Annotated in this window: 51 protein-coding genes and 1 other annotated feature (1 of these 52 cut by a window edge); of the genes, 44 read left to right on the top strand and 7 right to left on the bottom strand. The window is 53.8% G+C overall.

Annotation, left to right across the window (positions count from 1 at the left end; genetic code table 11):
- Nucleotides 1-1,306 carry the 3' portion of a PhoH family protein gene (locus HMPREF1207_RS04840; RefSeq protein WP_009671338.1) on the top strand. The gene continues 26 nt to the left of window position 1, outside the view, so the window shows 1,306 of its 1,332 coding nt (coding positions 27-1,332); its start codon lies beyond the left edge, outside the window; the stop codon is at nt 1,304-1,306.
- Nucleotides 1,307-1,385: 79 nt separating this feature from the next.
- Here the strand turns inward: HMPREF1207_RS04840 and HMPREF1207_RS04835 are convergent, their stop codons facing one another.
- From HMPREF1207_RS04835 to HMPREF1207_RS04825, 3 genes are all read right to left on the bottom strand, one after another.
- Nucleotides 1,386-1,910 (bottom strand): hypothetical protein, encoded by a 525-nt coding sequence (locus HMPREF1207_RS04835; protein WP_009671335.1) that lies wholly within the window; start codon nt 1,908-1,910, stop codon nt 1,386-1,388.
- A 138-nt stretch (nt 1,911-2,048) separates the two neighbouring features.
- Nucleotides 2,049-3,146 carry a coiled-coil domain-containing protein gene (locus HMPREF1207_RS04830; protein ID WP_009671344.1) on the bottom strand — a complete coding sequence of 366 codons (1,098 nt, stop codon included), beginning with the start codon at nt 3,144-3,146 and terminating at the stop codon, nt 2,049-2,051.
- 94 nt (nt 3,147-3,240) lie between these two features.
- The gene (locus HMPREF1207_RS04825; RefSeq protein ID WP_009671329.1) at nt 3,241-4,236 is read right to left on the bottom strand and encodes a hypothetical protein; all 996 of its coding nucleotides are present in this window, start codon (nt 4,234-4,236) and stop codon (nt 3,241-3,243) included.
- 91 nt (nt 4,237-4,327) lie between these two features.
- Between HMPREF1207_RS04825 and HMPREF1207_RS04820 the strand changes: the two genes are divergently transcribed.
- The gene (locus HMPREF1207_RS04820) at nt 4,328-5,494 is read left to right on the top strand and encodes a class I SAM-dependent methyltransferase (protein ID WP_009671341.1); all 1,167 of its coding nucleotides are present in this window, start codon (nt 4,328-4,330) and stop codon (nt 5,492-5,494) included.
- A 445-nt stretch (nt 5,495-5,939) separates the two neighbouring features.
- On the opposite strand, the gene HMPREF1207_RS04815 is transcribed toward HMPREF1207_RS04820, so the two are convergent.
- Nucleotides 5,940-6,170: a DUF2626 domain-containing protein gene (locus HMPREF1207_RS04815; protein WP_009671348.1), complete on the bottom strand. Its 231-nt coding sequence runs from the start codon at nt 6,168-6,170 to the stop codon at nt 5,940-5,942.
- A gap of 377 nt (nt 6,171-6,547) precedes the next feature.
- On the opposite strand from HMPREF1207_RS04815, the gene HMPREF1207_RS04810 reads away from it, so the two are divergent.
- From HMPREF1207_RS04810 to HMPREF1207_RS04775, 8 genes are all read left to right on the top strand, one after another.
- Nucleotides 6,548-7,195, top strand: a complete 648-nt coding sequence (locus tag HMPREF1207_RS04810) for an RsfA family transcriptional regulator (RefSeq protein WP_009671346.1) — start codon at nt 6,548-6,550, stop codon at nt 7,193-7,195.
- Nucleotides 7,196-7,358: 163 nt separating this feature from the next.
- On the top strand, nt 7,359-8,321 hold the full coding sequence (locus tag HMPREF1207_RS04805) for a ketopantoate reductase family protein (RefSeq protein ID WP_009671351.1): 963 nt from the start codon (nt 7,359-7,361) through the stop codon (nt 8,319-8,321).
- On the top strand, nt 8,321-8,722 hold the full coding sequence (locus tag HMPREF1207_RS04800) for a DUF3397 domain-containing protein (protein WP_009671350.1): 402 nt from the start codon (nt 8,321-8,323) through the stop codon (nt 8,720-8,722). The genes HMPREF1207_RS04805 and HMPREF1207_RS04800 overlap by 1 nt, the downstream gene beginning before the upstream one ends.
- Before the next feature lie 419 nt (nt 8,723-9,141).
- A complete protein-coding gene (locus HMPREF1207_RS04795; protein WP_009671330.1) occupies nt 9,142-10,818 on the top strand; it encodes a peptide ABC transporter substrate-binding protein in 1,677 nt (558 codons plus the stop codon).
- A gap of 103 nt (nt 10,819-10,921) precedes the next feature.
- The gene (locus tag HMPREF1207_RS04790; RefSeq protein ID WP_009671342.1) at nt 10,922-11,854 is read left to right on the top strand and encodes an ABC transporter permease; all 933 of its coding nucleotides are present in this window, start codon (nt 10,922-10,924) and stop codon (nt 11,852-11,854) included.
- A gap of 3 nt (nt 11,855-11,857) precedes the next feature.
- On the top strand, nt 11,858-12,793 hold the full coding sequence (locus HMPREF1207_RS04785; RefSeq protein WP_009671333.1) for an ABC transporter permease: 936 nt from the start codon (nt 11,858-11,860) through the stop codon (nt 12,791-12,793).
- A gap of 14 nt (nt 12,794-12,807) precedes the next feature.
- Nucleotides 12,808-13,854 carry an ABC transporter ATP-binding protein gene (locus tag HMPREF1207_RS04780; RefSeq protein WP_009671339.1) on the top strand — a complete coding sequence of 349 codons (1,047 nt, stop codon included), beginning with the start codon at nt 12,808-12,810 and terminating at the stop codon, nt 13,852-13,854.
- A complete protein-coding gene (locus HMPREF1207_RS04775) occupies nt 13,847-14,803 on the top strand; it encodes an ABC transporter ATP-binding protein (protein ID WP_009671336.1) in 957 nt (318 codons plus the stop codon). Before HMPREF1207_RS04780 ends, HMPREF1207_RS04775 begins: the two co-directional genes overlap by 8 nt.
- A 111-nt stretch (nt 14,804-14,914) precedes the next feature.
- On the opposite strand, the gene HMPREF1207_RS04770 is transcribed toward HMPREF1207_RS04775, so the two are convergent.
- Nucleotides 14,915-16,204, bottom strand: a complete 1,290-nt coding sequence (locus tag HMPREF1207_RS04770; RefSeq protein ID WP_016423474.1) for an MFS transporter — start codon at nt 16,202-16,204, stop codon at nt 14,915-14,917.
- A gap of 268 nt (nt 16,205-16,472) precedes the next feature.
- On the opposite strand from HMPREF1207_RS04770, the gene bshC reads away from it, so the two are divergent.
- The 31 genes from bshC to HMPREF1207_RS04615 all read left to right on the top strand — a co-directional run bounded on the left by bshC (nt 16,473) and on the right by HMPREF1207_RS04615 (nt 52,542).
- Nucleotides 16,473-18,107 (top strand): bacillithiol biosynthesis cysteine-adding enzyme BshC, encoded by a 1,635-nt coding sequence (bshC, locus tag HMPREF1207_RS04765; protein ID WP_009671811.1) that lies wholly within the window; start codon nt 16,473-16,475, stop codon nt 18,105-18,107.
- Between the two features lie 51 nt (nt 18,108-18,158).
- The gene (locus tag HMPREF1207_RS04760) at nt 18,159-19,421 is read left to right on the top strand and encodes an adenosylhomocysteinase (protein WP_009671776.1); all 1,263 of its coding nucleotides are present in this window, start codon (nt 18,159-18,161) and stop codon (nt 19,419-19,421) included.
- Nucleotides 19,422-19,617: 196 nt separating this feature from the next.
- Nucleotides 19,618-20,712 (top strand): DUF4349 domain-containing protein, encoded by a 1,095-nt coding sequence (locus HMPREF1207_RS04755; protein ID WP_009671820.1) that lies wholly within the window; start codon nt 19,618-19,620, stop codon nt 20,710-20,712.
- A 188-nt stretch (nt 20,713-20,900) separates the two neighbouring features.
- Nucleotides 20,901-21,338, top strand: a complete 438-nt coding sequence (mraZ, locus tag HMPREF1207_RS04750) for a division/cell wall cluster transcriptional repressor MraZ (RefSeq protein ID WP_009671842.1) — start codon at nt 20,901-20,903, stop codon at nt 21,336-21,338.
- A 44-nt stretch (nt 21,339-21,382) separates the two neighbouring features.
- Nucleotides 21,383-22,333 carry a 16S rRNA (cytosine(1402)-N(4))-methyltransferase RsmH gene (rsmH, locus tag HMPREF1207_RS04745; RefSeq protein ID WP_016423472.1) on the top strand — a complete coding sequence of 317 codons (951 nt, stop codon included), beginning with the start codon at nt 21,383-21,385 and terminating at the stop codon, nt 22,331-22,333.
- Between the two features lie 13 nt (nt 22,334-22,346).
- Complete coding sequence (ftsL, locus tag HMPREF1207_RS04740) at nt 22,347-22,769, top strand: cell division protein FtsL (protein WP_009671837.1); 423 nt, start codon at nt 22,347-22,349, stop codon at nt 22,767-22,769.
- A 35-nt stretch (nt 22,770-22,804) separates the two neighbouring features.
- Entirely contained in the window at nt 22,805-25,138 is a 2,334-nt protein-coding gene (locus HMPREF1207_RS04735; protein ID WP_009671849.1) for a penicillin-binding transpeptidase domain-containing protein, read from the top strand.
- 85 nt (nt 25,139-25,223) lie between these two features.
- On the top strand, nt 25,224-27,176 hold the full coding sequence (locus tag HMPREF1207_RS04730; RefSeq protein ID WP_009671774.1) for a stage V sporulation protein D: 1,953 nt from the start codon (nt 25,224-25,226) through the stop codon (nt 27,174-27,176).
- Between the two features lie 100 nt (nt 27,177-27,276).
- Nucleotides 27,277-28,764, top strand: coding sequence for a UDP-N-acetylmuramoyl-L-alanyl-D-glutamate--2,6-diaminopimelate ligase (locus tag HMPREF1207_RS04725; protein WP_009671847.1), 1,488 nt, complete (start codon nt 27,277-27,279; stop codon nt 28,762-28,764).
- Nucleotides 28,761-30,185 carry a UDP-N-acetylmuramoyl-tripeptide--D-alanyl-D-alanine ligase gene (locus tag HMPREF1207_RS04720; protein WP_009671830.1) on the top strand — a complete coding sequence of 475 codons (1,425 nt, stop codon included), beginning with the start codon at nt 28,761-28,763 and terminating at the stop codon, nt 30,183-30,185. Before HMPREF1207_RS04725 ends, HMPREF1207_RS04720 begins: the two co-directional genes overlap by 4 nt.
- A 175-nt stretch (nt 30,186-30,360) precedes the next feature.
- Nucleotides 30,361-31,323, top strand: a complete 963-nt coding sequence (gene mraY / locus HMPREF1207_RS04715; RefSeq protein WP_009671823.1) for a phospho-N-acetylmuramoyl-pentapeptide-transferase — start codon at nt 30,361-30,363, stop codon at nt 31,321-31,323.
- A 3-nt stretch (nt 31,324-31,326) separates the two neighbouring features.
- Nucleotides 31,327-32,715 carry a UDP-N-acetylmuramoyl-L-alanine--D-glutamate ligase gene (gene murD, locus HMPREF1207_RS04710; RefSeq protein ID WP_009671806.1) on the top strand — a complete coding sequence of 463 codons (1,389 nt, stop codon included), beginning with the start codon at nt 31,327-31,329 and terminating at the stop codon, nt 32,713-32,715.
- A gap of 109 nt (nt 32,716-32,824) precedes the next feature.
- Complete coding sequence (spoVE, locus tag HMPREF1207_RS04705; protein ID WP_009671812.1) at nt 32,825-33,922, top strand: stage V sporulation protein E; 1,098 nt, start codon at nt 32,825-32,827, stop codon at nt 33,920-33,922.
- Nucleotides 33,923-33,927: 5 nt separating this feature from the next.
- The gene (murG, locus tag HMPREF1207_RS04700) at nt 33,928-35,058 is read left to right on the top strand and encodes an undecaprenyldiphospho-muramoylpentapeptide beta-N-acetylglucosaminyltransferase (protein ID WP_009671791.1); all 1,131 of its coding nucleotides are present in this window, start codon (nt 33,928-33,930) and stop codon (nt 35,056-35,058) included.
- A gap of 210 nt (nt 35,059-35,268) precedes the next feature.
- Entirely contained in the window at nt 35,269-36,174 is a 906-nt protein-coding gene (gene murB, locus HMPREF1207_RS04695) for a UDP-N-acetylmuramate dehydrogenase (RefSeq protein ID WP_009671831.1), read from the top strand.
- Nucleotides 36,175-36,189: 15 nt separating this feature from the next.
- The gene (gene murA / locus HMPREF1207_RS04690; RefSeq protein ID WP_009671778.1) at nt 36,190-37,476 is read left to right on the top strand and encodes a UDP-N-acetylglucosamine 1-carboxyvinyltransferase; all 1,287 of its coding nucleotides are present in this window, start codon (nt 36,190-36,192) and stop codon (nt 37,474-37,476) included.
- Nucleotides 37,477-37,560: 84 nt separating this feature from the next.
- On the top strand, nt 37,561-38,505 hold the full coding sequence (locus HMPREF1207_RS04685) for a cell division protein FtsQ/DivIB (RefSeq protein WP_009671801.1): 945 nt from the start codon (nt 37,561-37,563) through the stop codon (nt 38,503-38,505).
- Between the two features lie 386 nt (nt 38,506-38,891).
- Entirely contained in the window at nt 38,892-40,145 is a 1,254-nt protein-coding gene (gene ftsA / locus HMPREF1207_RS04680) for a cell division protein FtsA (protein ID WP_009671845.1), read from the top strand.
- 222 nt (nt 40,146-40,367) lie between these two features.
- Nucleotides 40,368-41,516, top strand: a complete 1,149-nt coding sequence (gene ftsZ / locus HMPREF1207_RS04675; protein ID WP_009671787.1) for a cell division protein FtsZ — start codon at nt 40,368-40,370, stop codon at nt 41,514-41,516.
- Between the two features lie 203 nt (nt 41,517-41,719).
- Nucleotides 41,720-42,643, top strand: a complete 924-nt coding sequence (spoIIGA, locus tag HMPREF1207_RS04670) for a sigma-E processing peptidase SpoIIGA (RefSeq protein ID WP_009671769.1) — start codon at nt 41,720-41,722, stop codon at nt 42,641-42,643.
- A gap of 29 nt (nt 42,644-42,672) precedes the next feature.
- A complete protein-coding gene (sigE, locus tag HMPREF1207_RS04665) occupies nt 42,673-43,395 on the top strand; it encodes an RNA polymerase sporulation sigma factor SigE (protein WP_009671796.1) in 723 nt (240 codons plus the stop codon).
- A 271-nt stretch (nt 43,396-43,666) separates the two neighbouring features.
- Nucleotides 43,667-44,449 (top strand): RNA polymerase sporulation sigma factor SigG, encoded by a 783-nt coding sequence (gene sigG / locus HMPREF1207_RS04660; RefSeq protein WP_009671832.1) that lies wholly within the window; start codon nt 43,667-43,669, stop codon nt 44,447-44,449.
- 188 nt (nt 44,450-44,637) lie between these two features.
- A complete protein-coding gene (locus HMPREF1207_RS04655) occupies nt 44,638-44,934 on the top strand; it encodes a YlmC/YmxH family sporulation protein (protein ID WP_009671822.1) in 297 nt (98 codons plus the stop codon).
- A 183-nt stretch (nt 44,935-45,117) separates the two neighbouring features.
- Nucleotides 45,118-45,972, top strand: coding sequence for a peptidoglycan editing factor PgeF (gene pgeF, locus HMPREF1207_RS04650; protein ID WP_009671836.1), 855 nt, complete (start codon nt 45,118-45,120; stop codon nt 45,970-45,972).
- Nucleotides 45,973-46,020: 48 nt separating this feature from the next.
- The gene (locus HMPREF1207_RS04645) at nt 46,021-46,704 is read left to right on the top strand and encodes a YggS family pyridoxal phosphate-dependent enzyme (protein WP_009671777.1); all 684 of its coding nucleotides are present in this window, start codon (nt 46,021-46,023) and stop codon (nt 46,702-46,704) included.
- A gap of 36 nt (nt 46,705-46,740) precedes the next feature.
- On the top strand, nt 46,741-47,166 hold the full coding sequence (locus HMPREF1207_RS04640; RefSeq protein ID WP_009671786.1) for a cell division protein SepF: 426 nt from the start codon (nt 46,741-46,743) through the stop codon (nt 47,164-47,166).
- 30 nt (nt 47,167-47,196) lie between these two features.
- Nucleotides 47,197-47,472 (top strand): YggT family protein, encoded by a 276-nt coding sequence (locus HMPREF1207_RS04635; RefSeq protein ID WP_009671841.1) that lies wholly within the window; start codon nt 47,197-47,199, stop codon nt 47,470-47,472.
- Nucleotides 47,472-48,251, top strand: coding sequence for a YlmH family RNA-binding protein (locus HMPREF1207_RS04630; protein WP_009671815.1), 780 nt, complete (start codon nt 47,472-47,474; stop codon nt 48,249-48,251). Before HMPREF1207_RS04635 ends, HMPREF1207_RS04630 begins: the two co-directional genes overlap by 1 nt.
- A 109-nt stretch (nt 48,252-48,360) precedes the next feature.
- On the top strand, nt 48,361-48,846 hold the full coding sequence (locus HMPREF1207_RS04625) for a DivIVA domain-containing protein (protein WP_009671797.1): 486 nt from the start codon (nt 48,361-48,363) through the stop codon (nt 48,844-48,846).
- A 70-nt stretch (nt 48,847-48,916) separates the two neighbouring features.
- Nucleotides 48,917-49,194 (top strand) — a binding site (T-box leader).
- 85 nt (nt 49,195-49,279) lie between these two features.
- On the top strand, nt 49,280-52,042 hold the full coding sequence (gene ileS, locus HMPREF1207_RS04620; protein ID WP_009671802.1) for an isoleucine--tRNA ligase: 2,763 nt from the start codon (nt 49,280-49,282) through the stop codon (nt 52,040-52,042).
- Between the two features lie 68 nt (nt 52,043-52,110).
- On the top strand, nt 52,111-52,542 hold the full coding sequence (locus tag HMPREF1207_RS04615) for a DUF5665 domain-containing protein (RefSeq protein ID WP_009671772.1): 432 nt from the start codon (nt 52,111-52,113) through the stop codon (nt 52,540-52,542).
- A 37-nt stretch (nt 52,543-52,579) separates the two neighbouring features.
- Here HMPREF1207_RS04615 and HMPREF1207_RS04610 read toward each other — a convergent pair whose 3' ends face one another.
- The gene (locus HMPREF1207_RS04610) at nt 52,580-53,317 is read right to left on the bottom strand and encodes a TraR/DksA C4-type zinc finger protein (protein ID WP_009671781.1); all 738 of its coding nucleotides are present in this window, start codon (nt 53,315-53,317) and stop codon (nt 52,580-52,582) included.
- A 142-nt stretch (nt 53,318-53,459) separates the two neighbouring features.
- On the opposite strand from HMPREF1207_RS04610, the gene lspA reads away from it, so the two are divergent.
- The 3 genes from lspA (at nt 53,460) to HMPREF1207_RS04595 (ending at nt 56,160) form a co-directional block, all read left to right on the top strand.
- The gene (lspA, locus tag HMPREF1207_RS04605) at nt 53,460-53,957 is read left to right on the top strand and encodes a signal peptidase II (RefSeq protein ID WP_009671789.1); all 498 of its coding nucleotides are present in this window, start codon (nt 53,460-53,462) and stop codon (nt 53,955-53,957) included.
- Nucleotides 53,954-54,919, top strand: coding sequence for an RluA family pseudouridine synthase (locus tag HMPREF1207_RS04600; protein ID WP_009671785.1), 966 nt, complete (start codon nt 53,954-53,956; stop codon nt 54,917-54,919). Before lspA ends, HMPREF1207_RS04600 begins: the two co-directional genes overlap by 4 nt.
- A gap of 77 nt (nt 54,920-54,996) precedes the next feature.
- Nucleotides 54,997-56,160 carry an aminotransferase A gene (locus HMPREF1207_RS04595; RefSeq protein ID WP_009671835.1) on the top strand — a complete coding sequence of 388 codons (1,164 nt, stop codon included), beginning with the start codon at nt 54,997-54,999 and terminating at the stop codon, nt 56,158-56,160.
- 76 nt (nt 56,161-56,236) lie between these two features.
- On the opposite strand, the gene HMPREF1207_RS04590 is transcribed toward HMPREF1207_RS04595, so the two are convergent.
- Nucleotides 56,237-57,502 carry an N-acetyldiaminopimelate deacetylase gene (locus HMPREF1207_RS04590; protein ID WP_009671790.1) on the bottom strand — a complete coding sequence of 422 codons (1,266 nt, stop codon included), beginning with the start codon at nt 57,500-57,502 and terminating at the stop codon, nt 56,237-56,239.
- Between the last annotated feature and the right edge of the window lie 169 nt (nt 57,503-57,671).

The raw sequence follows: 57,671 nt of genomic DNA, 5'->3' as shown, positions 1-57,671 counted from the left end.
CAACGTACTGCTGCAGGATCCGAACGCGATGTTTTCTTTTGAAGATAACGAGGTCATCATTCCGGCCGTCGTGCTGGAGGAGATCGATTCCAAGAAGCGCAACGCCGACGAAATCGGACGCAACGCCCGGATGGTTTCCAGACTGCTGGACGCGATGCGGGCACGGGGACGGCTGCATGACGGAATTACGCTCGACAGCGGAGGCAGCCTGAAAGTGGAGCTTAATCACAAGAGCTTCAATAAAATGCAGGAAGTCTTCGCCGAGGTGACGAACGATAACCGGATTATAGCGGTGGCGCTAAATTACCGGACGGAGGAACAGACGAAATCTGAGCCGCGGCCCGTCATCCTGGTCAGTAAGGATATGCTCGTCCGTATTAAGGCGGATGTGCTCGGTCTGACCGCACAGGACTACTTGAGCGACCGTGTCGTATCCGATCACGAAATGTATGCGGGCTGCACGACGCTTCATGTCCATCCGTCCGTCATCGACGAGTTTTACTCGTTCCGGTTTCTGAGCGTGCCTACGCTGAATCTGGGCTACCGGCTCAATCCGCATGAATTCGTCATTCTCCGGGATGAGCTGGGCACCTCGAAATCGGCGCTGCTCAAAACGTCGTCCGACGGCAAAAAGCTGGAACCGCTCTTCTTGTCGAATGAACCGGTGTGGGGAATCGCCGCACGCAACGCTCAGCAGCGGATGGCATTGGAGCTGCTTCTGAACGACGACATTTCCTTCGTCACCCTTTCGGGCAAGGCCGGCACCGGCAAAACGTTGCTGACGCTGGCAGCGGGACTGCTCAAAGTGGAAGACGAGCGTAAATACAAAAAATTGACGATCGCGCGTCCTGTCGTTCCGATGGGGAAAGATATCGGCTACCTGCCGGGCGAGAAGGACGAGAAGCTCCGGCCTTGGATGCAGCCGATCTACGATAACCTGGAATTTCTCTTCGATACGAAAAAAGCGGGCGATATCGAGAAAATACTCGCCGGGCTCGGCAGTATTCAGGTCGAAGCCCTGACTTATATCCGCGGTCGCTCGATTCCGGGACAGTTTATTATTATCGATGAAGCGCAGAATCTTTCGAAACACGAAGTGAAAACGATCGTATCCCGGGTAGGCGAAGGCAGCAAAATCGTTCTGCTGGGAGATCCCGGTCAGATCGATCATCCTTACCTGGACGCGGCCAGCAACGGTTTGACCTATGCGGTCGAGAGGTTCAAGCAGGAAGAAATCAGCGGACACGTCACGCTGGAAAAAGGCGAGCGCTCCCACCTCGCCCAACTGGCGGCCGATCTGCTGTAGCGCATAACAAAAGCGGCGGGCCTAAAGCCTGCCGCTTTTTGTTGTGCCTGCCGGAGGTTTCCGGTACAGCATTCGTTAATCATGAGATGATAAAATGCACCGTACAACCGTAAGCGCGGGCAGTCCGGTCCATCAGTTCGTCATGCTGGCGGTCAACCACGAAGTGAAGACCGTCCGCTTCGTGAAACCGGGCGATCACGTATTCGTCCATCTGCCGCCGCGCCAGCTCCGGTTCCGCTTCGGATGCGGTTTTCATGGGCGAATCCGGATCTTGTACCGCACCCGTTCCGAGACGGAAGACGGCGATGCCGGGTTCGTACAAGTAGAGGTGTCCGGCTCCGCTTTCAAACCCGTAGTCCGAAAAATAACCCGTCCGTTCCGCATGGGGAGGAAGCAGCACGAGATTCATCGGCTCGGCTTCATAACCGTGCCGGCTGACCAGCTCCTTAGCTTGGTCAAGCTCTTCTTCGCGGTTAAAAACAAACACTTCCTTATCCTGATCGAACAGCTCGACCGTCTCTTTGAGCTCGGGATCAAACGGGGCGAAATCAGCCGCTGATCCGTCTTGGCGGAAATCCACGATAAGGGCAGGCTTAAGCTGCATAATCAATTCCTCGCTTTCGTATCCGGCGCATTCACGTTAACCCGAAGAAGACTCTTCTTCCCCGCGGACCTCATCATCCTTACGAACAATAAACCATTGGGCTTACAAAAGCGGCGGATCACGCCGGACAGGATCGGTCTACCAGTTCAGCCCGAGCTTAATGGCTAAAAGTCCGTCTTCCAGGGTAATCTGTTCCACGGAAACGAAGGAGAAGAGCTTCTTCGGATAAATGCGCAGATTAAATTCCTTTTCCAGTGACTTACCCGTTGTATCCGGCAGTTTAAACCCGTTAAACACTAATTCCTGCACACGGAAGGCGATGACGGGCTGGTCTCCGTCTTTTTCCATTTCGTAGGTGCCCTTTATGGAGACGTCCATATCGTCCTTGGTGCCGAAGGCCATGACACCGTCCGGCTTGAACTGAAACGTTAGATCGTCGAACTTGCTGTCTTTGCTGCGAAGGAACGCGTTAAGCTGATGGTCGGTCATTTGAAATTTGCCGCCGCCCGTTTCCAGGGTCAAATGACTGTCCTTGCCCCCGGGTGTCAACAGTTCCGGGAAATAATCCATTACACCGGCCAGCGAACGGAAATATGTACGGAACAACGGCAGTCCTTCCTGTGCCCAGCGTCCGTTGAGTTCCTGGATTAGAGCGAGAATCAGTTCGCTCCTTCCGCTTGCGTCCAGTTCCCGGTTCAACTCGGACTGAAGAGCGAGAATCCGCTCCTTTTGCTTAACATAATTTTCTTTGGTTTTCTGCAAATCGGTGCGCTGATTCGCCAATTTGGTTTTCATGGCGCCCAGCTCGCGGTAGGCGTCCTGATGAGCCGTCAGCGAACGGTGATCATGATCGAGAATGATGTCCAGATACTCGTACGTTTTGAGAAGATCCGGCAGCGAACGGACCGACAGCAGGACGGACCAGAGCGATTCGCGCTCGCCGGCATAATAAGAGCGGATGACCTTGCCCGCCCGTTTTTTCGCATCTTTAACGACGATTTCCTGGGCGGCGATCTTTTTCTCTGTATCGGTTAGCTGACCGCCGAGCTTCACGTCTTCCTCCGCGAGGCGGACGATTTCACGGTCGATTTCATGGACCGTCAGCCCTTTCTGCAGAAGAGATTCGGTTTCTTTCTTTTCCGCTTCCGTCCTGTTTTCCGCATGAACCGGAACAAAAAGGAGGCTTGTCCCGAACAGAAGGGTGCAGAAGGTGAGGGTGAATTTTTTCAAAATCATGTGTTGACCCCTTTAATTCCGAAATTATCCCATTCTATGAGAACGGGTTCAAAAAAATACTTACCTCCCGCAGGCGGAAAGTAAGCAGCATGCTCTATTGTTTGCCGGCGCTGCCAAGACTCTTGAGAACTTCATCGATAGACTTGGTTTGCCGAGGCAGCGGCTTCCGGAATTCCGGTGTTTGGTTAACGGCATCGAAAGACTGATGGAAGGAGAAAGTCTGGGCGGATGCGGACGATTTATTCCCTCCGGGGCCGGTAAACTTAAATTCCATCTCGAGCTTTCGTAAAAAACCTTCCTTGTCGACAAGGACCGTCCATTTGCCTGGGGCGGATAATTTAAACGAACTTGCCGAACGCCTAAATTCGGCGGCCTGCGCCTCGGAAATAAGCCCGTTTGATTTCAGCGCTTCCAGGAAACGGGGGAGCTTCTCCTGTACCTTCTTATTCCAGGCGCCGGCGTTCATGCGGGTTACGGAGGCTGTATACGACTGGGCAGCCGAACCGTCAGTCAGCTTGACTTCCCCGTCATGCTCAAACCAGGCCTCGTCGGCCCCTTCCTGCAGAAGCTTGGACAGATCGGAAGAAAGCCGGGAGAGATGCTCCAGCGCGGGAGAAGCCGCGGCTTTCGCAGCCGTGCCCGTCTTATCCCCTGCGGAAGCCGGAGAGTCCGGGGGCACCCCCAGCCGTGTTACGAAATATTCGTTATCCGGGTTAAGAAGTGGCATATGGAAAAACAATTTGTTATCTTGGAAAAGAAGAGGAACCGTCAGTTCGGCCGAACCGCTCCGTGAAGCTGCCTTGAGATCGGATTCCCACCGGACCGGATTTAAGGAAGCGGCGCCCTTCCATTCCAGCTTGCTGTCTTTGAGAAACGAAAACAGCTGCCCGGGCAGTGTGGACGAGTCCCCTGCCGGAAGCCCGTCCAGGTGAAGATCGGCCCCGCCCGCGAAAGCGAAAGCGTTCATCTCCGCCTGCTTGTGCAGGGCGCCTTTGACGGCAGCCTTGGCAGCTTCACGGTCCGAACAGCCGGATATGAGAACGGCGGGAATGACAATGGCTATAGAAAGTGAAATGAGTGCTTTGAACATGCTGGGAATCCCCTTCCTTTTCTACCTTTTCTATTATATCTATTCAGGTTCTATTTGTCTTTATCCCTACAATTTTCCTGGAGGCGAGAAAATGAGCGAATTTAACGGTCATAGGGGCATTCCTTCGGGAACCGGAGAAACTGAGGCGGAGGCCGGTCATCCGGAAATCGTCGCGATTTTGAAAAGAAAAATAGAAGAAGAGGGACCTCTTCCTTTTCGGGATTATATGACGATTTGTCTGTATCACCCGGAGTTTGGATATTACCGCCGCGAAGAACCCAAAATCGGGCGGGACGGGGATTTTTACACGAGCTCCAATCTGGGAAGCATGATGGGAGAGATCATCGCCGGCGAGCTGCTGGCTTTTGCCGAGAGCCTGCCGTCCGGCAGCCCCGTCGAATTCGTCGAATTCGGCGGAGGCACGGGCCGGCTGGCCCTGCAGGCGCTGGACGCGCTGCGCAGCCGCAGCCCGGGGCAGTACGCGTCCGTTTCGATCACGGCGATCGAATCGAGCGCGTACCACTGCGCCCTGCAGCGGGAGATGCTGCGGGAGCATGCGGACCGCCTCCGGTTCCTGACGGAGGCGGAGTGGCTTGCCGAGCCGTCCGGCGGCGGAGTGTTCGCCGTCGCCAACGAGCTGGCGGACGCGATGCCGGTGCACCGCGTCCGCTGCCGGGACGGCCGGCTCGAGCTCGGTGCGGTCGGATGGGACGACCGCACGGGTTTTACCGAGCGGTGGCTGCCGCTCGGAGAAGACCACCCGGCCGCGCTGCATCTCGGCCGCGAGGGGATCCGCCTGGCCCACGGGCAGCAGGCGGAAGTGAATCTTGGCGCGGGGGAGTGGATCACCCGCGCCGCGGGGCGCATCCGCAGCGGACGGATGCTGCTGGTGGACTACGGCGATACCGCCGGAGAGCTCTATGCGTCCCACCGGATGAACGGGACGCTGATGTGCTATCGGCGGCATATCGCCGATGACAATCCTTACGCCGCCGCGGGGCGTAAGGATATAACCGCGCACGTCGATTTCACGGCGTGCATGCGCGCGGCCCGGGCGGCGGGATGGACCGTCGCCCGTTACGAGACGCAGCGCGAGTTCCTCGTGCGCGGCGGCATCCTCGGCCGGCTCGTGGAGCATGCCGGCCGGGATCCGTTTAGCCCGGAAGCGAAGGCGAACCGGGCGATCCGGCAGCTGCTCATCAGCGACGGGATGAGCGAGCTGTTCAAGGTGCTGACGCTTGAACGGGAAGAAAGCTGAATCCGCGAATGAAGTACGCGGAAGCCGATTTTCCCGGCGCCCGTTGCGGTGTCTTAATGCGGTAATCATCCGGCAGGTTTTGCCCGATCCCTTCGGAGTCGGACAATCGCCGACCGGAAGGCCGGTCATGTCGGGTAGCCGATAAGCAAAGCTTTTGAGCCGGGAAATGAATGAAAAGAATATCCTATGACCAGAGCAGAGATAGATGAATGAGGTGAAATAGGTAAAATAGGTAAAACAGGTAATTCCCATGCCGACCCTACATGTCATGGTTCTTGGGGCCCGGTTCTATGTGATGGTGCGGAATGTACACATACCAGCTTATTTTAAGGAGCAAATACACCGGTTTAGCGGTGAGCGGACGTAGGTTCTCCAGTCCAACGAAAAAAAGGTGATCCGCGAGTTCAATCGCGAATCACCTTTTTTGCTCAAGCGCCGTATGTAATTAGAGAGGCATTTTGAACACGGACCAGTACGTGAATCCGGTAAACGAAATAACCATATAGCCCCAGAACAATACGATGTAAGTACGTTCCGACAGCTTCAGATAGCCAAGTAGTACGAATACGACGGTTTGAAAAAAGAACAGCATGGACATGGGATACATTTCTCCCGCCAGACTCATCAGGGCGATCACCAGAGTCCAGAAACCCAGAACTCGGAACATGCGATCCATGAAAACTTCCCCCTCTCCTACCACGATGCGAAATAATCTAATCTTCATTATACCCAGCATACCCTGTAGTGTAAACATCCAATCGTCTGCCTTTGTTAAAAAGTTGTGACAAGCATTGCCAATTCCAGGCGAAGCTCCCTCGGTTGTCTCTTAACCGGTCTTCTTTTTAGGTATGAGTGTCATAAAAAATGGAAATACCAAATAGTATCAAATAGATTCTATGAAATCTGCCAGGGGCATAGAGATATTACGAGCGGAACCGTTCACGGATAAATCTCCTGCCCGGCTTATGAACGGTCCGGCCGATTGGGCATGAAAGTCGAATGCGCGGTAGGACGTGATCTATTTTGGACAATAGGTTAGGAGGATTGTAAAACATGACGGCAATCAGGCAGGATGCTTGGAGCGACGAAGATGATTTGATGCTCGCGGAGGTAACGCTGCGCCATATCCGGGAAGGCAGCACTCAACTGGCCGCGTTTGAGGAAGTGGGGGAGCGTATCGGGCGGACGGCCGCGGCGTGCGGGTTCCGGTGGAACAGCTTCGTGCGCAAGAAATACGAGGCCGCCATTTCCATTGCGAAATCCCAGCGGCAGAAAAGAGCGCAGCTGAAGAAGCATGCGGCCGTTTCTACTATTTCAGGGGGCGCCTCGCTAGCCGTTCTGGACGTTCTGGAACCGTCGGGCCGTGAAGTGACGGAAGCGGCGCTTTCCATTGATGCGGTAATCCGGTTCCTGCGGCAGTGGAAGCAGACTTATCAGGAACTGATGCGCCATATCAAGCAGATGGAGCGCTCTTTGAACGACAAGGAAGAGGAGCTTTCCAAATACCGCAGAGAGAACGAGCAGCTCAACAAGCAGGTCAATGAAGTTGAAACCGATTACCGGGTTGTCAACGATGATTATAAGGCACTTATCCAAATTATGGACCGTGCCCGGAAAATGGCCTTTTTAGTAGAAGAAGAGGAAGAGAGCAAGCCGAGGTTCAAGATGGACGCAAACGGTAATTTAGAGAGAATAGATTAAAGATCTTCCTGGGAATCCTTCCGGTATACTGCCGGGGGGATTTATTTTTTTTGAAGCGTCAAGAAGGATTACGCCGTCCTTGCGGGGAATGGCTGAAAAATGGCGAATTATGCAAGCAAGGAATAAGGGGCCGAATGCAAAATAAGATAAAGGAGTGGGGGCCATGCTGGTAGAAGTCGTCGGAGGCGGCTCGCTCGGACTGCTTTTTGCGGCCAAACTGGCGGCAGCCGGCTGCCGGGTAAAGCTGGTTACGAGGAGCAGGGAACAGGCGGAAGCCGTAAACAAGAAAGGAATCCGTGTGGAGGGCTGGACGGAGTTAACGGCTGAAGTCCCCGCGCTCGCTTTTCCGGATGCCGTGAGCGGTTTGAATTCCGCGGATCGATCCGAAGCAAGGTTTATTCTCTTGGCAGTCAAACAGACGGCTTTTACGGAAGAATTGGCGTCTTATCTGATTTCTTCCATGGAGCAAGGCGCGGGGCTTGTTTCGCTGCAGAACGGGATCGGCCACTGGGAGAAGCTGGACAGCGAGAAAGCCCGTCCCTTCATGATCCAGGCGGTGACCACGGAGGGGGCAAGACGTTTGTCGCATTCGGAAGTGGCGCATACGGGCCGCGGCTGGACGCGGATCGGCCATATCCATGCCAAGGATACGGAACCGCATACAGAGAAGGTTCCGCAAATAAATTTGAAAACGGTTCAAGATTGTTTAAAGCAAGCAGGATTTGACGTTTTTGTGTCGAAGAGTATAGAGCGCCATATATGGAGCAAGCTTTTGATCAATGCGGTGATTAATCCGCTGACGGCTCTGCTCCGGATTCCTAACGGGAAGCTGCCTGAGACTTCGGACTCACTGCTGCTGATGAGGAAGCTCTTCGAGGAAGGAAGGGACTTGGCGCTTACACAGCACGTAACGGTTGAAGAATCTTTATGGGACGAAATCCTGGAAGTTTGCCGGAAGACGGCTGTCAACCGATCTTCGATGCTGCAGGATATCGCGGCGGGCAGGATGACGGAAATTGAGGCGATCACGGGTGGTCTGCTCGCAAAAGCGGAGCGGGCCGGGATGTCTATGCCCACTCATGAAACCGTATACCGGCTGATTAAAGCTGCGGAGCAAAGTGGGTGATGATGGGATTGGATTCATTCATAGACGGATTGTCCAGCATATATGCGGTACTTGCTATGCTCCCTTTTCTTTCCTTTGTGCTGATATGGATAATCGTATATATTGTAACCAAAGAAAAGAAAAAATCCACCCGGATTACTATGGATCTCACGACCTTCCTGCTGCTCGGATCCGTCGCGTCGCTGTGGAATTCTTTGTTCTCCAGCTCGTTCGGATTATGGTTTCTTCTGCTGGTCATTCTTATCGTTTTCGGGCTTATAGGCGGATACCAGAACGACAGGAAAGGGAAGATGGAACTGGGGAAGTCGCTGCGCATCGTATGGCGGCTCAGTTTTATGGGACTTTCTCTTCTCTATGTCATGTTTATGGTGGTTCGCATGGGGACGGCTGTTCTCGGATAGCGGTCTCCCTTTTGCCGACATGAATTGACCGCAGTTCAACTAATTGCCGAATTAACGCTCTAAAGCAGTGCTGGCGCAGGTTAGGCGCGGTTCGGAAGTCTCAAATACTCGAACCTATGTAGAAAATTACAAGTAGATTTTATTGACCTTTGGTTGTATAATAGGTAATTAGTAACAGTTTAGCCTTTACAGCATTTTAACATTTTTGCAAGAGAAAGTTCTTTTTCACAAAAAAGATTCTGGACTTCCTGACAAACTGTGTTATAAAATGTAACATGTAAGGACGAAAGGCCGATATTGTCGCTTTAGCTCGGAGAAGTGCCTCGATTAGGGGAAGCGGTGTCATTGGAAAATTCGAAATTTTCCGTCAAACACCTTTAACCATAAGATTTATTATTAAAGGGAGGAATAATTACCGTATGAAAGCTAAAAAGTGGGTTTCCACAGCGGTTGCACTGACGCTTGTCGGCAGTATCGCAGCAGGTTGTGGCAGTGACGACAAGGCAGCAACGGGGGACAAAGGCGGTACAGACAAAGCAAATGCCGCTAAGCAAGAACTTCGCATTAACTTCAATGCCGAGCCACCGGTTCTAGACAGCTCCAAAGGTACTACAAATGCAGCATTTACGATGCTGAACGCACTGAACGAAGGCCTCTACCGTCTCGATAAAGACGGCAAACCGCAGCCTGGACTTGCAGCTGCCAAACCGGAAATTTCCAAAGACGGTCTCGTTTACACCATTAAGCTCCGTGACGCGAAATGGGCAGACGGCCAACCGGTCAAAGCAAGCGATTTCGTTTATTCCTTCCAACGTACTCTCGATCCGAGCACTAAAGCGCAATACAACTTCATGACTGCCTGGATTAAAGGCGGAAATGACATCATCAAAGCAAAGCCTGAAGAAGTTGAAGCTAAGAAAAAAGCTCTAGGCGTTAAAGCGATTGATGAGAAAACACTCGAAATTACACTGGAAAAGCCGGTTACCTTCTTCGAAGATCTCCTTGCTTTCCCGATTTTCTTCCCGCAACGTGAAGATCTGGTTACCAAAAACGGTGAAAAATACGGCGGCGACGCTGACAAAATTATCGGTGCTGGTCCGTTCGTTCTGAAACAATGGAACCATGACCAAAACCTCGTATTCGAGAAAAACCCGAACTACTGGGATGCTGCCAACGTAAAACTGGAGAAACTGACGGTTAACATCGTAACGGACTCCAACAGCTCCTTGAACCTGTATGAAACCGAAGAAACAGACGTAACGAACCTGAGCAGCGACCAGTTCAAAGCGAAATCTCAAACGGACAAAGAAAACATCAAAGTGAAGAACGAATTGACTTCGATGTACTTCATGTACAACCAGAAGAACAAAGTTCTGGCCAACGCAAACATCCGTAAAGCACTGACGCTTGCGGTTGACCGTGATGCTTACGTACTGACGCTGGCCAACAACGGTACGGCAGCGGCAAGAGGTCTTGTAGCCGACGGTACTCAAGACGGCAACAAGAACGAATTCCGTAAAACAGCCGGCGACACGCTTCCTAAAGCAGATCCGGCTAAAGCGAAAGAATATCTGGCAGCAGGTCTTAAAGAACTCGGCATCGACAAACTTCCTGAACTGAAGCTCCTCGGCGACGAGCAGGGCTCCGGTAAGAAATCCATCGAGTTCCTGATGGGCGAGTGGGAGAAAAACCTCGGTTACAAAGCAGTCGGCGAGCCTGTTCCGCACAAACTTCGTGTAGAACGTCAAAACAAAGGCGACTACGATATCGTACTTGCACTTTGGGGCGCTGATTATAACGATCCGATGACTTTCCTCGACATGTGGGTAACGGGCAGCGAGTTCAACAACGTGTATTACAGCAACCCTACCTATGACGAGAAAATCAAAGCCGCTGACAAAGAAGCGGATCCTGCTAAACGTTCTCAGCTGCTAGTAGACGCAGAGAAAATCCTGATGGAAGATATGGCTGTAGGTCCTGTCTATTCCCGTAAAGTTCCTTACCTCGTTCGCAACACGGTACAAGGTCTTGTACTGCCGAACTACGGTATGGAGTGGGATGTTAAAGGGGTAACAATTACGGAAGCGAAGAAGTAATTCTTTATTCCGCAGCTAGCTTAATAAGCAGCTAAAGTCAGAAGGGGACGCACCTCGCGGGACGTCCCCTTCCGGCTTCATTTTTCCAAAAGGAGGACCCTATGTGTTCAGATATATCCTACAGCGGCTGTTCTATGCCATCATTACACTTTGGCTCGTCATCACGGTCACCTTCGTTCTGATGAAGCTGCTTCCGGGCGATCCGTTCGGAGAAGCTGTACTGAAGATGTCCAAAGAAAACTATCAGATTCTGCTAGCACAATACGGGCTCGATAAGCCGCAATGGCAGCAGTACCTGCTTTACCTGAAACATGTGATACAAGGTGATTTGGGGGTATCCTTCCAATTTCCGGCTCGTGATGTAACAAGCATGATCAGCGCGGGCTTTTGGCCGTCTTTTCAACTGGGTATGTACTCTATTATTGTCGCTCTTATTTTCGGTTTGTTCCTGGGCATTATTGCCGCGCTTAACCACAATAAATGGCAAGACCGCACGGCAATCTTTATCGCGGTCGTAGGCGTATCCATTCCTTCGTTCGTTCTCGGACCGCTTCTTGCTTACTATATCGGAAATAAGCTGGGCTGGCTCCCGGCCGCATTGTGGAAAGGTCCTTCCTACAAAGTTTTACCGACCCTGGCGCTTTCATTCGGTACGCTTGCTAACGTGGCCAGAATGATGCGTACGTCCATGCTGGATGTATTGAATCAGGATTATATCAAAACTGCGAAAGCAAAAGGTTTGGCGAGTCACACGGTTGTATGGCGTCACACGATTCGTAATGCCATCATGCCGGTTGTCACCATTATCGGACCGGTTTTTGCGGGATTGATTACCGGTACGCTTGTTGTGGAACAGGTTTTCTCCGTTCCGGGATTAGGTAAGCAATTGGTTAATGCGATCTACTCTAATGACTATACCGTTATTTCCGGTATGACCATCTTCTACTCTGCGATTCTAATTATCGTAATTCTTATTACCGACATCCTCTACGGTTATATTGACCCGAGAATTCGTCTGGGGAAAGGCGGGAAGTAAACTATGCAAAATCCAGGACAATCGACTGTAAACGCATCCGGTAAATTTGCGCCCTTGATTAAGGACGAACATTTACAGGAGCAAATCGTCCGCCCGTCGCTGACCTACTGGAAGGATGCTTGGCGTCGACTTAAGAAAAACCGACTGGCTATGGCCGGCTTGTTTATACTCATTCTTCTCACTCTCGTTTCGATCGTGGCTCCATTCTTGTCGCAATTTGAGTATAGTGCGACGAATCCGTCCATCGCCAACACGAAGCCGAATTCCGTGCATTGGTTCGGTACGGACGATCTGGGCCGCGATCTGTGGACACGCGTATGGTGGGGAACTCGTATCTCCCTGTTCATCGGTATTGTAGCAGCTGTCATTGACTTGATCGTCGGCGTTATCTACGGCGGTATTTCCGGTTACTACGGCGGCAAAGTCGATTCCGTGATGCAGCGCTTTATCGAAATTATTTATTCCATTCCGTTCCTGCTGATCGCCATCCTCCTTATGATGGTGCTGAAGCCGGGCATTACGTCCATTATCATCGCTTATTCGATCACCGGCTGGGTGCCGATGGCGCGGCTCGTCCGCGGCCAGGTTCTTCAGCTCAAGGAACAGGAATACGTACTGGCTTCCCGCACACTGGGCGCCAACACAGGCCGGATTATTATGCGCCACCTGATTCCGAATGCGCTTGGTATTATCGTGGTTCAAATCACGTTCGTAGTTCCTTCGGCGATATTCGCGGAAGCCTTCCTGGGCTTCATCGGTATCGGTATCCGTCCGCCGCTCGCGTCGCTCGGATCCCTTCTGTCGGACGGAGCGGCTTCCATGCGTTATTATCCGTTCCGCCTGCTGTTCCCGACAGCTGTATTCAGTCTTATTCTGCTAAGCTTCAACGTGCTCGGTGACGGTCTTCGTGACGCGCTCGATCCGAAGATGCGTAAGTAAAGGGAGGGAGTACCTTGAGTAAGCCCAAAGAAAATATTTTGGAAGTAAAGGATTTGAAGGTCTCCTTTAACACCTACGCAGGTGAAGTTCAGGCGGTTCGCGGTGTCACATTCGATCTTAGAAAAGGCGAAGTGCTTGCAATCGTAGGGGAGTCCGGCTGCGGTAAATCCGTAACCTCCCAAACGCTTATGCGTCTGATTCCTTCACCTCCCGGCGTTATTAAAGGAGGGTCCATCCTTTTTGAGGGTAAAAAAGGCAAGGTGGATATCACCAAGCTTTCCAATAGACAAATGGAATCCGTTCGCGGTTCCGAAATGGGTATGATTTTCCAGGATCCGATGACATCGCTCAATCCGACCATGACCGTGGGCAGACAGATCAGCGAAAGCTTGATCAAGCACCAGGGGATGACGAAGGAGCAGGCGCGTCAGCGTTCGATGGAACTGCTTCGTCTGGTCGGTCTCTCCAACGTGGAAGGCCGTATCAAGCAGTACCCGCATGAATTTTCGGGCGGTATGCGTCAGCGGGTTATGATTGCCATCGCCCTGGCCTGCAACCCGAAACTGCTCATCGCGGATGAGCCTACAACGGCTCTCGACGTTACCGTCCAAGCCCAGATCATCGATCTGATGAGAGAACTGTCCATAAAAACGGGTTCCTCCATCATTCTGATTACGCATGACCTTGGCGTCGTTGCCGAAATGGCTGAACGCGTGGTCGTGATGTACGCGGGTAAAATCGTGGAGAAAGGGACCGTAGACGAAATCTTCTACGATCCGAGACATCCTTACACATGGGGACTTCTGAAATCCGTTCCCCGTCTCGATACGCGGGCGGACGAAGAGCTTATCCCGATTCCGGGAACGCCGCCGGACTTGTTCGCTCCGCCGAAAGGTTGTGCGTTCGCGGCACGCTGTCCTTACGCCATGAAAGTGTGCGTAGAGGAAGATCCGGAACATACCCAGCTTTCGGCCGAGCACAGCGCAGCCTGCTGGCTGCTCCATCCGGATGCGCCTAAAGTCGAGCGTCCCGTTGAAGTAGGAGGGAAGCAGCATGTCTGATCAAACGATCTTATCCATCCGTAATATGAAGAAGCACTTCGACCTCGGCCAGGGCAAAATCCTGAAAGCGGTCGATAACTTCTCGATTGATATCAAACGCGGTGAAACTTTCGGTCTGGTCGGTGAATCCGGCTGCGGTAAATCCACCGCAGGACGTACGATCATCCGCCTCTACGAGGCGACGGACGGCGAAGTTATTTTTAACGGCGAGAACGTTCATAAACTGAGCGGCCGCAAAATGCGCGAGTTTCACCGGAACATGCAGATGGTGTTTCAGGATCCGTACGCCTCGCTTAACCCGAGAATGACGGTCGGCAACATCATCGCGGAAGGTCTCGACATCCACGGTGTCGCTTCCGGCAGCAAACGCCGCGAACGCGTAGTCGAACTGCTGGATGCGGTAGGCCTGAACGCCGAGCACGCCGGCCGCTTCCCGCACGAATTTTCCGGCGGTCAGCGTCAGCGTATCGGGATCGCCCGCGCGCTCGCAATCGAACCGCAGTTCATTATTGCGGACGAGCCGATTTCCGCACTCGACGTGTCCGTACAGGCACAGGTCGTCAACCTGTTCAAGAAGCTGCAAAAGGACCGGGGTCTGACTTACCTGTTCATCGCGCATGACCTTGCGATGGTGAAGCACATCTCCGATCGTATCGGCGTTATGTACCTGGGGAATCTGGTGGAAGTCACCACTTCCAAGGAGCTTTATGCAAACCCGCTTCACCCGTACACCGAATCTCTGCTTTCCGCGATTCCGATTCCGGATCCGGAAATCGAGCGCAAGCGTGAACGCATCATCCTGAAAGGCGAGGTTCCGAGCCCGTTGAACCCGCCTAGCGGCTGTCCTTTCCGGACCCGCTGCCCTAAAGCTATGGATCAATGCGCGGTAACGATGCCTCCGATGAAAGAAGTGGAGCCGGGGCATTTCGTATCCTGCCACTTGTACTAATCATTAATCGTTTCATTATAAGAACCGCCCGTTCGCACTCCGGTCCAGGAGATGCGAGACGGGCGGTTTTTTTATCGTGTTGCCGCATATATCTACGGTAGACGTAACGCTTTAACCCGATACGGACGGGGCCCCTTGCACGGGTTTCTCTTGAGACTCTTTCGGAGCGGACTCTTCCTCAGCAGCCTGTTTGGGAAGCTTGAGAGTGTAAAAGACGGCTACGACAAGCATAAGCGAGCCCAGTACTATGTAAATCCAGTCCAGCGAGATAAATCGCGGGTAGAACAAAGCGATAAGTCCGAGCGCAAGGGACTGAGCCCCCATCATTAGCGGATCGATCCACGCGTTTACCCGCCCCATCATTTTGCCATCCACAATTTGCGGCATCCAGCCGCCGATAGCTATATTGGCAGGTGCTATTAGTATTCCCGTAAAGAGGAAGCCGATTAGAAACAGCCAGATGTCATTGACGTAATTGATTCCGATCACCATAAGTCCGCTGGAGACGACGCTGCCTATGATCATGACGTGCGGTTTTATTTTTTTGGCCAAAATGGTCCCGAGAGCGCTGCCGACCAGTACCCCTACGCCTAGGCTAACGGATAAGAGCGAAGCGAATTTCTCATACTCATAGGCTGCGAGTTTGTATTTCAGCGAGAACAGGGGAAGGACGGTAAAGCCGCCGTTAACAAATCCGAAGAGGATAAAACCGGTAATGATCGACAGCAAGAGAGGCTTCCTCCAGATATATTTCAAGCCTTCGGCAAAATCTCCCCAAACGGTTTTAACGCTCATATCCCGCCATTTTCCGGGTCCGTTAGGCTGCTGTACTTTCTCTTCAAAACTGCAGGAACGGATAAGGAGAGCCGAGAGAATAAACCCCAATCCGTCGATTATGACGGCGCCTTCTACTCCGATCCAGTGATACGCCAAAGCTCCGAGGGCCGTTCCGAAGAGCATGAACAAGCCGAACACCGTCTGGTTCAAACCGGCAGCCTGCATATACTGCTCCTTGGATAAGATGCCTTGCACAAGGCCGGTTTCGGCCGGGGCGAAAAATTTCGCGACCGCGCTGCGAAGGAACAGAATCAGGAACGTGAGCGGCAATATTTCCAGAAAAAGCGAGAGGAAGAGCAGGACAGTCAGTCCGATTCGAATATAATTGGAATATAAACAAATGGACTTCCGGTTCATCCGGTCGGCCGCAACTCCGACGATAAAGAACACGAACAAGGTCGGTAGGGAATACATCATCTCGGCCAGTGTCATATAGAAGGGCTGGGAGCTGAAGCGGTCGAGCAGGAAGAAGGCAAACGCCATATTTCCGATCATGGTGCCGAGCTGCGAGAAAAAGCTGGCGGTAAACAGTTTGACAAACATACGGTTTTGGAACACATTCATCGGTATCGATCCTTTCTTTTTTCGAGCGGTACGTTCTCTATTCATAATAGAAGATATTGGAAGAATATGAAAGAGGCGCGCGAATGAAGCTCTCAGCAGCCTGAGGCGGTAAGGGATCTAGGTCTGCAGACGGAGAGAAGGAACGGCATTTTTTGTACCCGATATAAAAAAATTAGCAACTTCCATTTTGACGTCAAGGTCATTGCCGTGTACAATCAATTAAGAGTAAAAATCCGACAGTGGTTACGGGGGAGGCGGCTGCAGAGAGATGCCGTGGAAAGCTTATCAATGGAAGAAGAGCCAACCTTTAACCGAGGATTACATCCATCATTTCGACCGTGTGTCGGCATTGTTTGATTATAATCCATGGGACAAAGGAAGTTTGCACCGCCGCGCCGAAGCTGTCCGCCAAACGGAAGCGAACCGGGCGGACCGGAAGCGTCTGGCCGAGGTGCTGCTTGAATATAACCGCCGTATCGGCAACCGGGAGACGGCGCTGAGTGCGGCTGCCGGTCTGGCCGAGGAGAATTCGCTTACCGTAGTGGGAGGCCAGCAGGCCGGCTTGTTCGGAGGGCCGCTGCTTGTCATCTACAAAGCGATTACCGTTCTTATCGCCGCGAGGCAAGCTCAGGCGGAGCTGGGTACGCCTGTCATACCGGTATTCTGGATCGCCGGAGAGGATCACGATTTCGATGAGGTCGACCACATCCAGGTGCAGCGTCCGGAACTGGACGTACATAAACTATCGATCCGCCGTCCGTGGAATCTGCGGACATCCGTCAGCCGCTGGCAGGCGGATGAACAGACGTGGGAAGATGCGCTCCGCCGGCTGGATGAGTCGCTGCCGGACAGCCCGCACAAGACGGAGCTGCTGAGCCGCCTGCGTTCGTCCATGAACGGCCTGGCCACGCTCAGCGACACGTTTGCCGGCTGGATGGCTGCGCTGTTCGGCGACAGCGGGCTAGTCCTCCTCGACGCGGACGATTCCGCCCTGCGTAAGCTGGAGGCGCCGATGTTCACGCGTCTCGTCGGCGCTAACGAGCTTCTGGCGGACGCCCTGATGCGCGGCCGCGGCGAGCTGGAGGCGCTCGGCTACGCGCCTCAAGTGGACGTGACGGACGAACAGTCGCATCTGTTCGTCATCGACCCGAGCGGCGAGCGAGTCCTGCTGCAGCGCAGCGGGGAAGGCTTCGCCGACAAGAAAGACCTGCGCGCCTACAGCAGGGAAGACTTGCTGGCCCTCGCGGAGAGGGAGCCGGAACGCCTCAGCAACGGCGTTCTTTCCCGCCCGCTCATGCAGGAGTTCCTGCTTCCGGTGCTGGGCACCGTGCTCGGACCCGCGGAAGTGGCCTACTGGGCGATGACGCGGGACGCGTTCGCGCTGCACGGCATGACGATGCCGATTGTCCTGCCGCGGCTGGAGTTCACGCTCGTCGAAGATGCCGTAACGAAATGGATGGACCGGTACGACCTGTCCATGGATGACGTGAAGGCGGGCATTGACGAGCGGAGAGAAGCGTGGCTCCGCGCGCAGAGCCCTTTTCCGGTTCGGGAACGGTTTGAAGAAGCGCGCGTACGCGTGAAAGAGGTGTACACCCCTCTCGTGGACTCGCTTGCCGCTATCGAAGCGGGACTGCCGGAGCTGGGGCATACCAATCTGGATAAGATCCTTCACCAGATCGATTACCTGGAACGCAAGGCGGAGCAGGCGCTTGCCCGCCGGCATGACACGGCCTTATCCCAATGGAAGCGCATTGAGCTGGCTCTGATGCCGCTGGGCAAACCGCAGGAGCGGGTATATAACGTATGTGCCTATTTGAACCGATACGGGGATAAATGGCTCCAAGAGCTGCTGGAGGCGGATTTGCCGATGGACGGGGGCCACTACCTGGTTTATATTTAACTAGACAGCCTATATAGAAGAAGATTTTAGCAATCGAGGAGGAATAGTTGGATGAACGCAGTAGAACGCAGCATCGTAGCGGATCAATCTCTGGCGCCCGAAGGGCATTTGAAAATCGATTGGGTTCAGGCGCATATGCCGGTATTAAACCGTATCCGCGAGCAGTTCGAGAAAGAGCAGCCGTTTCGCGGCCTTAAAGTAGCCATTTCTCTTCATTTGGAAGCGAAAACCGCCTATCTGGCGAAAGTCGTTCAAGCGGGCGGAGCGGAAGTGACGATTACGGGAAGCAACCCGCTATCGACGCAGGACGACGTTTGCGCGGCTCTGGCGGAAGACGGCATTACCGTGTTCGCCAAGTACAATCCCGATCCGAAGGAATACAAAGAGCTCATGATCAAAACGCTCGAAACGAAGCCGGATCTGATTATCGACGACGGCGGCGATCTGGTAACTATTCTTCACTCGGAGCGCAGAGACTTGCTGGCAGGCGTGCGCGGCGGAGCGGAAGAAACGACGACCGGCATCCTGCGCCTGAAGGCGCTTGACAAGGAAGGCCGTCTGGAGTTCCCGATGGTGGCCGTAAACGATGCGTTCTGCAAGTACTTGTTCGACAACCGCTACGGAACCGGACAATCCGTATTCGACGGAATCAACCGTACGACTAACCTGGTGGTCGCCGGCAAAACCGTTGTCGTGGTCGGCTACGGCTGGTGCGGCAAAGGCGTTGCGATGCGTGCCAAAGGTCTGGGCGCTCAAGTCGTCGTTACGGAGATCGACGCGATTAAAGCGGTTGAGGCTTACATGGACGGATTTACCGTTCTTCCGATGTCCGAAGCGGCTAAAATCGGCGATTATTTCGTAACGGTGACGGGCAACCGCGACGTGATCCGCGGCGAGCATTTCGAAGTGATGAAGGACGGCGCGATTTTGTCCAATGCGGGGCACTTCGATGTGGAGGTCAACAAACCCGAACTGGCAGCCCAGTCTTCTTCCGTGCGTACGGTACGCCGTAACATCGAAGAATACCAGCTGAAAGACGGACGTAAAATTTATCTCCTGGCGGAAGGACGTCTGGTTAACCTGGCGGCAGGAGACGGGCATCCGGCGGAGATTATGGATATGACCTTCGCGCTTCAAGCGTTGTCGCTCAAGTACGTGAACGAACGTTACGAAGAGATCGGTAAAACCGTCGTGAATGTTCCTTACGAGCTTGATGAGCAGGTAGCGCGCTACAAGCTGGAGTCGCTCGGCATTTCCATCGACCGGCTTTCCGATGAGCAGAAGGCTTATCTGCAAAGCTGGCAGGAGCATTAATCTATTGAATGGTTAGAAATCGCTTCTTGTTTCCGGTGTATAACCGGAAGCGGGAGGCGTTTTTTTATTGGCTGTATTTTGTGGCCGCAGATGGCTGCAAGGAGCGGAAAATTTCCCGAACCGGTTTGCAACTTCCCCGATAAGAATGCGTCAAAAAGAATGAATAGAAAAATATGGAATAACCATAGGGGGTCTTATGAAACACAACCATCCGGTAAGGGGAAGGAAGCAGGAAAGGGACGGAGACGGCAAACGGGACAGTTTTAGAATAGCAAGGCGGGGATTGATCGTCGCGCTGCTTATAGGTGCCAGCTTGACGGGATGCAGCGCTGCCGATAAGGGGGCTTCAACGGCCGACCAGAAATCGGGAGTCGCTGCAACTACTTCCGCGAACACGGAATTAATGAAGAAAGAAGGCGCGGACAAGCAAGCCGATGGAAACAGTGCCTCCCCCGCACCTGCCGCCGTTAATCCGTCTGCAACTCCGGCGGCCGCAGACGGATTTGACCGCAAGGTGATCTACAAGGGGAATCTCGCAGCCGAAGTGGAGGACTACGCCAAAGCGCAGAAGGCTCTGCGTGAGCTGGTTACAGCGAGCGGCGCGTATATCCTGCAGTTTACCGAAGACAACACCGCCTCCGAAATAGGGGGCACATTTACGATCAAAGTCGCAGCGGGAGGTTTTCCTTCGCTTCTCGACGGCATCGAGAAAATCAGCCCCACCCGGCAAAGAAATATAACGGGTCAGGACGTGACGGAGGAGTACGTGGACCTGACTTCCCGGCTTAAAGCGAAGGAGGTCGTGGAGGCCAGGCTGCTGGCGTTTATGGAGAAGGCGACGAAGTCCGACGAGCTGCTCGCTTTTTCCGCGGAGCTTGGCAAAGTCCAGGAAGAGATTGAACGGATCAAAGGCCGGATGCGTTTTCTGGATCAAAACGTAGAGTACTCGACTATAGAACTGAAGCTGTATCAGCCGAAGGAAGGGGCGCTTTTAAAAGGGGCCGGAACGCCTTTCGGCAAGCAGATTGGAAGTACATTTACCAAAAGCGTGGACTTTATGGTTATGATTTTTAAAGGCCTCGTCATTTTTATGACGGCTTTGATTCCTGTGGCTGCTATCGCTCTGGTCATTGGGCTGCCCATTTATTTTTTCCTCCGGTCGAAAAGCAAGCGCCGAATCAGGCAAGTGGAAGCACAGACTCCGGCGCAAGCTTCCGATAATCAGCCGCTTGAGGACAATGCGGCCCCCGTGCAGCAAGCCGAACAACAAGATCCGGAAAAAGAAAAATAATCAAATTATCCACAGTCTGGCGCATCTGCGCCGGACTTTTTTATTTTTTTAGCCGACTTATCCACAAAATGAGAAAAATTAATTTTAACGATTTATGCTTAATAGAAGGATTTTGCGTGTAAATGAAGAAGTAAACATACTGAAGTGGAGAAAAGTGGCGCAAAGTGGGGCGAAAGGGGTGAGGGTCAATGTTTATGGGGGAATACCAGCATAACATTGACGAGAAGGGCCGGCTCATTATTCCGGCTAAGTTTCGCGAAGCCCTCGGTGTATCCTTTGTCGTCACCCGCGGTTTGGACCAATGTTTGTTTGTGTACCCTAAGTCTGAATGGAGCGTTCTGGAACAGAAGCTGAAAGCACTGCCGCTTATGAAAGCCGATGCGCGCGCTTTTACGCGTTTTTTCTTTTCCGGGGCAACGGAAAGCGAGCTGGACAAGCAGGGAAGGGTCAATATTCCGAACAACCTGGTGGAGCATGCCAAACTCGAGAAAGACTGCGTTGTGCTCGGCGTTTCCAATCGAGTCGAGATTTGGAGCAAGTCGGTTTGGGAAAGCTATTTTGAGCAGTCGGAACAGTCTTTTAACGAAATTGCCGAGAAGCTGGTTGATTTCGATTTTGACTTATAACATCACGAGTAAGCTCTGCGAGTTACTTAGGGAGGGAAATGAGTTTGTTTCATCACATCACCGTTTTAAAAGAAGAGGCAGTTGACGGTCTACACATACAACCTGACGGCGTATACGTGGATTGTACGCTGGGAGGGGCGGGACACAGTTCCTTAATCGCCTCCAGACTGGGTCCGGAAGGACTTCTGATAGCCCTGGATCAGGACGATGCGGCGCTTGCGAACGCCGAACACATACTCGCGCCCTACCGGGACCGGGTCAAAATTGTCAAAACGAACTTTCGACGCATTGAAGAAGTGCTCCGGGATGAGCCGAGAGCGTTCCGCGACGGAGCCCCGCAGGTCAACGGAATTTTGTTTGACCTTGGAGTTTCCTCACCTCAGCTCGATGAGGCGGAACGAGGATTCAGCTACCACCAGGAAGCCGAATTGGATATGCGCATGGACCGCAGTACGGAGCTTACCGCCAAAATCATCGTGAACGAGTGGCCGGAAGCCGAAATCGCCCGCATCTTGTTTGTATACGGGGAGGAGAAATTTTCTCGCCGTATAGCAGGCGCTATCGTAAGAGCCAGGGCGGACGGCCCGATCGAAACGACGAGCCAACTGGTCGAGCTGATTAAAGAAGGCATCCCCGCAGCCGCGCGGAGAACAGGCGGACATCCCGCCAAAAGAAGCTTCCAGGCTTTGCGGATTGCCGTTAACGACGAACTCGGGGCTTTCGAGGACGCGCTGCATCAATCGGTGCGGTGCCTGGCTCCGGGCGGGCGGATTTCCGTCATCACGTTCCATTCGCTTGAGGATCGTATATGCAAACAAATTTTTAGCAGCTATGTGGGACGGTGCACCTGCCCTCCGGATTTCCCCATGTGCGTATGCGGAAACACCGGTGTGGTAAAGCTTGTGAACCGGAAGCCGATTACAGCAGGTTCTGCTGAACTCGAACACAATACTAGAGCCAGATCAGCCAAATTACGAATCGCAGAAAAGCTGTAATCAGGAGGAACTTATGCCCGGATATATCCAAGGAAATTTAGCCGAAAAGTCGACAGCAACCAGTCAACGCGTGACCGTTCGTGAAACGAAGAAAGTGATTGTCAAAAACAAGCCGCTGCCTGTCGGAGAGAAGCTCATGTATTTGCTTTTGGTTATAGTCTGCGTGCTCGTTGCGACCGGAATCGTATGGCGCTACACAACCATCTATCAGATCAACAGCGAGATTAAGACGACCAAGACCACGATTACAATGCTCAAAGCGGAAAACGATGCCAACCAGCAGGAAGTTCAGAAACTGAAAGACCCGGAAAGACTCGAAGCCATCGCGAAGGAAAAAGGGCTCAAGCCTGCCGGTGACGATCAGGTCAGACAAGTGACGCCTGGTTCGGGTCAAGCCTCCATAGATAAGAAAAGTTCCGTCGCGGCGGGTCGCTAGCGGGCAGGCAATTTCGATTTGAGGTGGGGACGTACATGGTTAAGAAAATGAAAATGCGCTCACTACTAATTGGAGGGTTTTTTACCCTTCTTTTTATTGTTTTTTTAGGCCGGATTTTATGGATCCAGGGAGTCAGCGCCAGCAAGCTTCTTAATGAAGCGGAGAAAAGGTGGGAAACCGACCGGGTCGTACCGGCCGAGAGGGGCAAGATTCTCGACCGGGAAGGACGGATTCTGGCGGAAGAGGTTCCGGCTTACTCGGTTTCGCTGAATCCGAAAGTGATCTATCAGACAGGGCTTGCGGACGATATTACGGCCGGGCTGACGGAGATTCTAAAAGATAACTCGGATTCTCCAAACCTGTCCGATAAAATCAAAGGCCTGGCTACGAAGAAAAGAGCGGTAGATCCTGCGGCTGCCCAGTCAAATGCAGCTAATGCAGCCGAGGACGATAAGAAAGACAACAAAAAAGACGCGAAAAAAGAACCGAAGCCCGAGGACGCGTATCTCGTCAATGTCGAATTGAACAACGAAGGCAAAAACATCGACAAGGCGAAAGCCGATCAGGTACAGCAGCTCGTTAAGAAACTCCAGCAGCAATTGAACGATAAAGATAAAAAGAAATACGGTACGCAGGCCGATGTGGGCATTTATCTTACGACCGGGAAGAAGCGTTATTACCCGGGCAATTCTTTGGCCGCGCATATTCTCGGGTATACAAACCGCGAAGGCAAGGCGAGCATGGGCATCGAAGCGCAGCTGGACGAACAGCTCAAAGGAACGCCGGGCTCGCTCAGCTATAACAGCGACAAAAACGGTGTCGAGCTCGTTCAGAGCAAATCCGTTTATGTGCCTCCCGTTAACGGGAATTATGTCAAGCTGACGATTGACAAAAACATTCAATACTACATGGAGAACGCCCTCTCCAAAGTTATGGATCAATGGCACCCGAAAGGCTTGATGGCGATTGCGGCCGATCCGAAGACGATGGAAATTTTGGGGATGGCGAGCTACCCGAATTACAACCCGAATGAATTTTGGAAGGGCGGGGACCAGACCAACCACAACGTTCAGTCCCAGTACGAGCCGGGTTCCACGTTTAAGCTGGTTACACTGGCGGCTGCTGTGGAGGAGGGTGTTTTTAATCCCGGAGCAACTTTTAAATCGGGTTCCGTCCAAGTGCCCGGTCGAAAACCGGTTTATGATCATAACAGAATCGGATGGGGGCCTATTTCGTACTTAGATGGACTGAAAAGATCCAGTAACGTGGCTTTTGTCAACTTGGGTTATAAAATGCTCGGTGTCGAGCGTTTGAAGGATTATATCGACCGGTTCGGTTTCGGTAAAAAGACAGGCATTGATTTGTACGGCGAGGTTGCCGGACAGACAAATCTTGCCTACGAGGTCGACTATGCGGCGGCTACGTATGGACAAGCCTTGACGGCAACGGCCATTCAGGAAGCGGCCGCGTACGGAGCGATCGCAAACGGCGGCAAGCTGATGTGGCCGCATGTCGTGAAGGAAATCATTGACCCGAAGACCCAGCAGCCTATTCAGAAAATAGAACCTAAAGTCGTCGGACAGCCGGTTAGCGCCGCGACGGCCAAAAAAGTCGGCGAATATCTGGAGCAGGTCGTAGCGGATCAAGTGAAGGGGACCGGTAAAGACGCTTACATCGAAGGTTACCGGATCGCCGGTAAAACAGGTACCGCCAATAAGGTTATCCCGGGACAGAAGGGTTATGCGGCCAACAAGTGGGTCATTTCTTTTGCCGGTTTTGCGCCGGTGGAAGATCCGCAGTTCGTTCTCATTATCATCGCCGATGAGCCTGAGCTGGGAAATAACTACCTGCTCGGCCACTATGTGGCGGCTCCGGCTTTCAAAGAAATCATGCAGAATTCCCTTCGTTATCTGCGCATCCCGTCCAGCAAGCAGCAGGCTCAGGTCACGCCGGTTCAGACGTCCACGCAGAAAGCCGTGGATTTCGGCAACATGACGGCGGCTCAGGCAAAAGCTGCGGCGGAACGCGCCGGAGTGGACATTGAAACCGTAGGTCAGGGCGCCAAGGTGGTAGCCCAGTATCCGAAAGCCGGCACCGAGATCGGTCCTTACCAGCGGGTATACCTTGCCATGCAGGCTCCCGCGGAGATTGCGGTACCGGATATGAAAGGCAAGGCGCTGCGGGACGCGCTCGAGCTCTGTACGCTGCTCGGCATCCGCACCGCCAGTACCGGTGAAGGCTACGTCGTCTCGCAGGCTTTGCAGGGCGAAGGAAGCGACCGCGTGCTTACGCTGCAGCTCCAGCCTCTGGGAGGAGAAATCTTAACGCCGCCGGAAGAGAAGCAGGCTGTCCCGGAAAAGTCCGAATAAGTCGGACGTGCCTGTTCTATCCCCTGCTTGTTCGGAATAGTCATGAGAAGAACGGTCATGACTTGTCTGGAAGGGGAGCGAATCCATGCGAGTGTCCAGCTTTACCGTGCGGCGCCGGTTGTTTGCCGCACTTATTTTGGGAACGGTCTTGTTCGCCGCTCTGATCATCCGGCTGGCGTATGTGCAGCTTTGGCTCGGCCCCGGTTTATCGGCCAAAGCGGAGGACTCCTGGCGGCGGGAGATTCCTTTTATGGCCAACCGCGGCGAGATATGGGACCGCAACGGAGAGAAACTGGCGTATAACATCAGCACGCCGTCCATAATGGCCATCCCGGTCCAGCTTAAAGATCCGAATGCAACGGCGGCCAAGCTTGCGGAAGTTTTGCAGGCGCCCGTCGATTCGATTTACAAGCAGATTACGAAGCGGGAACGCATTAACGAGATCAAACCCGCCGGACGGAAAATTACGCTGGAGAAGGCGCAGGAGATTAAAGCCCTGAACCTGCCCGGTATCGTAGTAGCCGGCGATAACCGCCGCTATTATCCGTTCGGCAGCCTAGCGGCGCATATTCTCGGTTTCACGGGAACGTACAACCAGGGGCTTACGGGTGTGGAGAGCAAGTATGACAAGCTGCTCACCGGCATCAAAGGCAATGTCTCTTATCTGGCAGATGCTGCCAATCGCAAAATGCCGGGTTCCACCGAACAGTATAGTGAGCCGAAAGACGGTCTGAACCTGCAGCTGACGATCGACCAGCACTTGCAGGCGGTGCTTGAACGGGAGCTGGACCAGGCGATGGTGAAGTACCAGCCGAAGCACGCCATCGCTATTATGATGGACCCGAACAACGGGGAAATTCTCGCCATGGGAAGCCGGCCGACTTATGAGCCCAGCAATTTCGGGAAATACCCGGTGGAGACATATAACCGGAATCTTCCGATCTGGATGACGTACGAGCCCGGCTCAACGTTCAAGATCATTACGCTGGCCGCCGCGCTGGAAGAGAAGAAAGTTGACTTGAAAAACGAAAGATTCCATGATCCGGGAGCTATCGAAGTCGGCGGAGCGAGGCTGCGCTGCTGGAAGCGCGGCGGGCACGGGAGTGAATCGTTCCTGGAAGTCGTGGAAAACTCCTGCAATCCCGGTTTTGTCGTTCTGGGACAGCGCCTGGGCAAGGAAACCCTTTTCGACTACATCAAGCGTTTCGGCTTCGGAAGAAAAACCGGAATCGACCTCGGCGGAGAAGAGAACGGAATTATGTTCAAACCTTCGCAAGTGGGTCCGGTCGAGCTTGCGACGACCGCTTTCGGACAGGGGGTATCCGTTACGCCGATTCAGCAGATCACAGCCGTTTCGGCGGCGATTAACGGGGGTAAGTTATTCAAGCCGCATGTCGCCAAATCATGGATAGAGCCCGAAACGGGACGTGTGATCGAAACGGTCAAACCGGAGTTGGTGGATACGGTAATCTCGGAAGCGACGTCGAAGCAAGTCCGCGAGGCGCTGGAAAGCGTCGTGGCAAAAGGGACCGGCGGCAATGCGTTCATTGACGGCTACCGGGTCGGGGGCAAGACGGGGACCGCCCAGAAAGTCGTAAACGGCCGTTATTCGCCGAACGAACACATCGTATCCTTTATCGGATTCGCACCGGCCGACAATCCCAAGGTGGTTGTCTATGCAGCGGTCGATGATCCTCAGGGCATTCAGTTCGGGGGATTGATTGCCGCTCCGCTTGTCAAGAACATCATGCAGGATGCGCTCCGGTACATGAAGGTGGAACCGGACAAAAACCAGTTGACCAAAAAATATAAATATGGCGAAACGCCGGTTGTAGAAGTGCCCGATCTGGTGGGAGCCACCGTTCAGGATATCTACGAAGACCTGAATTCCGACTTCCTGATTGCCAAGTCCGGCACGGGAAATACGGTGATCAGCCAGGCGCCGAAGCCGGGGACGAGAGTAGACCGGGGTTCAACAATTCGTGTATACTTATCTAATCCGCCGGAAGGCGCTATGGACAAAAAAGAGGGGCGCTGATTGTTTCGGCGCTTCTTTCTTGTCAGGCTTTTGTCCATACTGATAGAAAGAACACATAGAATAGCAAATGAAATGTGCCAATGGTGGGAGGCGATTTGACATGGAGCTGAAGGAATTGGCTTCTCAGCTTTTAATTTGTCAACTCATAGGTGAAGAGACAACAGAAATATCAGGCATCGCTACCGATTCCCGTCAAGTACGCCCCGGTGATTTATTCGTCTGTGTGCCCGGATTCGTGTCCGACGGCCACGACTTCGCTCCGAAAGCGATAGAGCTCGGGGCGGCAGCGCTTGTGACGGAACGGAAACTGGAGCTTGATGTTCCGCAGTTGATCGTAAAGGACGCCAGATACGCGATGTCGGTCTTATCGGCATGCGTTTACGGATTCCCGAGCCGGAAGATGAAAGTGATCGGCATTACGGGGACGAACGGCAAAACGACGACAAGTTTTCTGGTCGAACATATTTTACGTGACCAGGGCTTCCGGACGGGGCTCACGGGAACGATTTCCGCCAAGATCGGTTCGAAGTTTATTCCTATGGAACGCACGACGATGGAAGCCTCAGATCTGCAAAGGACTTTCCGGCTTATGGCGGACGAAGGAACCGACTATTGTGTCATGGAAGTGTCTTCCCATGCGCTTGATCTAGGCCGGGTCAAAGGAGTCCGTTTCCGTGGAGGCGTTTTTACAAACCTGACGCAGGATCATTTGGATTATCACGAAACGATGGATAAATACGAGGCAGCCAAAGGACTTCTGTTCTCACGTATGGGGAACGAGTTTACAGGGGATGCCGGAGATAAACAGTATGCGGTTTTAAACGCGGATGACCCTTCAGCGGAGCGTCTGGCCAAATTGACCTCGGCGGAAGTCATTACATACGGAGTTAACCGGGATTGCGACGTCAAAGCGACCAACATACGCATTACGGCCAAAGGGACGGAATTCGACGTGGTTTCCTTTGCGGGAACGGAGCCGATGCGCATGAAGCTCGTAGGTTTGTTTAACGTTTATAATGCGCTGGCAGCCATTTCCGTATCCCTTGCCGAAGGGCTCTCTCTGTCCCGAATCCGGGAAAGCCTCGGCAGCATGCCGGGAGTGGACGGCCGCATGGAGATTGTCGATGAAGGCCAGGAATTTCTCGTCCTGGTGGATTACGCCCATACGCCGGACGGTCTCCGGAACGCGCTCGGTTCGATACGCGAATTTGCGCAGGGCCGGATCAAATGCGTGTTCGGGTGCGGGGGAGACCGCGACCGGACGAAGCGTCCTCTCATGGGGAAAGTGACGGGGGAGCTGAGCGACGATGTGTACGTGACTTCGGACAATCCGCGGACGGAAGATCCCGGCATGATCCTGCTCGACATCGTTCCCGGGCTGGTCGAAGCGGGCGTCGACGAGAGCCGTTATAAGCTTCTTGTCGACAGACCGGAAGCGATCCAAAAGGCTATTGAAGAGGCAGGCCCTCAGGATGTAGTATTGATAGCGGGAAAAGGACATGAAACCTACCAGGATATCGCCGGGGTCAAGCACGATTTCGATGACAGGCTGATAGCCCGTGCCGCATTAAGGAGGTTACTGTCATGAGAAAACTTCCATTAACGACTATAGCCGAGCTGGCCGGTGCGAAGCTGCTGATGCCGCCGGGACCGGATAACGGCGCCGACGGAATCGTGATTGACGCGGTATCCACGGATACGCGTACGATCGCGCCCGGAAGCTTGTTCGTTCCTCTCGTCGGAGAACGCTTTGACGGGCACGAGTTCGCGCCGGATGCCGCCGCCAAAGGCGCTTCGGCCGCTTTGTGGCTGGAAAGCCGGGAGGAAGGCCGTCCGGAAGGACTGCCGCTTCTACTGGTTGACGATACGCTGACCGCCCTGCAGAAGCTTGCGCACGCGTACCGGAAATCATTGAACGTTAAAGTGGTCGGCATTACGGGCAGCAACGGGAAAACGACCACGAAGGATATGATGGGGGCCGTTCTCGGCACGGTATACAACGTACACAGAACTAAAGGCAACTTGAACAATCACATCGGTCTTCCGCTTACGCTGCTCCAGCTTGACGATACGACGGAAGTGGCCGTGGTCGAAATGGGGATGAGCGGCCGCGGGGAAATCGAGCTGCTCTCCGAGATTGCCGAGCCGGATATCGCGGTCATTACGATGATCGGTGACGCTCATCTGCTGCAGCTCGGCTCCCGCGAAGAAATTGCCCGTGCCAAGACGGAAATTCTCAGCGGTCTGAAAGACGGCGGCACCTACGTGTTCCACGGGGATGAGCCGCTGCTGCCGCTTGTGCTTCCGGATATGAAGCAGCCGGCCCGTTTGAGTCAGATCCGCTTCGGGCGCGGTCATACGAACGATTTGTACCCGACTTTTATCCGAATGGACGGGGATGGCACCCATTTTTCGATCAACCCGCGCGGTTCGGAAAGCGACAAGGATGCGCAGAAGTACTACATCCCGCTTCTTGGCGAGCACAATGTCGACAACGCTTTGGCGGCTATCGCAGTAGGCACCGCGCTGGGAGTTCCCGATGCGGACATACGCAGAGGACTGGCCGGCATGCAGATGACCGGCATGAGAATCGAGAAGCGTCTGACCTCTAGTGGAGTGACCGTGCTCAACGACGCTTACAACGCTTCGCCAAGCTCCATGAAAGCCTCCATCCGGCTCGTCGAGCAGTTGGAGGGATATCCGCGCAAATATGTGGTCCTTGCCGACATGCTGGAGCTGGGCGAGGATGAAATCCGGTATCACCGGGAAATCGGCTCCCTTCTGTCGCCGGACGCTTTGACGGGCGTATATGCCTACGGGCCGCTCGGCAGACAGATCGCGGAAGCGGCCGGGGAGTCGTTCGGTCCTGAACGCGTCCACTGGTTCGAGGACAAAGCGGAACTAACCGCAGCGCTCCACGCTGCATTGAAATCGGGGGATCTCGTTCTGATCAAAGGGTCCCGGGGGATGAAGCTGGAGGAAGTGGCGGAGGCGCTCTTGGCAAAATAGGCGCTATTGCCGCAACCTGGCGGCGTCTGCCGCCGTCAGAGAAGCATAAGAGCAAACTCATCCGGCTTGGACGGCAGCTGCTGAATCGGCAGGCTTAACCCGCTTGCCGTGTCTATACCCGAATCGAAACACGGAGCAGCTTTCCGGCAGGAGAGCTTGTAGGAGGATATCAAACGTGGAGTTAAAAGTGATCTTATTCACGATGGGAGTCGCATTTCTGCTCGCTCTTATCATGGGCCCTCTGTTCATTCCGCTACTTCGGAGACTGAAGTTCGGACAGACCATCCGTACGGAAGGCCCGCAAAGCCATCAGAAAAAACAAGGGACGCCGACCATGGGCGGCATTATCATATTGATCGCGCTCGCGATTGCGGCGCTCCGGTTTGCCGACAGCAACACCGAACTTTGGATTTTGCTGATCGCGTCGCTCGGATACGGGCTCGTCGGTTTTCTCGATGACTATATCAAAATCGTGTTTAAACGTTCTCTCGGCCTCACAGCCAAGCAGAAGCTTATCGGCCAACTGGTCGTATCCGCCGTGGTCTGCGTGCTGCTTGTTACGTCCAATCACAGTACAACTTTGTTCGTGCCGGTGCTGGATGTTTCCTTCGATACAGGCTGGCTGTATTTCCCGCTGATGACGATTCTGATGCTTGGCGCATCCAACGCGGTTAACTTTACGGACGGCCTTGACGGTCTGCTTGCAGGCACGAGCGCGATCGCGTTCGGCGCTTTTACGATCATCGCGATGAACAATACTCAACCGGAAGCGGCTATCTTTTCTGCAGCTATGGTGGGAGGCGTTCTCGGATTTCTTGTGTTCAATGCCCATCCGGCGAAAGTATTCATGGGCGATACCGGCTCGCTGGGAATCGGCGGAGGTCTGGTAGCGGTGGCGATCATGACCAAAGCGGAGCTCCTGCTTGCGGTTATCGGCGGCGTTTTTCTGATTGAGATCTTATCGGTTGTCATCCAGGTTATTTCGTTTAAAACAACAGGCAAACGCGTCTTTAGAATGAGCCCGATTCACCATCACTTTGAACTGGTCGGCTGGTCCGAGTGGCGGGTTGTCACCACTTTCTGGGCAGCGGGTCTTGTTTTGGCGGCACTGGGACTATACATGAATGAGGTGTTGTAGCAAATGAAGCATCCGAGTGAGTACCGGGGTAAGAAAGTGGTCGTACTCGGCCTGGCCCGCAGCGGGGTTGCGGCGGCCAAGTTTTTTCATGAAATGGGAGCGGACGTAACGGTCAATGACCGGAAAACGCGTGAAACGAGTCCCGAGGCCGACGAATTGGAAGCCTTGGGAATTTCTGTTGTCTGCGGGGGGCATCCGCCTGAACTGGTGGGAGAAGATACGGCTCTGATCGTCAAAAATCCCGGCATTCCTTACGGGGCGTCGCCGGTCGTCCAGGCTGCGGAGCACGGAATCGAAGTGGTGACGGAAGTGGAAGTGGCGTACCATATCTGTGCGGCTCCGATGATCGGGATTACGGGAAGCAACGGCAAAACCACGACGACGACGCTCATCGGCCTGATGCTCGAAGCGGGCAAGCTGAACCCGATCGTTGCGGGCAACATCGGCCGGGCTTTGACGGAGGCGGCGGCGGAAGCGAAGCCGTCCGATTGGATGGTCGTAGAGCTGAGCAGCTTTCAGCTTAAAGGCACGAGGGAGTTCAGGCCGAAAATCGCCTGCCTGCTCAACGTGTACGAAACTCATCTGGATTATCACGGCTCCATGGAAGACTATGTGGCCTCGAAAGCCAAGCTGTTTGCGAATCAGAAGCAGGATGATATTGCGGTGCTGAACGCCGATGACGAGGTATGCAGGAAGCTGGCCGGTGAAGTATCTTCGGAAGTCCTTTTGTTTTCCAGGCAGCGGGAGCTGGACAAAGGGGTTTATCTCTCCGGGGACGGCGTGCTGACTTACCGGGATGCAGAGGGCGGTACATACCCGATTTTACCTGCCAAAGAGCTGGGCATTCGCGGTTCTCATAATATCGAGAACGCCCTTGCGGCATCCGCAGTCGCTCTGAGCGCAGGCGTGCCGGTCGAGGTGATCGCAGACGTCCTGCGGACATTCCGCGGTGTTGAACACCGTCTCGAACTCGTGGGAGAATTCGGCGGCGTGGCTTATTACAACGATTCGAAAGCGACGAACCCCGCCGCCACGACGAAGTCTGTCGAAGCGTTCGAACAAAGTGTCATTCTGATAGCAGGCGGCTTGGACCGCGGTTCGGACTACAAAGAAATGCTTCCGCTGCTTGCTTCGCGCGTGAAAGCCGTCGTAACGCTCGGCGAGACGAGGGAGAAAATAAACCGCGTTGCCCGTGAAGCCGGATTGGCCGACATCGAAACGGTCGATACTGCTAACAGCACGGAAGCAATCGGTGAGGCCGTTCGGGCTGCGAGCAAGCTGGCAGGGGAAGGGGACATCGTTCTGCTCTCTCCGGCATGCGCCAGCTGGGATATGTTTGCTTCTTACGAGGAACGGGGACGCATGTTTAAGGAGTCCGTGCATAATCTGTAAGGAACGGGTAGTCAAGCCTCCTTCGTCCGCTTCCGGATTGCGGCAGCGTCAGTCAGCTTAGTTTTCAGGCTATAGGCACCCGATATTCTTATTCGTAAGAGGTGTCCCTATGGCTAAAGCGCGTTCCGCTCCGGATGTATGGATTCTGGTTTCGACACTGCTCATTTTGACGATCGGCGTAATTATGGTGTACAGTGCCAGCGGAGTGCTGGCCTTCCGTGAATTTGGCGACTGGTTTTATTATTTGAAAAGGCAGCTGCTTTTCGCGGTGCTCGGTATCGTCGCCATGTTTTTTACGATGAACACCGACTACTGGGTGTGGAAAAAGTACGCGAAGGTCGGCCTGCTCATTTGTTTCGGCCTTCTGCTGGCGGTTCTGATCCCGGGGATAGGCGTAGTTCGCGGCGGCGCCCGGAGCTGGCTCGGAATCGGGTCGTTCGGGATTCAGCCTTCCGAATTTATGAAAATCGGCATGATTGTTTTTCTGGCCAAGCTTTTGTCTGACAGGCAGTCCCAGATCACGCTGTTTACGAAGGGGCTGCTGCCTCCTCTGGGGCTCGTTGGCCTGGCCTTCGGCTTGATCATGCTTCAGCCGGATCTTGGCACCGGAGCGGTCCTGGTCGGCGCCTCCCTGCTCGTGATCTATACGGCGGGGGCCCGCATTCTTCATTTATCCTATCTTGCCATGGCCGGAGTCGCAGGCTTCGTCGGCCTGATTATTGCCGCCCCATACCGGCTGCAGCGGATTACGGCCTTCATGGACCCGTGGTCCGACCCGCTGGGAGCGGGCTATCAGTCCATCCAGTCGCTTTATGCGATCGGACCGGGCGGGCTGGCCGGACTGGGGCTCGGAATGAGCAGGCAGAAGTACAGCTATCTGCCCGAGCCCCAGACGGATTTTATCTTCTCGATCATCGCCGAGGAGCTCGGTTTTATCGGCGGTGCGGCCGTTCTAGTCCTGTTCACGATTCTCGTATGGAGAGGCATGCGCACCGCTATTACAGCACCTGACACGTTCGGCAGCCTTGTTGCCGTCGGTATTGTGGGAATGATCGCCGTCCAGGTGATTATCAACATCGGCGTCGTGATCGGAATGTTTCCGGTTACGGGGATTACGCTTCCGCTTATAAGCGCCGGAGGCTCGTCCCTTACCCTGATGCTGACGTCGATCGGCGTGCTGCTCAACATATCCCGCTATTCGAGGTGAAACGAATGCGTATCGTATTCAGCGGGGGAGGAACCGGCGGTCATGTTTACCCGGCTTTGGCCATTGGGGAACAATGTCTGCAGGACCACCCCGATTCGAAATTTTTATACATCGGCACTAGCTCCGGCCTGGAGCGTGACATTGTCGCGCGTTCCGGGCTGGATATGCCTTTTGAAGCCGTAGAAATTACAGGGTTCCGGCGTAAGCTGGCGTCCCTGGACAATGTCAAAACCGTGCTGCGCTTTCTGCGCGGTGTGGGCCGTGCCAAAAGCCTTCTCAGGGAGTTCAAGCCTGACGCGGTGGTAGGCACGGGGGGCTATGTCTGCGGTCCGGTCCTGTATGCGGCCGCCAAGCTGGGCATTCCTACGCTCGTGCATGAGCAGAATGCCATTGCGGGACTTACGAACCGTTTTCTGAGCCGCTACGTGTCGACGGTAGCCGTCAGCTTCCGGGGAACGGAAGGAATCTTCCCTCAGGCCAAAAAAGTCGTCTACACGGGCAATCCGCGCGCGACTTCTATGGTAAATGCGGACGCGGCCCGCGGGTTCTCCTCGCTCGGATTAACGCCGGACGCGAGACTCGTTGTCGTTGTGGGAGGGAGCCGGGGCGCCAAAGCCATTAACGAAGCGATGGTCGAACTGGCTCCGCTCGTACATGAACTGCCCGGTGTGCAGTTTGTATTCGGAACGGGCCAGCCCTATTTCGAATCAACCGCGCAGCGGATTCAGGAGGAGGCGGGTTCGGTTCCGGTTAATCTTCAAGTCCTTCCGTATATTCATAACATGCCGGAGGTTTTGGCGGCGTCCAAGCTTGTCGTGAACCGTGCCGGAGCGTCTACCATGGCGGAGATTACAGCCCTTGGAATTCCTTCCATCTTAATCCCGTCGCCAAACGTGACGAACAACCACCAGGAGCACAACGCCCGCTCTCTTTCCGACGAGGGCGGCTCCGTAACGCTGCTTGAGAAAGATTTAAGCGGCCGGGTTCTTTTCGACCAGATCGGCAAAATCATGGAAGATTCCGTCCGCTGGGAACATATGGCGAAACAGTCTGCAAAGATGGGCCAGCGGGATTCCGCCGCACTTGTCGTCCGGGAGCTGGAACGGATTGTATCCGCCGGACAACGGAGGCGCTAAAAGGCCGCAGGATCAAGCTTTTACAGGGAACTAGATGGGCCATTGTCACACTCTATCCGATTTAACATAAACTACACTATAACCGTGGCAGACACCTAAGGCAAAGCCGCCCGTACCGACTCCCGCTTTTGCCGGTAACGAATAACCGGGAACCGAAGAATGCCGGGAAAGGGGCTTTTCAACCTTGAGTTCTGTGAAGGAGGTTTTCCCATGCACCAGTTAATTACAGACTTGCAAGCGGCTCAGGTGGGTGAGGTCCTGAAGAACGAGAAGCTGGCACCGTACACAACCTGGAAAATCGGCGGTCCTGCCGATCTGCTCGTTATTCCGCAGGATAAACAGAAGCTGGTTGAGACGATCCGGCTGCTCGGGCAGCACAAGGTTCCCTGGACTGTCGTCGGGCGCGGATCCAACCTGCTTGTGGGGGATAAGGGGATCCGGGGAGTTGTCATCAAATTAAGCCGGGCTCTGGAAACGCTGCGTTTCGACGGCAGCACCGTCTACGCGGGAGGAGCCTACTCGTTTATCAAATTATCCGTCATGACCGGCAAGGAAGGATTAACGGGGCTCGAATTTGCCGGAGGTATTCCGGGATCGGTGGGAGGCGCCGTTTACATGAACGCGGGGGCTCATGGTTCTGATGTGTCACGCATTCTTAAACAGGCTGAAGTGCTGCTGGACACAGGGGAATTGATCATCATGCAGAACAGCGACCTGCAGTATGCTTACCGGCATTCGGTGCTGCATACGCTGCCGGGCATCGTAACGGAAGCGGTCTTCGAACTGCAGCCGGGCGACCGGAAGGAGATCGCGGGCGCAATGGCGGCGTACAAGGACCGCCGGCTCAGAACGCAGCCGCTGCAGCTCGCCTGCGCAGGCAGCGTGTTCCGCAATCCGCCGGGCAATCATGCCGCCAAGCTGATCGAAGAAGCAGGCCTGAAAGGCACGCGGGTAGGCGGGGCGGAGATTTCTCCGCTGCATGCCAATTTCATTGTGAATACCGGAAATGCATCGGCCGAGGATGTTCTGGCCCTCATTGCTTTGGCGCAGAAGACTGTACGGGAGAAATCCGGTGTGGAGCTGCAGCCTGAGGTACTGGTGGTGGGCGAGAGGTAATTCGGAGGTGAGACATTGGAGAAGTTGGTAATCGAAGGTGGCATTCCCCTCTCGGGAGCCGTTCGGATCCAAGGTGCCAAAAATGCGGCGCTTCCTATTCTTGCAGCCAGCATAATGGCGTCTGGAACCCACACGCTGCGCAATGTCCCGAAGCTGCTCGACATTGAAGTCATGCTCGGCATACTCCGTTCCCTGGGGTGCAGCGCCGAGCACAAAGAGGACGCGGTTGTGCTGGACACAACCGGTTTGAACAGCACGCACGTTCCGGAAGAACTGATGAAGCAGATGCGTTCGTCTATTTTTCTGATGGGTCCGCTGCTTTCGCGCTTCGGAACCGTCCAGGTTTATCAGCCCGGCGGCTGTGCGATCGGTGAACGCAAGATCGATCTGCATCTGAGAGGGCTGCAGGCGCTCGGAGTTACGATCGAGGAAACCGGCAGTACGATTATTTGTACCGCCGAGGACCTGAAGGGCGCCGATATAACGCTAGATTTTCCAAGCGTGGGGGCCACCGAGAACATCATGATGGCTGCCGTTCTAGCCGACGGGATCACAACCATCTCCAACGCCGCACGGGAGCCTGAAATCCAGGACCTCCAAAACTTCCTGAACGCGATGGGAGCGGACATAATCGGAGCGGGGACCGATACTATCACTATACGTGGCGTCCGCTCTTTACATGCCTGCACGTACCGGATCATTCCGGACCGTATCGTTGCCGGTACCTTTATGGTGGCGGCGGCCGCAACGAAGGGCAGCGTAACGCTGGAAGGAGTGTGTCCCCAGCATCTGAATGCCGCCATTCATGTGCTGAGACGCGCAGGTGTTCAAATTACGGTGCACGATGATATAATAAATGTGCACGCTCCAACAAGACCGCGGGCGGTCGAGCGTATCGTTACTGCACCTCATCCGTCTTTTCCGACAGACTTGCAGTCGCAAGTTATGGTGCTCCTTTCCCTAGCAGATGGAATCAGTATAATGAAAGAAACCATTTTTGAGAGTCGATTCAAGCATGTGGATGAACTCACCCGAATGGGAGCGGACATTCGCGTCGATTTCAACTCGGCATTTATACGCGGTGTACCGAGGCTCTACGGGGCTACGGTCGAGGCTACCGATCTCCGTGCCGGGGCTGCGCTTGTCATAGCGGGGCTGGCCGCACACGGCACTACCGTCGTGGAACAAATCCACCATGTCGACAGAGGGTACGACCGGATCGAAGAAATGCTCACCCGGCTGGGTGCGCGCATTCGCCGGCAGGCTCCCGTACCGGATCAAGCGCCGGTCACCGGTGAATAATGCAGTGCCTCTAGTCCCTTCCTGCTTACAGGAGGGGATAAGAGGGTTTTACACGTTCACAAGGTTATGCACAAGGAAGCGGGGGTGTCAGGCTTGCCAGAAGAGAATAAAGTTCCGGTGCTGCCGAACCCTAAACCGAGAAGGACGCGCACCAACCGGAAGCTGCTTACGCTCTTGTTCCTGTTTTTCGTAACGATTCTCGCCGTTCTCTTTTTTCGCTCGTCCTTGAGCCGGATCAGTGAAATCAAGATCGAAGGCAACGAACTGCTTTCTTCCGAAGAAATCGGACAAGCCGCTGCCGTCCGGAAGGGCGATCATTTTTTTGCGGCCCGTTCGGAAAACGTACGCGAGAGGGTTGCGGCCCTCCGTATGGTTCAGTCCGTTGAAGTTTCCAAGCATTTTCCGGGACAAATCAGCATCATGGTGCACGAGTATCCTCGCGTTGCGTTCCAGTTCGGGACGGACGGCGTGAAGCAGGCGGTGCTTGCCGACGGTTCCATCGTTCCCGTTGTCAAAGGAGACTTGCCGGTGGACAAGCCCATTTTGACCGGATGGACCGAGAACGATCCCAACCGCATCGCCCTTTGCAAAGCGTTGGCAGCCATTCCGGCCGGGTATTTATCGGACATTTCGGAGATACGCCCGGACCCGTCGGAAGCCTACAAGGACAAGATCAAGATGTACACCCGCACCAAGTTCGAAGTCGTGACGACAGTTGGTTATCTGCCGAACAAAATTATGAATTTGTCCGCTTACATCACGAGTATGCAGGGAAGCGAAGTGAATTCCGGCGTGCTGGTGCTGCTGGAAACAGACGATCATTTGCCGCTGGATACGAGTGCCGCCGGAAACAAAGGCAAAGCCGGCACCGCCTCAACCAAAAAGCCCGATCCCATACCGAAACCGGACGGCAGTGCGAAACCGACTTCCACTCCCAAAAAGGATACCACCCGCAAGTCCGATACGGGCGGTAAGGAAGGCAAAACGGACACACCAGGTACATCGAAGGGATCGCCTGCTCCTAACTAGGAGGGAATTCCGCCGGACAGGCCTCTTTATTTAAAGGAAGGGATTGGTAACAGGCGCCATTGCGCCCTGTAATCTATGAGACTTTCAAGGGAGGAATCGATAGGGGAGCTGCTAGCTTTTCGAATGGCCGAAAGGCTGGATGAAAGGCGCTTGATTCATGAATTTTTCAGGGTTTTCTCAGGAAAATATTACTATCCACCCTATTAAATTAGTGTTAGAATTGATTTTATGGTATTCTATTTTTACCCGGTTTAGGACCAAAAAAAGAGGAAATACAGCGTTCACAAAAAAAATGCGGAAATAAAGAGGGAAACCAGCCGTCATGTTGAATAAGTAGAAAGCAGACGGGCTGTGCCCTGATTTCATTTAACAGGAGGTGCCAAAGCTTGAGCAACAATGACATCATTGTTAGTTTAGACATCGGTACATCCAAAGTTCGTGCTATTATTGGGGAAGTCGTAAACGGAACCATTAATATAATAGGGGTAGGATCAGCCGACTCGGAAGGCATCCGCAAAGGTGCCATCGTTGATATCGACCAGACCGTTCAATCGATCCGATCCGCGATCGATCATGCCGAACGTATGGTGGGCATACAAATTTCTGATGTTTACGTCGGGATTACGGGAAACCACATCGCGCTTCAGGACAGCCACGGTGTTGTGGCCGTATCCAATGAAGACCGCGAAATCGGCGAAGAAGACATCGAACGGGTTATACAAGCGGCTAGAGTCATAGCGCTGCCTCCTGAGCGCGAAATTATCGGAGTAGTACCTAACCAATACTTAGTGGACGGCCAGGAAGGCATACACGAACCAAGAGGAATGATCGGGGTCAGACTTGAAGTCGAATCCACGATTATTACCGGAGCCAAAACAGGCATACATAACCTGCTTCGCGTTGTTGAGAAATCCGGACTTAAGGTGGCAGGACTCATATTGATGTCTCTGGCTTCCGGACAGCTTGCGCTTTCCAAGGACGAGAAGTCGATAGGAACCGTACTGGTCGATATCGGAGCAGGTTCGACAACGATTGCCGTTTTCGATCAAGGCAATCTTGTCGCAACATCCACGCTGCCTATCGGCGGCGATTTCATTACCAACGACATATCAATCGGGCTCCGCACCCAAATGGATATTGCGGAAAAAATCAAGCTTAAATACGGCTGCGCGACGATTCAAGATTCCGCGCCGGATCAGGTGTTTAAAGTAAACCGGATCGGCAGTCAGGTAGATAAGGAATTTTCCCAGGTCGATCTGGCGAATATCATTGAACCCCGTGTTCAGGAAATTTTCCATCTGATTCGCGCAGAAGCCAGCCGGTTAGGATACAGTGATCCCGCCGGAGGTTATGTCCTCACGGGAGGTACCGTGTCCCTGCCGGGGACTCTTGTCATTGCACAGGAAGAGCTGGCTGCTCCCGTACGTATCGCAGTGCCCGATTACATCGGTGTCCGCGACCCGGCTTATACGAGCGGAGTAGGGATCATCCAGTTTGTTTGCAAATTTTTGCGTAACCGCCCGGTTACGGCGCCCAAGAAGCAAACGGCCAACAAACCTGCCAGTGTCAAAACACCCCAGACTGAAGCGAGCCCTGGCTGGTTCGATAAAGTCAAAAATTTCCTTAAGGAATTTATCTAACGGGACGAGCTCTGCTGTTTCTGAATGCATCTTTCCCGGTTATGGATACAAGTGTCCCGTCACTGGCTCTGCAGCCTGCAACCAGGGGGACACGCGCACAGATACGCTTCAGAACCATGTTCGGGCCATGTGCGAGCTCTTACGATTACCGTGCCGACAGGCGCGTTACCCATTTTGAGCTTACAGCTCACGGAAAGTTAAGTTAGGGGGACATTGACTGCTATGTTTGAATTTGATCTGGATATGGAACAATTGGCCCAGATAAAAGTCATCGGTGTGGGCGGCGGCGGCAGTAATGCAGTTAACCGGATGATCGAGAATGGAGTGCAAGGTGTCGAGTTCATTACGGTCAACACCGATGCACAGGCACTTCATCAGGCCAGATCGGAGCACAAGCTCCAAATTGGTGATAAATTAACGCGCGGCTTGGGAGCCGGCGCCAACCCCGATGTGGGGAAGAAAGCCGCTGAAGAATCACGCGATTTAATTATGAACACGCTCAAAGGCGCGGACATGGTATTCGTAACCGCAGGTATGGGCGGGGGAACCGGTACGGGCGCTGCTCCGGTTATCGCGGAAATCGCGAAAGAGTGCGGCGCGCTGACGGTGGGTGTCGTAACCCGCCCGTTCACATTCGAAGGGCGCAAACGCGCCGCTCAGGCTGAACAGGGCATCGCAGCGCTCAAAGAAAAAGTGGACACGCTGATCGTTATTCCAAACGACCGTCTCCTTGAGATTGTAGACAAGAAGACGCCTATGCTGGAAGCGTTCCGCGAAGCGGATAACGTCCTTCGTCAAGGGGTACAGGGGATTTCCGACCTCATCGCCGTGCCGGGTCTTATCAACCTTGACTTTGCCGACGTAAAAACCATTATGACCGAGCGTGGTTCGGCTCTTATGGGGATCGGTATCGCGACAGGCGAGAACCGTGCCGCCGAAGCCGCCAAGAAAGCCATTATGAGCCCGCTGCTTGAAACCTCGATCGAGGGTGCTCGCGGGGTTTTGATGAACATCACGGGCGGTACAAATCTTAGCCTCTACGAAGTAAACGAAGCTGCAGACATCGTTGCTTCGGCTTCCGATATTGAGGTGAATATGATTTTCGGTGCGGTCATCAACGAGAATCTCAAAGAAGAGATTATGGTTACCGTTATCGCTACCGGATTCCAGGACAAGCCGCAACAGCAGCAGCCTCCACAACCGCAAAACCGCCGTCAAGGCGGCGTGCAGCAACAGCAGCAGCAGCAGCAGGAGACACCTGCCGAAACTCAGCAGCGTGTGAATAATCTGCGGCCGTTCGGCGGTCAACCGGGAGACCTGGAAGTACCGACGTTCCTGCGCAACCGCGGACGTAACAATCTCGACAAATAATTCCGCTAGCGGAATGGTATAGGCGGAGAGCAGCAAGACGGGCTCTCCCGGAAAAGCCGTCACAACCGACTTAAGTCGGTTGTGACGGCTTTTTTCTTTTCCCCACTATGCGACAAAAATAGTTGGCGGACCCCGGCACGATTAGACAGACTTTGAATTCGTCTTTTAATATACTAATCTCATCCGCTTGGGGGTGAGGAAAATTGGTCGTATACGCGGATCTGATTTTCCTGGTGAATGTCGTCATGGATGCCGCCGTTTTACTAGTGACCGCACGGACGCGACGATTATCCTTCAAACCTTGGAAACTGCTGCTGTCCTCTGCGCTGGGCGGATCTTATGTACTGCTCATGTTCGTACCTTCCTTGTCGTTCTTGTTTACTTTTGCGGCAAAGATCATCATGTCTCTCTGTATGGTATGGATTGCTTTCGGCTATGGCAGCTTGCAGCGCTTTTTGCGTAACACGGGCACTTTCTATGTAGTCAACTTTGTAGCGGCGGGGGGCGTTTTCGGCCTGAACTACGTGTTTCAAACATCGGGCGATGTGATGAACGGGCTTCTGTTCAGCCAAACGGGTGCGGCGAGCTTCAATATCCGGATCGAGACTTGGGCAGTCATCGTGTTAGGAGCTGGTTCTCTGGTGCTGCACAGACTGGTGATGTCGGGAGTAAAGAAGAAGGAAGAACTGGCGGTCCATCTGGCGGAAGTAAGTGTGATCGTGGACGGTGCGGATTTCCGGTGTACAGGCTTGATCGATACGGGCAACCAGCTCTACGATCCGCTGACGCGGACCCCGGTGATGGTCATGGAGGCTTCGCAGCTTGGGAGTATGCTGCCGGAATCGTGGTTGAGACGAATCCGCGCAGCCGAGGTAGAACAGATTATCACGGCGATAGGTACGGAAGAAGACTTCATATGGCAGGATCGTCTGCGGCTGGTGCCTTACCGGGGAGTAAACCGGAATACGCAGTTCATGCTGGCGATTAAACCCGACAAGGTGGTCATCACGTACAGCAGCGGTCAAGTGGAAACGACGAAAGTACTTGTAGGACTGGACGGAGGTCAACTCTCCGGTGACGGGGCATATCATGCCATTATTCATCCGACGCTGGTTGCTGCCGGCTAAAGAAAGGTTATGAGTGGGAGGAAGCGGTTATGCGGGTCAAATGGAAATTGCAGATGCTAATTTTTTATTACAAGATTCTTATCTTTTTCGGTCTGAAAGGTGAAGAAATTTATTACATAGGAGGAAGCGAAGCACTGCCTCCTCCGCTGACGCGGGAAGAAGAAGAATATTTGCTTGGAAAACTGCCCTCCGGCGACGCGGCCATCCGTGCCATGCTGATTGAACGCAACCTCCGGCTGGTTGTCTATATAGCCCGCAAATTTGAAAATACGGGCATTAACATCGAGGATCTGGTCTCCATAGGAGCGATCGGTCTGATTAAAGCGGTGAATACGTTCGACCCCGAGAAAAAAATCAAGCTGGCGACTTATGCGTCACGCTGCATCGAGAATGAAATTCTGATGTATCTCCGCCGCAACAGTAAAATACGGACAGAAGTGTCGTTCGACGAACCGCTCAATATCGATTGGGACGGAAACGAGCTGTTATTGTCCGATGTGCTGGGCACCGAGAACGATACCATCTACCGCAACATCGAAGAGCAGGTGGACCGCAAGCTGCTGCATAAAGCGCTCGATAAGCTGACGGAGCGGGAGCGAACGATCATGGAGCTTCGTTTCGGTCTCCAGGACGGTGAGGAGAAAACGCAGAAGGACGTTGCGGATCAGCTCGGCATTTCCCAGTCCTATATTTCCCGGCTGGAAAAAAGGATCATCAAACGGCTGCGCAAGGAGTTTAATAAAATGGTTTAAGCAAAAGCCTATCACCTGTGTGGTAGGCTTTTTAGTGTGACTTTTCCATACGATTTTAAGGAAGTACAGGATAATCCTTCCGAACGGGAGACATATCTGCCTTCTTTTAAAAAAATTATCGGAAACTGAAAGCGAATACGGGCCAACAGCGGCAGGAGAGAGCAAGCATCCGGGCACTTGTCAAGGGGGGAGACAAGCTCTTCACAGCGCATAAAAACACGGGTCGCGGAGATAATTAACAGTAATGTTTCTCCTTGGGAGGTAAATCACCGTGACCCGAAATAAAGTCGAAATATGTGGTGTCGATACCGCCAAACTTCCTGTTCTGACGAATGTGGAAATGCGTGAGCTGTTCACCAATCTGCAGACGAAGAACGACCGATCCGCAAGAGAGAAACTGGTCAATGGCAACCTGAGACTGGTACTCAGCGTGATTCAGCGTTTCAACAACCGCGGCGAGTTTGTCGACGACCTTTTTCAAGTGGGCTGCATCGGCCTGATGAAAGCGATCGATAACTTCGATCTGGGCCAGAACGTGAAGTTTTCAACGTATGCGGTGCCGATGATCATCGGAGAAATACGCAGATACTTGCGGGATAACAATCCGATTCGTGTCTCCCGTTCTTTGCGGGATATCGCTTACAAAGCGCTTCAGGTCCGCGACAGTTTAACGAACAAGAACTCCCGCGAGCCTACGATTTACGAAATTTCCGAAGTGCTGAACGTGCCCAAAGAAGATGTCGTGTTTGCGCTTGACGCGATTCAAGACCCCGTTTCCCTGTTTGAGCCGATTTACCACGATGGCGGGGACCCGATTTATGTGATGGATCAGATCAGCGATGAACGCAACAAAGACATGTCGTGGATCGAAGGAATCGCGTTGAGAGAAGCGATGAGAAAGCTCGGCTCCCGCGAAAAAATGATTTTGTCGATGCGCTTTTTCGAAGGCAAAACCCAGATGGAAGTCGCCGATGAAATCGGAATTTCGCAGGCGCAGGTTTCAAGGTTGGAGAAATCGGCCATCACCCAGATGCAAAAACATGTCAAAAGCTGATTGATCACCGCCTGCCCGATTTACTTGCTCGCACATCTATCGAAAGCCCGGATTCCGGGCTTTTTGTTATGCCTGCTTTTCCGGTTGGACCCCGGGAGACGCTTTTCTTGGTTTTGCAGGACATTTTGGCCGTGTCCCTCATATACTAGAACGAACGGGCGAATAACCTGAAAGCGTGGGGTAAGCAGATGAAAATATCCGACTTTCAAACGAAAGACGTTATTAATATTGTGGATGGTAAAAAACTGGGCCAGATCAGTGATTTGGAGCTTGAACTCCGCCAAGGCCGGATCGATTCCATTGTCGTTCCGAACAGCAGCAAGTTTTTCGGCTTGTTTGGGGGAGGAACGGATCTTATCATTCCCTGGAAAAATATCGTCAAAATCGGAGCCGATGTCGTTCTGGTCAAACTGGATGAAGCGAAAACCTACCGGGCCGTCGAGGAGAGCGATTCCGCTGATTACAACCGCAGCTCACGGGGGTAATAGAAGTAGATATGATTAAGGGCGTACTTACGGGCGCTTCGTTATAAAGCAGCCGCTATAAAACGGAGGCGCCCCCTTTTCATACCTGCCGCACCGCCAATTTTTGTCGTCTTATGACCGATATGGTAAACTTGAACAAGCAGAGAAGGCCGCTGTAGGCCGGGGATACGGAGGGGACAAGCAGTGGAACCGTTTATATACAAGAAATCAAATTCCGGTGAACCGGAACTTTTTGTGCTGGAAAGGCTTCAGGAACGTTTTCCTTTCGTTCAGGCCGGATTTACATCGCGTCACGGAGGAGTGAGTTCGGCTCCTTTCGATTCGCTTAATCTGGGCCTGCACGTAAACGATGCGGACGAGGATGTCGTCGAGAACCGGAGGAGACTTGCCGCAGCGCTCGGAGTGCCCTTTGAAGCGCTCACGTTCGGCGAACAGGTGCACGGCAAAGAGGTAGCGGTCATCGAAAAGGAGCAGATGGGGAGCGGACGCATATCGCGTGCCGATGCGATTCAGGACAAGGACGCGTTTATTACCGCCGGAAAAGGGATCATGCTCTGCGCCTTGTACGCGGACTGCGTTCCGCTTTATCTGATCGACCCGGTGAACCGGGTCGTAGGAATCGCCCACGCCGGCTGGAAAGGAACGGTCCAGAATATCGGAGCGGCTGCGCTTGCTTCGATGACCCGCTCCTTCGGAACCAGGCCGGAAGACGTGTATGCCGTAATCGGCCCTTCCATAGGCGGCTGTTGTTACGAAGTGGATGATTATGTCGCGGGCCGCGTTTACGAGAGCCATCTGGATACCGGCATTTCCAAAAAACAGACGGAAACTGTCGTTATCCCCCGTAAAGATGGCAAATATCAGTTGAATTTGCAGGAATGCAACCGACAATTTCTTGAGAAAGCAGGAATTTTGTCGTCGCATATAGAAGTAACAGAGTTATGTACGAGCTGTTCGACCGATTTGTTCTTTTCCCATCGGAAAGAAGGGGGTTCGACCGGGCGTATGGCAGCCTGGATTGGTCTCAGAAACGACTAATCCGGCCCGACAACACACAGACAGCATGGAGGGAGTGAACCGCTGCTGATGAATTTGCAGGCGCGTATTGAAGATGTGCACCACCGCATTGAGGCGGCTTGCCGGCGGTCCGGCCGCAGCCCTGAAGACATAAACGTGATCGCGGTTACGAAATATGTATCTCTGGACGCCACGCGCGAAGCTCTTGACCATGGGTTAACACAGGTGGGAGAGAACCGCTGGCAGGATGCCAAAGAAAAATGGGAAGCACTCGGAGACCGGGGAGACTGGCATTTTATCGGGCATTTGCAAACGAACAAGGTGAAGGACATTATAGGGAAATTCGCGTATATCCATTCTCTGGATCGTGCTTCGCTGGCCAAAGAGCTGGAGAAAGAGGCCGCCAAACGGGATCTTTCCGTCAAATGTTTTATACAAGTGAACGTATCCGGTGAGGAGTCCAAATACGGACTGCCCCCGCAAGAGCTGAAATCCTTCGCGAAGGATTTGAAGCAGTACCCCCATCTTCAGATCGTCGGCTTGATGACGATGGCTCCGCTGGAGGCCGAAGCGGAAGCGACCCGGCCCGTATTCAGGAAGCTGCGCGAGCTGAGGGACGCGCTTAACGCCGAGCGGATTCTGCCGGAACCTTTGCGGCATTTGTCCATGGGAATGTCGGGAGATTTTGAAGTGGCGATCGAAGAAGGCGCAACTTGGGTGCGTTTAGGTACCGTACTTGTCGGAAAATCTTGAATCAATACCATCTTTTCCACAGAGGAGGAGCGTCGGATGGGCGTTATGAATAAATTTATGAATTTTATCGGACTGCAGGAAGAAGAAGAGGTTGTAGAACGGGAAAGAATTGTAGAAACTCCCGAAGAACCTGAAACCCCGGTGCAGGAACAACGTACGAAACAGAGTAAAAATAACATTGTGAGCATTCATTCGCAGAAAAACAGCCGCGTTGTGCTTCACGAGCCTCATTCTTTCGACGATTCCCAGGAGATTGCGGATCATCTGCGTTCCCGCCGGACCGTCGTCGTAAATTTGCAGCGGGTTCGTCCCGAACAAGCGGTACGGATTTTCGATTTCCTGAACGGGACCGTTTACGCGTTGAACGGATCGATCTCCAAGATCGGACCGAATATTTTCCTGTGCGCCCCGGATTCCGTAGAAATTCAGGGATCGATCTCAGATTTTTTGCATGAAGCTTAGCAGTGGACAAAAAGGTTGAGGTGAAAGCGGTTGGTCATGAACATTTACGGGTTGATTGATACATTGGCCCAAATTTACTTTTATATGATTTTCGGTTACGTGCTGCTTTCCTGGTTCCCGAATGCTCGCGAGAGCTTTATCGGCGAACTGCTGGCGAAACTCGTGGAGCCATATCTGAGCGCATTCCGCCGCTTTATCCCGCCGATCGGCCCGCTTGATATTTCTCCGATCGTTGCCATGGGCGTATTCTGGCTCGTCGTCGCAGGCCTCAAAGTCGTGGTCGGCTACATTTTGAGGATATTCTAGTGGCTAAAGAAATCTACGGGCATTTCCATCCCGATGAGCATGCTTTCGTGGACCGGGCCCAGGAGTGGGTCGAGAACGCCGCCCATCACAAAGTGAAGCGGACGGACTTTCTTGATCCCCGGCAAGCTTTTATCCTCCGTACACTGGTTAACCGCAATCCCGACGTGAACTGCAGATTGGATGGCGGGTATCCGGATGCGGAACGCCAGAGAGCGATTCTCGGGCCGGATTACCTGGATCTCTCGGGCGAAGACATGGGGCTGAGAGTCCTGTCCGTGGAATCCGGTGACAGCAAGTTCCAGGCGCTTAGTCACGGCGATTATATGGGAGCGATTCTGGCGCTCGGCATGAAAAGGGACAAGGTAGGGGATATTAACGTATCCGAACAGGGCTGCCATTTCGTCGTGGCGGAAGAAGCGGCCGATTATCTTCATCTCAATCTCAGCCAAGTGCATCGCGTCCATGTGACGACCGAGATTTTGCCGATCGATAAATTGAGACCGTCCGCCGTCAAACTGGAGGAGATGTCGCTGTCCGTAGCTTCTCTCCGTCTGGATGGAATTGTAAGCGATGTATTCCGATTAAGCCGGGCCAAAGTTCTCATTCCGATCGGAGCCGGCAAATGCAAAGTGAACTGGAAGCCCGAAGAGAATCCGAGCGTCCCCCTGCAGGAAGGCGACGTCGTTTCTTTGCAGGGCTTTGGGCGTTTTCGTGTCCTGGAAATAGAAGGAGTGACGAAGAAAGGCAGAACCCGCATGAAAGTGGGCAAATACGTTTAACCTATTTTTAAGTGCGAGGAATAAAGGATTTTTCGCTTTTCTGTCGAAATTCTATTTCTTAACTGAACCGTACAAACTCTCCACCGGTTAACATTCTAGGAGGTGCACCATGCCCTTAACACCACTCGATATACATAATAAAGAATTTGCGCGCTCTTTCCGCGGCTATGACGAAGATGACGTGAACGAATTTCTGGACCAGGTCATCAAGGACTACGAGGCCGTTATCCGTGAAAACAAAGAGCTCCAAAACCAAATTCTGGCGCTGCAGGAACGGCTGGATCACTTCTCCAATATTGAAGAAACGTTGAGCAAAACGATTATTGTCGCGCAGGAAGCCGCCGACGAAGTGAAGAACAACGCGAAGAAAGAAGCGCAGCTTGTACTCAAGGAAGCGGAGAAGAACGCCGACCGGATTATCAACGAATCGTTGACGCGTTCCCGTAAAGTTTCGATGGAAACCGAAGAGCTAAAGAAGCAGGCGAGCATTTACCGCACACGCTTCCGCACTCTGCTCGAAGCGCAGCTGGAGCTCCTTCAGGATGAAGGCTGGAAGACGCTCGATCACGACAAGGTGCTTGAACTCGAGAAGTAATCGGCTTCCAAGAACGGGTTTCATTGACTACCAGACCCGGATTCGATATACTTCGGGTAACTGAATCTTTCGTAAAGCGATGACTGGGCCAAGTATTCCGTACAGCAGTGTCAGCGAGTTAGGGTGGGTGTGAGCCTAATCTCTGCAGCGGACGAAAATCCCCCAGGAGCGTCTCTTGAAAAGCGAAGTAGAGAGCATCGGGTAATTCCGTTATCGATTCGTCGAGTGAGACTGACAACCGGTCGTCATTTCTTTCATGCGGGAACCGGATTTCTGTTTGAGGGGATGGCAGCGGGCCGGAACGGTCTAACAAGGGTGGTACCGCGAGCTTAACTTCTCGTCCCTTTTGGGATGGAGAAGTTTTTTGCATTTTAGAGAGCTAGGGAATTGTCCCGGAAGGGATCAGCGTACTAAGACTAGGGAGTGAATCATTTTGGATTACGGAAAAACATTGCAACTGTTGAAAACGGACTTTCCGATGAGAGGTAACCTGCCCCAGGCAGAGCCTAAAATGCAGGCGCATTGGGAAGAAAACGATATTTACGCGAAAGTGCAGGAGAGCCGCAAAGGGCGGGAGAAGTTCATTTTGCACGACGGACCTCCGTACGCCAACGGGGACATTCATATCGGCCATGCGCTGAATAAGATTCTTAAGGATATTATCGTCCGATTCAAAACGATGCAGGGCTATGATGCGCCGTATGTTCCGGGCTGGGATACGCACGGACTGCCGATCGAGCAGGCTATCGCCAACAGCGGCAAAGTGGACCGCAAAAAGATGTCCGTTGCCGAATTCCGCAAATACTGCGAAGAATACGCGCTCCAGTGGGTGGAGCGGCAGAAGGAACAGTTCAAACGTCTTGGAATCCGCGGAGACTGGGATCATCCTTACATCACCCTGCAGCCGGAATATGAAGCCGAGCAAATCCGGCTTTTCGGTGAAATGGTCAAAAAAGGCTACATCTACAAAGGCCTGAAGCCGGTGTACTGGTCTCCTTCTTCGGAGAGCGCTCTGGCTGAAGCCGAAATCGAATACAAAGAAAAAACGTCTCCGTCCATTTATGTCGCTTTCGATGTAGCGGAGGGCCAAGGCAAGCTTCCTCAGGATGCGGCTTTCGTCATTTGGACGACGACACCTTGGACGCTCCCGGCGAATCTGGGCATCTCCGTTCACCCGGACTTTACGTACGCTGTCGTGGAAGTGAGCGGCAAAAAATACGTGCTGGCCGAAGGTTTGCTGGAATCGGCTGCGAAAGCAATCGGCTGGACCGACTACAGCATGGTGTCCACGGTGAAAGGAAGCGAGCTGGAGAACGTGACCTGCAAGCATCCGTTCTACGACAGAGAGTCGCTTGTCATGCTGGGCGAGCACGTTACGCTGGAAGCCGGTACAGGCTGCGTTCATACCGCTCCCGGCCACGGTGAGGACGACTTTATCGTCGGGCAAAAATACAAGATCGGCGTCCTTTGTCCGGTGGACGATCAAGGACATTTCACGGCGGAAGCGCCGGGGCTGGAAGGCGTTTTCTACGAAAAAGGAAACAAAACGATTCTGGAATGGCTGGAAAACAGCGGACACCTGCTTCACGCTTCCTCCATCAATCACCAATACGCGCATGACTGGCGTACGAAAAAGCCGGTTATTTACCGGGCGACGGAGCAGTGGTTTGCTTCCATCGATAAATTCCGCGATGAAATGCTGGAAGAAATCAAAAAAATCAAATGGACGCCTAGTTGGGGGGAGATCCGTCTTCACAACATGATCGCGGACCGCGGAGACTGGTGTATTTCCCGCCAGCGCGTGTGGGGTGTACCGATTCCGATTTTCTACTGCCGCAGCTGCAATCATCCGATCGTAAACGATGAGACCATCGAGCATGTGGCCAAACTGTTCGAAAAAGAAGGCTCCAACGCGTGGTTCACGCTGACGGAGAAGGAGCTTCTGCCGCAAGGCCTTTCCTGCCCGGAATGCGGCCATGGCGAGTTCCGCAAAGAGACGGACATCATGGACGTCTGGTTCGATTCGGGTTCCTCCCATGCGGGAGTGCTGGCCAAGCGTCCCGAACTGCAGTGGCCGGCCGATCTGTATCTGGAAGGTTCCGACCAGTACCGCGGCTGGTACAACTCCTCCCTGATCACGGGCGTGGCGGTAAAAGGCCAGCCCCCGTACAAGGGGATTTTGAGCCACGGCTTTACTCTGGACGGAGAAGGCCGCAAAATGTCCAAGTCGCTCGGCAACACTGTCGATCCGAGTCAAGTGTGCAACAAGCTTGGCGCCGACATTTTGCGTCTGTGGGTATCTTCGGTGGATTATCAGTCTGACGTGCGGATTTCCGACAACATCCTGAGCCAGATTACGGAAGTGTACCGTAAAATCCGCAACACGCTCCGTTTCCTGCTGGGCAATTTGAGCCAGTTCGATCCGGTGAAGGACCGTGTGGATTTCGCCCAAATGAGCGAGTTGGACCAGTATGCGGTTATCCGCCTCAACAGAATGACGGAAAAAGTAACCAAAGCTTATGACGCATATGAGTTCCATGTCGTCTATCAAGCGGTTCATCACTTCTGCGCCGTGGAGATGAGTTCGTTCTACCTGGATATCATCAAAGACCGCCTGTACGCGGACGCGGCCGACGATTCCGCCCGCAAAGCTTCGCAGACGGTTCTCTACGACGCATTGCTTGCTATCACGAAGCTCATTGCGCCGATCCTGCCGCATACGGCCGACGAAGTGTGGAAGTACATCCCCGGCGTGGAGCTGGACAGCGTACAGATCAGCGAACTGCCGGAAATCCGGACGGATGTGTATAACCAGGAGCTGGAGCAGAAGTGGGACGGCTTCCTGAATATCCGCGACGAAGTGCTTAAAGCGCTGGAAGAAGCGCGCAAGAACAAAACAATCGGCAACTCGTTGAGCGCTGCGGTTGATTTGTACCCGAGCGATGCGGCGTTCAAGCTGCTCAGCGGTTTCGACAAGCTCGATACGCTCTTCATCGTTTCGGCCGCCACCCTGCATAATCCGTCCGAGAAAGCGCCGGAAGGAAGCTACGAGGCTCAGGATCTTGCCGTGCAGGTATCCGTCGCCGAGGGAGAGAAATGCGAACGCTGCTGGATAGTCACGCCGGAAGTTGGGCAGAACAAAGAACACCCGACTCTGTGCGCAAGATGTGCGGAAGTAGTTTCCCGCCTCGAATAACGCAGCCCAGGTAATGGAATTCGCCGCCGTGTGGAGATAGGGGATACCAAATCTGCAGGAGCGATTTCATGGATAACCTGAACGAAGAACGGAACGAATGGAATGAACGGAACCAACCCGTTAAGGCCCGGGCTCCGGAGGAGCATGCGGAGCTTGAGCACCCGGATTTGCCAACCAACGCCGCCCTCACGGGCGATGAGGAAAAGCGGCTCATTCATCATATCCATGAGAAAGTAACCGAAATAGCGGCCAATATCGAACGGACGCAAATTGCCGATTACGTGACGCTGATGAACAAGCCGCGCAGACTCATTTTCGCGAATCTCATAGCGGGGATTTCCAGAGGAGTGGGGCTCGGTCTCGGCATTACCGTATTCGCCGGCACCATTCTCTACGCACTGAAAGCTCTGGGCGCTTTGAACTTGCCCATTATCGGCACCTACATTGCGGACCTCGTGGAGTATGTCCAGTTTCAGCTGGAAGGGCGCCGGTTTTATTAACCGGGCGCGTTACAAAGGAAAACGCAGAGCCGCTTGTTCAGCTCTGCGTTTCTTCCGATGTATAATCCGGCTCAAGAAGAGGATCTCCTTCTTGATTATCCATATAAGAGCGATAGGCTTTATTGCGAATAACGGATACATGATTGCCGTAAATATCGGTGGCAAGGAAGCTTTCGAACGGTTCCACATAGCCGTCAAGCTCGTCTGCCTCGACGTACACGGCATTATAATCGCCTACGTTCGGATCTTCCGCCATGGCGGGAGAGTCGGAATTGCCCCAGCTTTCCACGATCTGCCAGGCGTCTTCGCCGTCAAACTGATTTTGGTCCGAGCGTTCGTCCAGACTGGTTCGTCCGAAAGGCGGAGCAAGAAATTCCTCTTCCACCGGTCTTCTGTCGGATGCGTGCCGGTTAGGCACATGCTCCAGGCAGTACTGGGTTGTCGGAATAGCGCTTAAACGCTCGTAGGGAATGGTTCTGCCGCACTCGATGCAAATCCCGTAGGTGCCGGCAGCCAGCCTTTCCAGTGCGAGATTGACCTGATCGAGATGACGTTCGGCATTTTCAAGCAGAGCGATGTCTTTTTCCCGCTCGAACATTTCCGTTCCCAGATCGGCGGGATGATTGTCGTACGTGGACAACTCTCCGGTGTTCTCGCCCATGGCCTGGGACATTCCGAAGTGTTCGTCGAGCTCCAACTGCTCTTTAAGTTCTTTTTTTTCAATTAGAAGCTGCTGTCTGAGTTGATCCGTTTGATTGGAAGTCAGTATACGCATGGGGGTACATCTCCCTTCGGAAGGTGGCCTGCAGCAATAGGGTGTACGAAGGCTCCCTTTTTTAGTGTGGAAAATGAAAGCACCGCAGCCAAACGTTTAACGGGCGACACGCGACAAGCCGTCGTCAGAGGAGGAATCCCGTTTGTATTATTATTTACTTGCACTTATCGTCTTTTTGATTGATCAGGGGACCAAATGGCTCGTGGTTAAAAACATTCCGCTGCATGACTCCATTCCGGTGATCGGCGAGTTTTTCCAGCTGACTTCGCACCGCAACCGCGGCGCCGCTTTCGGAATTTTGCAGGACCAGCGCTGGTTTTTCATCCTGGCTACTTTGATAATCGTCGTTGGAGTCGTTTTGTATCTCAACAGGACCCGTAAAGCGGGGCAGAAGCTGATGTCGCTGGCGCTCGCTCTGCTTTTGGGAGGCGCGGTAGGAAATTTTCTGGACCGTCTTCTTTTCGGCGAGGTTGTCGATTTCCTTCAACTGCATTTTCAGTTTTCCTTTTTCGGCAAAGCGGTCGACTACATTTATCCGATCTTTAACGTGGCGGACTCCGCGATCGTCATCGGCGTCATTCTAATTTTTATCGATTCGATCATCAGCTGGAAAAATGAAAAAAGAGGGACGGCATCATGAGCGAACAAAACAACTATGAGTTGGAACAAAACGGAATGGACGAAACGGAAAGCGAACCGACGCGCTGGCAGGTCGAGGCCGAGCAGAACGGCGAGAGAATCGACAAGCTTCTGTCCGATGCCTTGGACGGAGTGTCGCGTACGCAAATTCAGCAGTGGATTAGAGACGGTCATGCCCGGGTGGACGGCCGGAACGTAAAGCCTAACTACAAGCTGTCCGAAGGGCAGGTCGTCGATCTTGCCATTCCGGATCCCGAACCGCTGGATATCGCCGCGGAAAACATCCCCCTGGATGTCGTTTACGAAGACGGGGACGTCATCGTGATCAACAAGCCGCGCGGACTGGTGGTGCATCCGGCTCCCGGTCATTACAGCGGTACGCTGGTGAATGCGCTGATGCATCACTGCAAAGACTTGTCGGGCATCAACGGGGTTATGAGACCGGGCATCGTTCACCGCATCGACAAGGACACTTCCGGATTGCTGATGATCGCCAAAAACGATCAGGCCCATGCAAGTCTGGCCGAGCAGCTTAAGGAGCACAGCGTGACCCGCAAATATGTGGCGCTTGTCCACGGGAATTTGCAGCACGACCACGGAACGATTGACGCCCCGATCGGCCGGGACAGCTATGACCGCAAGCTGTACACGGTGACGGACAAAAACTCCAAACACGCGGTCACGCATTTTGCCGTATTGGAGCGCTTTGACGGGTATACGCTGGTGGAGCTTAAACTTGAAACAGGCCGGACTCATCAGATCCGGGTCCACCTCAAGTTCATCGGGCATCCGCTCGTCGGAGACCCGTCCTACGGCCGCAGCAAGGGGATGACCATGGACGGTCAAGCGCTTCACGCGCAGATTCTCGGTTTTACCCATCCGCGGACAGGAGAACGGCTCGAATTCGAGGCGCCGATTCCGGAGGATATGGCGGATCTTTTGCACCGTCTGCGCAATCTGTAAGGACAATCAGGGACAGGCGGAAGCCGGTCCCTCTTTTTTAAAACTAAGCGAACCTTTGGAGAGGGGAAGCATTCGGTATGCAACCAATCATTAATCCGCAGGTAAAAGAAATTCAAATTTCAGGTATCCGTAAAATTGCGAATAAAGTCGCGGCAATGCCGGACGCACTGGCTCTAACGATGGGACAGCCGGACTTTCCGACGCCCGCCCATATTGTGGAGGCCGCGCAGAAAGCGCTCCAGGCGGGCAGGACGGTGTACACGCCCAATGCCGGACTTCCGGAGCTTAGAAAAGCCGCGGCGGACTTTGTCGGCTCCAAATACGGGCTGTCCTACGATGGGGGCAGCGAAGTCATCGTGACGACGGGGGCAAGCGAGGCGCTCGACATTACGCTAAGGACCATTTTGACGCCGGGAGCGGAAGTTATTTTGCCCGGGCCGATTTATCCGGGCTACGAACCGCTGATCCGGCTGTGCGGCGGAGTGCCCGTTTATGTGGACACGCGGCCTTACGAGTTTAAGATGACCGCAGCCGCTCTGGAGCCTCATCTGACGGAGCGGACACGCTGCGTCGTTCTCGGCTATCCGAGCAATCCGACGGGGCAGATCATGACCAAGGCGGAACTGGCCGAGCTGGCAGCTCTTCTGGGAAGCCGGAACCTCTATGTCATTTCCGATGAGATTTACAGCGAGCTGGTGTACGGAGCCGAGCACGCTTCCATTGCCGCCCTGCCGGGCATGAGAGAGAAGACGATCGTAATCAACGGTTTGTCGAAATCCCATTCCATGACTGGCTGGCGGATCGGTTTTACGTTTGCCCCGGAAACCTTGACCCAGCACATGGTCAAGGTGCACCAGTACAACGTCACCTGCGCAAGCTCCATCTCGCAGTATGCGGCTGTCGAGGCGCTCACCGCGGGTCGTGACGATGCTCTTCCGATGCGCCAGGCCTACGAGAACAGGCTGGAGCACGTGTACGGCCGGCTCCAGGCGATGGGACTGGAAGCCGTTAAACCACAGGGAGCTTTCTACCTGTTCCCTTCAATTGCCCGGTTCGGGCTAGGTTCGGAACAGTTCGCTTACAGGCTGCTGGAAGAGCAGCGGGTCGCGGTCGTTCCGGGAGACGCGTTCTCACCGCTGGGCGAAGGTTACATCCGGCTGTCGTACGCGTATTCGCAGGAGGTACTCGACGGAGCGCTGGACCGGCTGGAGGCCTTCATCCGCAAACTCGACCGGAGCTGATCTCCCGCCGCGTGCCTATAAAAAATCCCCTTTATCCAACCCGCTGCCTGGCAGAGGGGAGATAAAGGGGATTTTTTTAACCGGACTGCGCGGATTTCCAGCGGAGGTAGCTGTCCACCGTCCGGATGGCTACACCGATGGCTCTTTCATCGGGTTCAATGCGGGCGTGATGGAGGCCGTAAGGCGTTTCGGCGCCCAGCCAGAACATAAAGCCCGGGATTTTCTCCAGGAAATAACCGAAATCCTCACCCGTCATCGCCTCTGTGCATTCGTACAGACGGACGGGGATCTGCGGCTCGGACCAGGAGGAAGGGCTTCCTGCTTGCGCCTGGCCAGCTTCGGCAGATTCCGAGCCGTAAACGGTGCCGGTTGGGGATTTGTCAGCTAAGGAACCGCCGGACACGCCGGCTCCAGCGGCTGTACCCGTTTTTTGCAGCCAGTCCATAAATTCCAGCGTCAGCGCTTCATTGTTATACACTTGAAGGTAATTGGAGCCCCAATCAATGGACGCCGTGCAGTCGAATGAAGATTCGATACCGCGAACGATTCCTTCGATTCTTGTTTTAATCAGCTGCATCGATTCGGCGGAGAGCGTGCGGATCGTGCCTTCCAGCCGGGCGTTCTCGGCGATGATGTTCTGCTTGGTGCCCGCACTCATTTTGCCGATCGTGACAACGGCCGAGTCGAGAGGATTGATGTTGCGCGACACAATCGTGTGAAGCTGTCCGACAAGCTGGGAAGCGGCGACCACCATGTCGTTGGAGAGGTGCGGATACGCCGCATGGCCTCCCTTGCCCTTAAGGTCGATAAACAGCTCGGACGTATTAGCGAACAAGATGCCGGGTCTGACCGCGATGGTGCCGACCGGATACTCCGGCGCGATATGAAGGCCGACCATCTGCTCCGGCATCCAGTCGCTTAGTTCGGCGGAGGCCAGCATAGGCAGCGCTCCTCCGGGACCTTCTTCCGCGGGCTGGAACACGACGACGAGGTCGTCTTTCATCGGGCGCTGAGCGAACTGCGTCACAAGACCGGCGCCGATGGACATGTGCACATCATGCCCGCAGGCATGCATATATCCGGGATGCTCGGACTGAAACGGATAGCCGGTTTCTTCCGGGATCGGCAGGCCGTCCATATCGGCCCGGTATCCGAAGCGTTTGGAAGGATTCGTCCCTTTGATATACACCAGAATGCCGGTGCGCCACGTGCGGATTTCCATCCGTTCCTGGGGCAGAGTTTGCAAATAATCGAGGAGCATGCGCTGGGTTTTAAATTCCTGGAAACCCGGCTCGGGTATCCGGTGAAGCTGGCGCCGCAGTTCAATAAACGGGCTGGTCACAGTCGTTCTCTCCTTCTTTCGTTTGAATGTACATCCGCTGGATTGAAAAAGGGCCCGGCGCCGGAAGCGCTGGGCCAAACAGCAGCGGCAGTCCGCCTGCCTTCAGGAAGGATGCGCGCATGCCGGTGTTGTTCTTTTTATGTACAAGCGGAACGTGAACGGAAAACCC

Origin of the sequence: Paenibacillus sp. HGH0039, from assembly GCF_000411255.1 — a bacterium.
Taxonomy (GTDB): Bacteria; Bacillota; Bacilli; order Paenibacillales; family NBRC-103111; genus Paenibacillus_F.
The sequence above is the reverse complement of the archived record's forward strand: the minus strand, read 5'-3'. Positions and strand labels throughout refer to the sequence as shown.

Coding starts and splice junctions, on each gene's coding strand:
- HMPREF1207_RS04815 (WP_009671348.1), bottom strand. CDS start 6,170: ATGGATCGCATGTTCCGAGTTCTGGGTTTCTGGACTCTGGTGATCGCC.
- HMPREF1207_RS04655 (WP_009671822.1), top strand. CDS start 44,638: ATGAAAATATCCGACTTTCAAACGAAAGACGTTATTAATATTGTGGAT.
- HMPREF1207_RS04825 (WP_009671329.1), bottom strand. CDS start 4,236: ATGTTCAAAGCACTCATTTCACTTTCTATAGCCATTGTCATTCCCGCC.
- HMPREF1207_RS04805 (WP_009671351.1), top strand. CDS start 7,359: ATGCTGGTAGAAGTCGTCGGAGGCGGCTCGCTCGGACTGCTTTTTGCG.
- HMPREF1207_RS04770 (WP_016423474.1), bottom strand. CDS start 16,204: ATGAATGTGTTCCAAAACCGTATGTTTGTCAAACTGTTTACCGCCAGC.
- HMPREF1207_RS04725 (WP_009671847.1), top strand. CDS start 27,277: ATGGAGCTGAAGGAATTGGCTTCTCAGCTTTTAATTTGTCAACTCATA.
- HMPREF1207_RS04595 (WP_009671835.1), top strand. CDS start 54,997: ATGCAACCAATCATTAATCCGCAGGTAAAAGAAATTCAAATTTCAGGT.
- HMPREF1207_RS04735 (WP_009671849.1), top strand. CDS start 22,805: ATGGTTAAGAAAATGAAAATGCGCTCACTACTAATTGGAGGGTTTTTT.
- murD (WP_009671806.1), top strand. CDS start 31,327: ATGAAGCATCCGAGTGAGTACCGGGGTAAGAAAGTGGTCGTACTCGGC.
- HMPREF1207_RS04800 (WP_009671350.1), top strand. CDS start 8,321: ATGATGGGATTGGATTCATTCATAGACGGATTGTCCAGCATATATGCG.
- HMPREF1207_RS04610 (WP_009671781.1), bottom strand. CDS start 53,317: ATGCGTATACTGACTTCCAATCAAACGGATCAACTCAGACAGCAGCTT.
- HMPREF1207_RS04755 (WP_009671820.1), top strand. CDS start 19,618: ATGAAACACAACCATCCGGTAAGGGGAAGGAAGCAGGAAAGGGACGGA.
- HMPREF1207_RS04795 (WP_009671330.1), top strand. CDS start 9,142: ATGAAAGCTAAAAAGTGGGTTTCCACAGCGGTTGCACTGACGCTTGTC.
- sigE (WP_009671796.1), top strand. CDS start 42,673: ATGCGGGTCAAATGGAAATTGCAGATGCTAATTTTTTATTACAAGATT.
- murG (WP_009671791.1), top strand. CDS start 33,928: ATGCGTATCGTATTCAGCGGGGGAGGAACCGGCGGTCATGTTTACCCG.
- bshC (WP_009671811.1), top strand. CDS start 16,473: ATGCCGTGGAAAGCTTATCAATGGAAGAAGAGCCAACCTTTAACCGAG.
- HMPREF1207_RS04625 (WP_009671797.1), top strand. CDS start 48,361: ATGCCCTTAACACCACTCGATATACATAATAAAGAATTTGCGCGCTCT.
- spoVE (WP_009671812.1), top strand. CDS start 32,825: ATGGCTAAAGCGCGTTCCGCTCCGGATGTATGGATTCTGGTTTCGACA.
- HMPREF1207_RS04720 (WP_009671830.1), top strand. CDS start 28,761: ATGAGAAAACTTCCATTAACGACTATAGCCGAGCTGGCCGGTGCGAAG.
- ftsZ (WP_009671787.1), top strand. CDS start 40,368: ATGTTTGAATTTGATCTGGATATGGAACAATTGGCCCAGATAAAAGTC.
- HMPREF1207_RS04730 (WP_009671774.1), top strand. CDS start 25,224: ATGCGAGTGTCCAGCTTTACCGTGCGGCGCCGGTTGTTTGCCGCACTT.
- HMPREF1207_RS04600 (WP_009671785.1), top strand. CDS start 53,954: ATGAGCGAACAAAACAACTATGAGTTGGAACAAAACGGAATGGACGAA.
- HMPREF1207_RS04810 (WP_009671346.1), top strand. CDS start 6,548: ATGACGGCAATCAGGCAGGATGCTTGGAGCGACGAAGATGATTTGATG.
- HMPREF1207_RS04830 (WP_009671344.1), bottom strand. CDS start 3,146: ATGATTTTGAAAAAATTCACCCTCACCTTCTGCACCCTTCTGTTCGGG.
- HMPREF1207_RS04775 (WP_009671336.1), top strand. CDS start 13,847: ATGTCTGATCAAACGATCTTATCCATCCGTAATATGAAGAAGCACTTC.
- HMPREF1207_RS04785 (WP_009671333.1), top strand. CDS start 11,858: ATGCAAAATCCAGGACAATCGACTGTAAACGCATCCGGTAAATTTGCG.
- HMPREF1207_RS04760 (WP_009671776.1), top strand. CDS start 18,159: ATGAACGCAGTAGAACGCAGCATCGTAGCGGATCAATCTCTGGCGCCC.
- HMPREF1207_RS04645 (WP_009671777.1), top strand. CDS start 46,021: ATGAATTTGCAGGCGCGTATTGAAGATGTGCACCACCGCATTGAGGCG.
- mraZ (WP_009671842.1), top strand. CDS start 20,901: ATGTTTATGGGGGAATACCAGCATAACATTGACGAGAAGGGCCGGCTC.
- HMPREF1207_RS04835 (WP_009671335.1), bottom strand. CDS start 1,910: ATGCAGCTTAAGCCTGCCCTTATCGTGGATTTCCGCCAAGACGGATCA.
- murB (WP_009671831.1), top strand. CDS start 35,269: ATGCACCAGTTAATTACAGACTTGCAAGCGGCTCAGGTGGGTGAGGTC.
- ftsL (WP_009671837.1), top strand. CDS start 22,347: ATGCCCGGATATATCCAAGGAAATTTAGCCGAAAAGTCGACAGCAACC.
- HMPREF1207_RS04820 (WP_009671341.1), top strand. CDS start 4,328: ATGAGCGAATTTAACGGTCATAGGGGCATTCCTTCGGGAACCGGAGAA.
- HMPREF1207_RS04615 (WP_009671772.1), top strand. CDS start 52,111: ATGGATAACCTGAACGAAGAACGGAACGAATGGAATGAACGGAACCAA.
- HMPREF1207_RS04640 (WP_009671786.1), top strand. CDS start 46,741: ATGGGCGTTATGAATAAATTTATGAATTTTATCGGACTGCAGGAAGAA.